Origin of the sequence: Mesorhizobium norvegicum (assembly GCF_004919685.1) — a bacterium.
Classification (GTDB): Bacteria; Pseudomonadota; Alphaproteobacteria; order Rhizobiales; family Rhizobiaceae; genus Mesorhizobium; species Mesorhizobium norvegicum.
The window spans coordinates 57,672-114,449 of record NZ_SMYZ01000081.1; the positions used below are offsets into that span (position 1 = coordinate 57,672).

At 59.7% G+C, this 56,778-nt stretch carries 51 protein-coding genes and 5 pseudogenes (2 of these 56 running past the window's edge); 34 read left to right on the forward strand and 22 right to left on the reverse strand.

Going from position 1 to position 56,778, the window contains the following annotated elements:
* On the reverse strand, positions 1-1,235 hold the 5' portion of the coding sequence (locus tag FCU66_RS30395; protein WP_136617749.1) for a dicarboxylate/amino acid:cation symporter. 199 nt of this gene lie to the left of the window's left edge; the window shows 1,235 of its 1,434 coding nt (coding positions 1-1,235); its start codon is at positions 1,233-1,235; the stop codon falls past the left edge of the window.
* A gap of 256 nt (positions 1,236-1,491) precedes the next feature.
* Between FCU66_RS30395 and FCU66_RS30400 the strand changes: the two genes are divergently transcribed.
* The 3 genes and pseudogenes from FCU66_RS30400 to FCU66_RS30410 form a co-directional block, all read left to right on the forward strand.
* Positions 1,492-3,363 (forward strand): sensor histidine kinase, encoded by a 1,872-nt coding sequence (locus FCU66_RS30400; RefSeq protein WP_136617748.1) that lies wholly within the window; start codon positions 1,492-1,494, stop codon positions 3,361-3,363.
* A complete protein-coding gene (locus FCU66_RS30405; protein ID WP_136617705.1) occupies positions 3,360-4,727 on the forward strand; it encodes a sigma-54-dependent transcriptional regulator in 1,368 nt (455 codons plus the stop codon). The genes FCU66_RS30400 and FCU66_RS30405 overlap by 4 nt, the downstream gene beginning before the upstream one ends.
* A gap of 77 nt (positions 4,728-4,804) precedes the next feature.
* A pseudogene (locus FCU66_RS30410) lies at positions 4,805-5,327 on the forward strand (IS3 family transposase); the annotation flags it as partial.
* A gap of 223 nt (positions 5,328-5,550) precedes the next feature.
* Here the strand turns inward: FCU66_RS30410 and FCU66_RS42245 are convergent.
* Positions 5,551-5,820 carry a hypothetical protein gene (locus FCU66_RS42245; RefSeq protein WP_168991845.1) on the reverse strand — a complete coding sequence of 90 codons (270 nt, stop codon included), beginning with the start codon at positions 5,818-5,820 and terminating at the stop codon, positions 5,551-5,553.
* A 67-nt stretch (positions 5,821-5,887) separates the two neighbouring features.
* On the opposite strand from FCU66_RS42245, the gene FCU66_RS42250 reads away from it, so the two are divergent.
* Together FCU66_RS42250 and FCU66_RS30420 are read left to right on the forward strand one after the other, a co-directional pair.
* A complete protein-coding gene (locus FCU66_RS42250) occupies positions 5,888-6,025 on the forward strand; it encodes a methionine adenosyltransferase domain-containing protein (RefSeq protein WP_425462878.1) in 138 nt (45 codons plus the stop codon).
* Positions 6,026-6,157: 132 nt separating this feature from the next.
* Positions 6,158-7,324, forward strand: coding sequence for an NAD(P)/FAD-dependent oxidoreductase (locus FCU66_RS30420; protein ID WP_136617704.1), 1,167 nt, complete (start codon positions 6,158-6,160; stop codon positions 7,322-7,324).
* Between the two features lie 73 nt (positions 7,325-7,397).
* Here the strand turns inward: FCU66_RS30420 and FCU66_RS30425 are convergent.
* Positions 7,398-7,792: pseudogene (locus FCU66_RS30425) on the reverse strand (transposase family protein); the annotation flags it as partial.
* A gap of 462 nt (positions 7,793-8,254) precedes the next feature.
* Here FCU66_RS30425 and FCU66_RS30430 point away from each other — a divergent pair.
* The 3 genes from FCU66_RS30430 (at position 8,255) to FCU66_RS30440 (ending at position 11,528) form a co-directional block, all read left to right on the forward strand.
* On the forward strand, positions 8,255-9,244 hold the full coding sequence (locus FCU66_RS30430; protein WP_136617703.1) for a nodulation protein NodZ: 990 nt from the start codon (positions 8,255-8,257) through the stop codon (positions 9,242-9,244).
* Positions 9,245-9,386: 142 nt separating this feature from the next.
* Positions 9,387-10,487, forward strand: coding sequence for a GDP-mannose 4,6-dehydratase (gene gmd / locus FCU66_RS30435; protein ID WP_136617702.1), 1,101 nt, complete (start codon positions 9,387-9,389; stop codon positions 10,485-10,487).
* Between the two features lie 87 nt (positions 10,488-10,574).
* Entirely contained in the window at positions 10,575-11,528 is a 954-nt protein-coding gene (locus FCU66_RS30440) for a GDP-L-fucose synthase family protein (RefSeq protein ID WP_246094092.1), read from the forward strand.
* A gap of 1,058 nt (positions 11,529-12,586) precedes the next feature.
* Here the strand turns inward: FCU66_RS30440 and FCU66_RS30445 are convergent.
* From FCU66_RS30445 to nifS, 12 genes are all read right to left on the reverse strand, one after another.
* The gene (locus tag FCU66_RS30445; RefSeq protein ID WP_006333887.1) at positions 12,587-13,498 is read right to left on the reverse strand and encodes an SIR2 family NAD-dependent protein deacylase; all 912 of its coding nucleotides are present in this window, start codon (positions 13,496-13,498) and stop codon (positions 12,587-12,589) included.
* A 41-nt stretch (positions 13,499-13,539) separates the two neighbouring features.
* Positions 13,540-13,752 (reverse strand): putative nitrogen fixation protein NifT, encoded by a 213-nt coding sequence (gene nifT, locus FCU66_RS30450; protein ID WP_027033171.1) that lies wholly within the window; start codon positions 13,750-13,752, stop codon positions 13,540-13,542.
* Positions 13,749-14,075 (reverse strand): nitrogen fixation protein NifZ, encoded by a 327-nt coding sequence (locus FCU66_RS30455; RefSeq protein WP_136617700.1) that lies wholly within the window; start codon positions 14,073-14,075, stop codon positions 13,749-13,751. The genes nifT and FCU66_RS30455 overlap by 4 nt, the downstream gene beginning before the upstream one ends.
* An 89-nt stretch (positions 14,076-14,164) precedes the next feature.
* The gene (locus FCU66_RS30460) at positions 14,165-14,359 is read right to left on the reverse strand and encodes a 4Fe-4S binding protein (RefSeq protein ID WP_136617699.1); all 195 of its coding nucleotides are present in this window, start codon (positions 14,357-14,359) and stop codon (positions 14,165-14,167) included.
* A 32-nt stretch (positions 14,360-14,391) separates the two neighbouring features.
* Complete coding sequence (gene nifB / locus FCU66_RS30465; RefSeq protein WP_136617698.1) at positions 14,392-15,873, reverse strand: nitrogenase cofactor biosynthesis protein NifB; 1,482 nt, start codon at positions 15,871-15,873, stop codon at positions 14,392-14,394.
* Between the two features lie 250 nt (positions 15,874-16,123).
* Complete coding sequence (nifA, locus tag FCU66_RS30470) at positions 16,124-17,884, reverse strand: nif-specific transcriptional activator NifA (RefSeq protein ID WP_136617697.1); 1,761 nt, start codon at positions 17,882-17,884, stop codon at positions 16,124-16,126.
* A gap of 157 nt (positions 17,885-18,041) precedes the next feature.
* Complete coding sequence (locus FCU66_RS30475) at positions 18,042-18,341, reverse strand: ferredoxin family protein (protein ID WP_006333856.1); 300 nt, start codon at positions 18,339-18,341, stop codon at positions 18,042-18,044.
* A 12-nt stretch (positions 18,342-18,353) separates the two neighbouring features.
* Entirely contained in the window at positions 18,354-19,661 is a 1,308-nt protein-coding gene (locus FCU66_RS30480; protein ID WP_027056558.1) for an FAD-dependent oxidoreductase, read from the reverse strand.
* An 11-nt stretch (positions 19,662-19,672) separates the two neighbouring features.
* On the reverse strand, positions 19,673-20,779 hold the full coding sequence (locus FCU66_RS30485; protein ID WP_136617696.1) for an electron transfer flavoprotein subunit alpha/FixB family protein: 1,107 nt from the start codon (positions 20,777-20,779) through the stop codon (positions 19,673-19,675).
* 25 nt (positions 20,780-20,804) lie between these two features.
* Entirely contained in the window at positions 20,805-21,656 is an 852-nt protein-coding gene (locus FCU66_RS30490; protein WP_136617695.1) for an electron transfer flavoprotein subunit beta/FixA family protein, read from the reverse strand.
* A gap of 184 nt (positions 21,657-21,840) precedes the next feature.
* Positions 21,841-22,224, reverse strand: coding sequence for a nitrogenase stabilizing/protective protein NifW (nifW, locus tag FCU66_RS30495; protein ID WP_136617694.1), 384 nt, complete (start codon positions 22,222-22,224; stop codon positions 21,841-21,843).
* Positions 22,205-23,461: a cysteine desulfurase NifS gene (gene nifS, locus FCU66_RS30500; RefSeq protein WP_136617693.1), complete on the reverse strand. Its 1,257-nt coding sequence runs from the start codon at positions 23,459-23,461 to the stop codon at positions 22,205-22,207. Before nifS ends, nifW begins: the two co-directional genes overlap by 20 nt.
* Before the next feature lie 703 nt (positions 23,462-24,164).
* Between nifS and FCU66_RS30505 the strand changes: the two genes are divergently transcribed.
* The 4 genes from FCU66_RS30505 (at position 24,165) to FCU66_RS30520 (ending at position 27,673) form a co-directional block, all read left to right on the forward strand.
* Positions 24,165-26,060 carry an ABC transporter ATP-binding protein gene (locus FCU66_RS30505; RefSeq protein ID WP_246094103.1) on the forward strand — a complete coding sequence of 632 codons (1,896 nt, stop codon included), beginning with the start codon at positions 24,165-24,167 and terminating at the stop codon, positions 26,058-26,060.
* Between the two features lie 451 nt (positions 26,061-26,511).
* Entirely contained in the window at positions 26,512-26,715 is a 204-nt protein-coding gene (locus FCU66_RS30510; RefSeq protein ID WP_136617746.1) for a CCE_0567 family metalloprotein, read from the forward strand.
* Positions 26,712-27,029 (forward strand): ferredoxin III, nif-specific, encoded by a 318-nt coding sequence (gene fdxB / locus FCU66_RS30515; RefSeq protein ID WP_136617692.1) that lies wholly within the window; start codon positions 26,712-26,714, stop codon positions 27,027-27,029. The genes FCU66_RS30510 and fdxB overlap by 4 nt, the downstream gene beginning before the upstream one ends.
* The gene (locus FCU66_RS30520; protein ID WP_136617691.1) at positions 27,026-27,673 is read left to right on the forward strand and encodes a nitrogen fixation protein NifQ; all 648 of its coding nucleotides are present in this window, start codon (positions 27,026-27,028) and stop codon (positions 27,671-27,673) included. Before fdxB ends, FCU66_RS30520 begins: the two co-directional genes overlap by 4 nt.
* Here the strand turns inward: FCU66_RS30520 and rpoN are convergent.
* Both rpoN and FCU66_RS30530 read right to left on the reverse strand, forming a co-directional pair.
* Entirely contained in the window at positions 27,670-29,124 is a 1,455-nt protein-coding gene (gene rpoN / locus FCU66_RS30525; RefSeq protein ID WP_136617690.1) for an RNA polymerase factor sigma-54, read from the reverse strand. The genes FCU66_RS30520 and rpoN overlap by 4 nt on opposite strands.
* Positions 29,125-29,198: 74 nt before the next feature.
* Positions 29,199-29,747, reverse strand: a complete 549-nt coding sequence (locus FCU66_RS30530; protein WP_136617689.1) for a peroxiredoxin — start codon at positions 29,745-29,747, stop codon at positions 29,199-29,201.
* Between FCU66_RS30530 and FCU66_RS41375 the strand changes: the two genes are divergently transcribed.
* The 13 genes and pseudogenes from FCU66_RS41375 to asnB all read left to right on the forward strand — a co-directional run bounded on the left by FCU66_RS41375 (position 29,737) and on the right by asnB (position 43,544).
* Complete coding sequence (locus FCU66_RS41375) at positions 29,737-29,898, forward strand: hypothetical protein (RefSeq protein WP_168991844.1); 162 nt, start codon at positions 29,737-29,739, stop codon at positions 29,896-29,898. The genes FCU66_RS30530 and FCU66_RS41375 overlap by 11 nt on opposite strands.
* A gap of 857 nt (positions 29,899-30,755) precedes the next feature.
* Positions 30,756-31,187, forward strand: a complete 432-nt coding sequence (locus tag FCU66_RS30535) for a hypothetical protein (protein WP_136617688.1) — start codon at positions 30,756-30,758, stop codon at positions 31,185-31,187.
* 17 nt (positions 31,188-31,204) lie between these two features.
* Positions 31,205-32,422 carry a cytochrome P450 gene (locus tag FCU66_RS30540; RefSeq protein WP_136617687.1) on the forward strand — a complete coding sequence of 406 codons (1,218 nt, stop codon included), beginning with the start codon at positions 31,205-31,207 and terminating at the stop codon, positions 32,420-32,422.
* A gap of 38 nt (positions 32,423-32,460) precedes the next feature.
* Positions 32,461-32,706 (forward strand): ferredoxin, encoded by a 246-nt coding sequence (locus FCU66_RS30545; protein WP_027056547.1) that lies wholly within the window; start codon positions 32,461-32,463, stop codon positions 32,704-32,706.
* A 211-nt stretch (positions 32,707-32,917) separates the two neighbouring features.
* On the forward strand, positions 32,918-33,457 hold the full coding sequence (locus FCU66_RS30550; protein ID WP_006333835.1) for a nuclear transport factor 2 family protein: 540 nt from the start codon (positions 32,918-32,920) through the stop codon (positions 33,455-33,457).
* 182 nt (positions 33,458-33,639) lie between these two features.
* Positions 33,640-35,282 (forward strand): annotated as a pseudogene (locus FCU66_RS30555) (SDR family oxidoreductase).
* Between the two features lie 250 nt (positions 35,283-35,532).
* Complete coding sequence (locus tag FCU66_RS30560) at positions 35,533-36,576, forward strand: LLM class flavin-dependent oxidoreductase (protein WP_136617745.1); 1,044 nt, start codon at positions 35,533-35,535, stop codon at positions 36,574-36,576.
* A 508-nt stretch (positions 36,577-37,084) separates the two neighbouring features.
* Positions 37,085-37,993 carry a phosphoenolpyruvate mutase gene (gene aepX, locus FCU66_RS30565; protein ID WP_136617686.1) on the forward strand — a complete coding sequence of 303 codons (909 nt, stop codon included), beginning with the start codon at positions 37,085-37,087 and terminating at the stop codon, positions 37,991-37,993.
* A 45-nt stretch (positions 37,994-38,038) separates the two neighbouring features.
* On the forward strand, positions 38,039-39,229 hold the full coding sequence (locus tag FCU66_RS30570; RefSeq protein WP_136617685.1) for an aminotransferase class I/II-fold pyridoxal phosphate-dependent enzyme: 1,191 nt from the start codon (positions 38,039-38,041) through the stop codon (positions 39,227-39,229).
* 30 nt (positions 39,230-39,259) lie between these two features.
* Positions 39,260-40,078 (forward strand): phosphocholine cytidylyltransferase family protein, encoded by an 819-nt coding sequence (locus FCU66_RS30575; RefSeq protein ID WP_136617684.1) that lies wholly within the window; start codon positions 39,260-39,262, stop codon positions 40,076-40,078.
* Positions 40,075-40,674: a CDP-alcohol phosphatidyltransferase family protein gene (locus FCU66_RS30580; protein WP_136617683.1), complete on the forward strand. Its 600-nt coding sequence runs from the start codon at positions 40,075-40,077 to the stop codon at positions 40,672-40,674. Before FCU66_RS30575 ends, FCU66_RS30580 begins: the two co-directional genes overlap by 4 nt.
* A 30-nt stretch (positions 40,675-40,704) precedes the next feature.
* Complete coding sequence (locus FCU66_RS30585; protein WP_136617682.1) at positions 40,705-41,619, forward strand: class I SAM-dependent methyltransferase; 915 nt, start codon at positions 40,705-40,707, stop codon at positions 41,617-41,619.
* Positions 41,620-41,651: 32 nt separating this feature from the next.
* A complete protein-coding gene (gene asnB, locus FCU66_RS30590; RefSeq protein WP_136617681.1) occupies positions 41,652-43,544 on the forward strand; it encodes an asparagine synthase (glutamine-hydrolyzing) in 1,893 nt (630 codons plus the stop codon).
* 38 nt (positions 43,545-43,582) lie between these two features.
* Here the strand turns inward: asnB and FCU66_RS30595 are convergent, their stop codons facing one another.
* Positions 43,583-44,890 carry an alkaline phosphatase family protein gene (locus FCU66_RS30595; RefSeq protein ID WP_109671376.1) on the reverse strand — a complete coding sequence of 436 codons (1,308 nt, stop codon included), beginning with the start codon at positions 44,888-44,890 and terminating at the stop codon, positions 43,583-43,585.
* Positions 44,891-45,057: 167 nt separating this feature from the next.
* Here FCU66_RS30595 and FCU66_RS30600 point away from each other — a divergent pair, with 167 nt between their 5' ends.
* From FCU66_RS30600 to FCU66_RS30630, 7 genes are all read left to right on the forward strand, one after another.
* On the forward strand, positions 45,058-46,764 hold the full coding sequence (locus tag FCU66_RS30600) for a pyridoxal phosphate-dependent aminotransferase (RefSeq protein ID WP_136617680.1): 1,707 nt from the start codon (positions 45,058-45,060) through the stop codon (positions 46,762-46,764).
* Positions 46,765-46,818: 54 nt separating this feature from the next.
* Positions 46,819-47,610, forward strand: a complete 792-nt coding sequence (locus FCU66_RS30605; RefSeq protein WP_136617679.1) for a DeoR/GlpR family DNA-binding transcription regulator — start codon at positions 46,819-46,821, stop codon at positions 47,608-47,610.
* Positions 47,611-47,800: 190 nt separating this feature from the next.
* Complete coding sequence (locus FCU66_RS30610; protein WP_136617678.1) at positions 47,801-49,363, forward strand: ABC transporter substrate-binding protein; 1,563 nt, start codon at positions 47,801-47,803, stop codon at positions 49,361-49,363.
* A 5-nt stretch (positions 49,364-49,368) separates the two neighbouring features.
* Complete coding sequence (locus tag FCU66_RS30615; protein WP_136617677.1) at positions 49,369-50,400, forward strand: ABC transporter ATP-binding protein; 1,032 nt, start codon at positions 49,369-49,371, stop codon at positions 50,398-50,400.
* On the forward strand, positions 50,397-51,356 hold the full coding sequence (locus tag FCU66_RS30620; RefSeq protein WP_136617676.1) for an ABC transporter ATP-binding protein: 960 nt from the start codon (positions 50,397-50,399) through the stop codon (positions 51,354-51,356). The genes FCU66_RS30615 and FCU66_RS30620 overlap by 4 nt, the downstream gene beginning before the upstream one ends.
* Entirely contained in the window at positions 51,356-52,297 is a 942-nt protein-coding gene (locus FCU66_RS30625; RefSeq protein ID WP_136617675.1) for an ABC transporter permease, read from the forward strand. Before FCU66_RS30620 ends, FCU66_RS30625 begins: the two co-directional genes overlap by 1 nt.
* Positions 52,294-53,154 (forward strand): ABC transporter permease, encoded by an 861-nt coding sequence (locus tag FCU66_RS30630; RefSeq protein ID WP_136617674.1) that lies wholly within the window; start codon positions 52,294-52,296, stop codon positions 53,152-53,154. Before FCU66_RS30625 ends, FCU66_RS30630 begins: the two co-directional genes overlap by 4 nt.
* Before the next feature lie 44 nt (positions 53,155-53,198).
* Here the strand turns inward: FCU66_RS30630 and FCU66_RS30635 are convergent, their stop codons facing one another.
* The 3 genes and pseudogenes from FCU66_RS30635 to FCU66_RS30645 form a co-directional block, all read right to left on the reverse strand.
* Complete coding sequence (locus FCU66_RS30635) at positions 53,199-53,585, reverse strand: 3'-5' exonuclease (RefSeq protein WP_136617673.1); 387 nt, start codon at positions 53,583-53,585, stop codon at positions 53,199-53,201.
* An 80-nt stretch (positions 53,586-53,665) separates the two neighbouring features.
* A pseudogene (locus FCU66_RS30640) lies at positions 53,666-54,681 on the reverse strand (nucleotidyl transferase AbiEii/AbiGii toxin family protein).
* Entirely contained in the window at positions 54,674-55,267 is a 594-nt protein-coding gene (locus FCU66_RS30645; protein ID WP_044551219.1) for a DUF6088 family protein, read from the reverse strand. Before FCU66_RS30645 ends, FCU66_RS30640 begins: the two are co-directional and overlap by 8 nt.
* 463 nt (positions 55,268-55,730) lie before the next feature.
* Here FCU66_RS30645 and FCU66_RS30650 point away from each other — a divergent pair, with 463 nt between their 5' ends.
* Positions 55,731-56,030, forward strand: coding sequence for a hypothetical protein (locus tag FCU66_RS30650; RefSeq protein WP_136617672.1), 300 nt, complete (start codon positions 55,731-55,733; stop codon positions 56,028-56,030).
* The gene (locus FCU66_RS30655) at positions 56,027-56,389 is read left to right on the forward strand and encodes a PIN domain-containing protein (RefSeq protein WP_246094093.1); all 363 of its coding nucleotides are present in this window, start codon (positions 56,027-56,029) and stop codon (positions 56,387-56,389) included. The genes FCU66_RS30650 and FCU66_RS30655 overlap by 4 nt, the downstream gene beginning before the upstream one ends.
* A 164-nt stretch (positions 56,390-56,553) precedes the next feature.
* Here the strand turns inward: FCU66_RS30655 and FCU66_RS42255 are convergent.
* A pseudogene (locus FCU66_RS42255) lies at positions 56,554-56,778 on the reverse strand (transposase); its annotated part runs 334 nt beyond the window's last position; the annotation flags it as partial.

Here is a 56,778-nt window from a genome sequence, read left to right on the forward strand (position 1 = left end):
CGGGCGACGACGAGCGATGCCACCGCGTTACCGACCAAATTCGTCAGAGCCCTGCATTCCGACATGAAGCGGTCGACGCCAAGGATCAGCGCCATTCCAGCAACGGGAACTGCCGGCACTACGGAGAGCGTAGCGGCCAACGTGACGAAGCCGGCACCTGTGACACCTGCTGCACCCTTGGAGGAAAGCATCGCGACGAGCAGCAGCAGGACCTGATCGCCAACTGACAAATCCGTATTCGTCGCCTGCGCGATGAAAAGGGCCGCGAGGGTCATGTAGATATTGGTGCCATCCAGATTGAAGGAATATCCGGTCGGGATAACCAGGCCCACGACCGAGCGCTTGGCGCCGGCCTTTTCCATTTTCTCCATGAGAGAGGGCAGCGCAGCCTCGGAGGAGGACGTTCCGAGGACCAGCAGCAGCTCTTCCTTTATGTAGCGGATAAGAGAAAAGATCGAGAAGCCGTTGTAGCGACAGACTGCACCGAGAACCCCGAATACGAAGAGGAAGGCCGTGAGATAGAAGGTCCCGACCAGCATCGCAAGGTTGGCTACCGAACCGATGCCATATTTGCCAATCGTGAAGGCCATTGCTCCGAAAGCACCGATCGGCGCGGCTTTCATCAAGATGCCGACCAATTTGAAAACGGGTGCAGTGAGGTCCTGAAGGAAGGAAAGAACCGATTTGCCCGATTCTCCGACCATCGCCAGCGCGATGCCGAAGAGGACGGAGAAGAACAACACCTGTAGAATGTCGCCTTCCACAAAGGCGCCGACAATCGTGGTCGGGATCATGTTCATGAGGAAGCCGGTCACGGACTGCTCATGGGCCTTTGAGGCATAGCCATTGACGGCTTGGACGTCGAGCGAGGTCAGATCGATGTTGAGGCCGGCGCCAGGCTGAATGACATTGCCGACGATGAGGCCAACGATAAGCGCGAGCGTCGAGAAGGTGAAGAAATAGACCATCGCCTTGCCGGCGACACGGCCGACCTTCTGAAGATCGCTCATGCCGGCAATTCCAGTCGACACGGTCAGAAAGATAACGGGCGCGATGATCATCTTGACGAGCTTGATGAAGGCATCGCCGAGCGGCTTCAGGTTTTCTCCGATTTGCGGATAAAAATGGCCAACCGCAACTCCGAGGAGGATTGCGACAAGCACCTGCACGTAAGGCTTGGCAAAAAGGGTCTTGCGGGGTGCGCGCTTTACGCTTGGAGCCAGTGGGGTCAACATGTAAGTTTTCTCTCCCTGACCGGTTTGGGGCGGGCTGTTCCTCCCCGCGGCTTCTCCCATCGCGGCGCCCCGGTCGAACGCTGCTGCGTTGTTGACCGCAATAGCCGTGCCAAGCCAAGAGAGCGCGGAAATCGCCGGAGCCTCAGGTATCTTCAACAAATCGCGCAGCAAGATTGTGCGGTTTTCCGCACGGATCGCCTTCCCTTCTGGCGGAACCCCGCACTATGGTTCGTCAATGATCGGTTTTAAGAATACGATGGCAGAAGAAGAAGACATGGGTAATGGCGCCTTCCAGCGCGCCCCATTGGTCTTCCCTGGTAGATCCGGCGGTCGATCTCTCTGGCTTGTGGTTTTGCTTGCAATTCTTGGTGCGGCGCTCTGTTTCGTCGTCTTTGCAACGGGACGCATCGCCGGCACCAGAGCAGAGTATGCCCTACGCGACCGTGCTCTTGCCGCGTTCCCGCTTGCAGCCGACAGTTTGAAAGGAGAGATCGAGAAGCAGCGAATGATTCCGCTGATTCTGGCACGCGACGGTGCCGTTCAGGAGATCCTTCGCAGTCCGAGCACTGCCAACGAAGCCGCGCTTGATGAGAAGCTTCGCGCCATCGCGCGCGACGCCGGCTCTTCTATACTCTACATCGTTAATCCTGAGGGCGTAGCGGTTGCTGCGAGCAACGCCGGCGAGCCGACCAGTTTCGTCGGCAGCGATTACCGCTTTCGCCACTACTTCACCGAGGCGATGGCGGATGGCGCGGCTATGCAATATGCGCTCGGCACGGTTAGCGCGCGCCCTGGTCTCTATCTGTCGAGCCGGGTCGATGGGCCGGAGGGGCCGCTCGGTGTGGTTGTGGTGAAGGTGGAGCTCGACCGCGTCGAGTCGCGTTGGCTGGAGAGCGGCTTCGTGGTCTTCACGACCGATGAGCGAGGCGTGGTTCTTGCCACGAGCGTGCCCCAATGGCGTTTCGGCGCTCTCTCACCGCTTTCCGCAACGGAGAAGCAAACCGCTCGCGATCGTCTGCAGCTACCGGGCGTGACTTTCGAGCCGGTGCCGCTTTCCCGCCGCGGCGACAACTTGGTCACCGCAACTCCTGAGAGTCGATCAGCCGGTTTCGTTGCGGTTTCGCAGGATCTCGGCAAAGCAGTTCCGGGCTGGTGCATGTCGTTGCTCATCCCCGCCGACACCGAGATCTCCTCGGCGGTCATGACAGCCCGCGTGACAACGCTGCTTGCCCTCGTTCTCGTTGGATTCGTCGCTTTCATCATTGTTCGACGGCGGCGGGCGGCCCGGCAGCGCCAAGAAGTGCTTGTGTTGCTGAACGCGGAACTGGAGCATCGCGTCGAACTGCGCACGGCGGAGCTCCAGAGCTCGAACGCAGCGCTCGCCGGTGAGATCGCCGAGCGAGAGAACGCTGAAGCAAGAGTGCGTCGCCTGCGCGACGAACTCGCCCAGGCGAACCGCTTGTCAATCCTGGGACAGATAACGGCCGGGGTCGCCCACGAGATCAACCAGCCGGTCGCCGCAATCCGCACCTATGCTGAAAATGCCGCGCGTCTTCTAGGGATCGGCCGGTCGCAAGAAACCGCCGAGAATCTGACCTCGATCGTCGCCATGACCGGCAGGATCGGCACGATCACTGAAACGCTAAGGTCCTTTTCCCGCCGCGCCAGCGGATCGATGGGACCGATACTGGCGGACGACGCGATCGACGGCGCTCTGTCGCTTCTTTCAGGCCGAATTCGCGATTCCGGGGTGACGATTGAACGGAAGCGGATCGATCCGTCTCCAATTGTCATGGCAAGCCGCATGCGACTGGAGCAGATACTCGTCAACCTTCTCCAGAACGCGCTTGACGCTCTGAAGGATCAACCGGAGCCCCGCGTCGAGATAGCGCTCGCCGAAAACGGGGAAATGGTCGCTATTTCCCTTCGGGACAACGGCCCCGGCCTTGCCCCCGACATTCGCAGGAGCCTCTTCATGCCGTTCGTTACCAACAAGGAAAAGGGTCTCGGTCTTGGCCTGGTCATTTCGCAAGAGATCGCACGTGAGCTCGGCGGCTCGTTGCGGCATGATGATGCCGGCCACGGGAGAGGGACTTCCTTCACGGTCGAGCTGAGGCGAGCGGCATGAGTGCTGAATCAGGACCGGTCATTTTTATCGACGATGACGAGGATGTGCTTCGCGCAGCCACGCAGATGCTGAAGCTTGCCTCGTTCTCACCGAGCGTGTTCGGTTCGGCCGAGGCCGCACTCGCCAGAATCGACGGGAACTTCGATGGCCCTGTCGTGAGTGACATCCGTATGCCCGGGCTGAACGGACTTCAGCTCTTCGAGCGAGTGAAGGCGATCGACCCGGAAATTCCGGTTGTCCTGATCACCGGGCATGCCGACGTCGAGCTGGCCGTTGCCGCCATCAAGGATGGCGCCTACGATTTCATCTCGAAGCCATATGCGAACGACCGGCTTCTCGTGACGCTGCATCGCGCTTCGGAAAAACGGCGCCTGGTCCTGGAAAACAGACGTCTTAGGGATGCGGTTGTCCGATCTGCGGGCGATATCCCGCTGATCGGGGAGGCACCGACCATGATTCGATTGCGCGAAACTCTCCGCCAGATCGCCGATACCGATGTGGATGTCCTTGTGGAAGGCGAGACGGGCACGGGCAAGGAGGTGGTCGCGGATCTGCTTCACCGCTGGAGCAGACGACGCACGAAGCCCTTCGTTGCCCTGAATTGTGGAGCGCTGCCCGAAAGCGTCATCGATAGCGAACTTTTCGGGCACGAGGCAGGCGCCTTTACTGGCGCGCAGAGGCGCAGGACCGGTCGCATCGAGCATTCGAACGGAGGGACGCTCTTCCTCGACGAAATCGAGTCGATGCCGCCAGCACTCCAGGTGAAGCTTCTGAGGGTGCTTGAGACCCGGCAGATCACGCCGCTTGGCACGAACGAAACCCGCAGCATCGACCTTCGTGTCGTGTCGGCTACCAAGGCCGATCTCGGCGATCCGGCCGCCCGCGGAGATTTCCGGGAAGACCTTTATTTCCGGCTGAATGTGGTGACGCTCCGCATCCCGCCACTTCGCGAAAGACGCGAAGACATCCCGATGCTCTTTGGGCATTTCCTGGAACGCGCCTCCAAACGCTTCAGCAGGCCAGTTCCGGACATAAGCGCTGGCGTGCGCGATCGCCTCGTGAGCCACAATTGGCCCGGCAATGTCCGTGAACTCGTGCATTTCGCCGATCGCGTTGCATTGGGACTTGAAAGGCTAGGCACGCCCATTGCACCAGGTCGAAAGGAACAAGCGGTATCAGGCCTCCCCTTGTCCGAGAAGGTCAGCCTTTATGAGGCGACTGTCATCCGCGATGCCTTGCAGGAATGCGGCGGCGACGTAAGGCGCACGATCGAAGTCCTGGGAGTTCCCCGCAAGACCTTCTACGACAAGCTGAAACGACATGGGATAGACACGGCCGATTATCGAAAAACCGCCATTGGCTGAAGCCTTCTTGCTTGCATGTCGCGGAAAAGAAATTTCGCCATTCTCGTCCGACTCAAAGGATGCACTATGGGCTAGGTGAAGCGAGCCTGAGGTCGCTTTCGGAGCGCTATGGCATCAACCCCAAGACGGTCGCGAAGTGGAGAAGCGGAATTCGACCGCCGATCTGTCCACCGGCTCCAGGGAGTCGACAGTTCTGTCTGTCGAGGAAAACCGTTGTTGTGGCCTTCCGCCGCAACAAGGCTGCTGCCGCTCGACGATTGCCTCTACGCGTTGCAGCCGACGTCCCGCATCTGACGCGCTCCCACCGCTGTCTGCAGGCAAGCATCGGCCGATTGCCAGATGTCGACGGCGACAGGCCGGCGAGAAGAGTCGAGAGAATGAACCGGACCATCAAGACGCAACCGTCAAGCGCTTCCACTACGACGATCGCGACCAACTGCGTCGGCATCTTGCCGACTTCGTCGCGGCCTACAATTTCGGCCGCAAGCTGAAGACCCTCAAGGGCCTCACGCCCTGCGAGTTCATCTGGAAGGCATGGGCTTCCCAGCCCGAGCGTTCACTTTCAATCCGCTCCAGCAAATGCCGGGACTAAACATTTAGCAAATGGCGGATGAGGTGCACGATGCAAGTTAGCACGTCGCCTGGGGAAAGGTGCGCCGATCGCCTCCCTCTTGGCCAACCAGTTCCAGCTTGCCGTCTTACCAGGCCCCCGCCAATCTCGTTGCGTTGTTGTTTAGCGTTGCAACAGATCCTTCAAAGAAATTCATGGAATCGTTGCGAGCGCAAATCGCTGTCAATGGTACGCTCATCACAACTTTCGAGATCAGTGGCGGCAGAAATCTGGTGTCGTTTTATGTTCCGCCGCCAAACAGCATTTGCGAAGAGCGCGAAATGACAAAGCCAGCAGGACGAGGGTACCAGCCATGCGCACATCGATTACACCCAAGTCGCCCGCGATACGATACTCGATATTGGCTACGACGATGCCATCGGCTTTGATGGTCGAAATTGCGCCGTCGTTCTGGCTCTCACCGGGCAGTCGCCCGACATCAGCCAGGGCGTTGATGAAGGACGATGGCAGGATCTCGAGCAAGGGCGGGATCAGGGCCTCATGTTTGGATTCGCATGTTTTCGATCTCCGACCGAAAGGCATCATCAAGATGCTTGATCTCTTGCGCCCGATATACCGCAAGACCGCGACGTACGGACACTTCGGCCGTGAAGAGCCTGAGTTCACTTGGGAGAAGACGGACAGAGCCGACGACTTGCTGCGTGAAGCAGGACCGGCAGCTGCGTGAGCGCCGCTGGATCAAGCGCATGCGGCAACCCTTTTCAACTCGCTAGGCCCGCGCACGCCGCGGCACGCGCTTCGACATCATGCTGACGGCTGTGTGATCGACACGGGCGGTTACCGGAAAGGCGACAAAAAAGTGCGTTACGACATCGTTATCATCGGGGGAGCCATCGTCGGCTCTTCGATCGCCTACTATCTGCGCGAGGAAGGGTTTTCCGGCTCGATCGCGCTGATCGAGCGCGATCCGCAGTTCGCGCACGCGGCAACGACGTTGTCCTGCGCCTCCATTCGCCAGCAATTCTCGATCCCGCAGAACATCCGCCTGTCGCAGTTCACCATGAAACTGTTCCGGCGGCTGAAGGAAGAATTCGGCGCGGACGCCGACATCGGTTTTCGCGAGGGCGGCTTTCTCATTCTCGCTAGCGAGAACGGGCTGCCGATCCTGAATGCCAATCACGAAGCGCAGGTCGCCGAGGGGGCCGACATCGTGATCGAGGACGCGGATCAGCTGACGCGCCGCTTCCCTTGGCTGTCGACCGAAGGTATATCCGCCGGCTCCTATGGCCGCAGCGGCGAAGGCTGGTTCGACGCGCATGCGATGCTGACGCTGTTCCGCAAGGCGCTGCGCGGCAAGAACGTGGACTTTATGACCGCCTCGGTCATCGGCATCCAGCGGCAGGGCCACCGTGTCACCAGCGTCAGGCTCGACAATGGCGAGACGATCGAAGCCGGCACCGTCCTCAATGCCGCCGGGCCGAATGCCGGCACGGTGGCTGCCATGGCGGGGCTGGTGTTGCCGGTCGAGCCGCGCAAGCGCAACGTCTTCGTCTTCGAGGCGCGCGACAAATATTCTGATATGCCGCTGCTGGTCGATCCCTCCGGCATCTATGTCCGGCCGGAAGGCTCGGTCTATCTCACTGGCGGCGCCGAACCGGAAGAGGGCGACGGCCCGGCCGACCCCACCGATTTCGAGGTCGACTGGCCGCTGTTCGAAGAGGTGATCTGGCCGGTGCTGGCGACCCGCATCCCCGCCTTCGAGGCCATCAAGCCTACCCGCGCCTGGGCCGGGCACTACGATTACAACACGCTCGACCAGAACGCGGTGATCGGGCCGCACCCCAAGGTGAAAAATTTCCTCTTCGCCAACGGATTTTCAGGCCACGGTCTGCAGCAGGCCCCGGCGGTCGGCAAGGCGCTGGCCGAACTTCTCGTGCATGGCGGCTACCGCACGGTCGATTGCTCCGCGTTTGGGTACAGCCGTGTCGCCGAAGGGCGGGCGTTTAGGGAATTGAATGTGATCTAGCAACAACGGCGCCGCGACGGTCTCCTTTGGTGCCGGCGGGACAGAGGGGCGCGAAGGTTCGCGACAGGCGGTGCCGCGGTACAAAGGCCTTGATGTTTAGCTTGCCCTGTTCGGTTGGGATCTCCGCAATATCAATGTGGAAGAAGCCGATGCTTGCGCTGCAGACATCGGTGCAATGAAGAGCGCGTCAGATGCGGGATCGTCGGCTGCAAGGCCGTAGAGGCAATCGTCCAGCGGCAGCAGTGTGTTGCGGCGGAAGGCCACAACAACGGTCCTCTTCTACGGCAGACAGAACCTTCGATCTCGGCTCCCTGGGGCCGGTGGGCAGATCGGCGGTCGAACTCCGCTCCTCCACTTCGCGACCGTCTTGGGGTTGATGGCATAGCGCTTCGAAAGCGAGCTCAGCTCGCTTACAGCTCGACGCATCGCCTCTTTCTTTGTGGCGCTCCCATGCAGAACCTGGCCCAGTCGAAGCTTCGTGGCCGCGGCCCGCGCTCATGGCCGGCTCACTTAGGTCGATGCTGCGTGCTGTCACCGTGAGGTTCCGCTGGGGTTAGCGGTGCGTCGAGCACAGCGAGAGGGTTCACAGCCAACGCCCTGGAACCCATGTCACTAGCCATCCATGGCGTGGATGCGTTTCATCGAAACAGACGATTTTACCGATGTTACGGCACGATGCATAGAAAGAATTCAAGAATGTAGCAGCCTTAAGGAAAGTGGTTGATGTTTGCGTTGGCTCCGAAGAGCATTTTCTGGTCTGCGCCGAAGACCAGCCCAGGCGCGCGTCCATCGCGGCCAGGCACTTCCGCGACAGACGCAAGCTACATCGCATTGGCACAGCACGACAATCTTCCCCGAATTGCGCAGACGCTTGCCTCAAACGCAGCAGCAAAGCTGAGGCTTGTGGTGTTCTGGAGAGAGGCAATTTAGATGCTTGTTGATCGCTCAAGGAACGATCGGTTCGTTGTTTCTCGACGGCGCACGGGTCTCGGTGATTGCCTGTGGTCTCTCGCGTCGGCTTGGGACTACGCACATCGGACGGGACGAGCTTTAGCAATAGATTGGCGCGGCTCTTGTTACCTTGACAACCCGTTTGCGAATGCCTTTCCAGCTTTCTTCAAGCCAATTGAGGATATCGGTGGTGTACGGGTCATTTGCGATGACCAGATCAACCACGTCTCATTCCCTGGTCCCTTCTTCCCGTCGTGGTGGAACAAGCCATCCATCGACTGCGTGTACCGTCCGGATGAACAGATTTTCCAAGAACGTGACGAGCTTAACGATCTTTTCCAGGCCCAAGATGATTGTGAAGCCAACACGGTAGTGTGTGATGCTTGCTTGATGTGGCGCTGCGATGAAAAGGCCGAGCGAACCATATTTAGGAGCATCGCACCGAGGGTCGAAATTGAGGATCGCATTGAAGCGCTCTACCAGGAACATTTTGACGGGCACAGCATAATTGGAGTCCATGTCCGCCACGGCAACGGCGAAGATATTATGGATCACGCACCTTACTGGGCTGATCCGAAGGTTGCCTTAGAGCAGGTATGCACTGCCATTCGTATGGCCAAGGCGCAAGCGCATTCAAGACCTGTAAGGGTGTTCTTGTGTACAGACAGCGCCAAGGTTGTTGATCACCTGTCGGGCGTATTTCCCGAACTTTTCACCGTCCCAAAACGCTTCCAGGCGGATCAGGCCGGCCCCTTACACAGTGCAGCACTGGGCACCGACGGGGGGTTTTCCGCGCTCGTTGAGATGTATCTCCTCGGTCGATGCGACACTGTTATTCGCTTTCCTCCGACTAGCGCCTTCACCCGCTATGCCCGCCTCTTCGTGCCACGAATTGTCGAATTCGATTTGAATGACCCGCGTCGTTTGATCTTGATCGACAACTCTTTCGAACGTTCCCCGGCTCCATGAAAGGCTGGCATCCCGCTCGAACTCTCCCTTGCCTTCGCGCAGAGGCCCCCGTTCGCCCTGCCCAATACGCCCCTTTCTCGCCACGCAATCCCGCCGCAGGCGAGCGTTTTCATGGGCGCGTCAAAATCAAAAGGATTCAAGCTTGTCAAAGAGAAAAGTAGCTTTAATCACCGGGGTCACGGGGCAAGACGGTTCCTACCTCGCAGAATTGCTTTTAGAAAAAGGCTATTCTGTGCATGGGATAAAGAGACGATCGTCTCTTTTTAATACGGGCCGTATAGACCATCTCTATCATGACCCTCATGAAAGTGGCGTTGATCTTACACTTCACCACGGGGACTTGACAGACTCGTCGAGCCTTACGCGCGTCATCCAACTGGTTCAGCCGGACGAAATTTACAATTTGGCAGCTCAGAGCCACGTTGCAGTCTCCTTTGAAGAACCAGAATACACCGCGAACTCCGATGCCTTGGGTGCGCTGCGTATCCTCGAGGCAATTCGGATCCTGGGGCTCGTCAAGCATACGCGCTACTACCAAGCCTCGACGTCTGAGCTCTACGGGCTGGTGCGGGAGACGCCACAGACCGAGACGACACCGTTCTACCCCCGGTCCCCCTACGCTGTTGCCAAATTGTATGCTCACTGGATCACCGTAAATTATCGAGAATCTTACAATTTGTATGCATGTAACGGCATTTTATTTAATCATGAGTCACCTGCGCGCGGAGAAACATTTGTAACTCGCAAAATCACGCGCGCCTTGACTCGGATTAAGCTTGGAATGCAGCGCACTCTATTCCTGGGCAACCTTAATGCGCGTCGCGATTGGGGGCACGCTCGAGACTACGTCCAGATGCAGTGGTTGATGCTGCAGCAGGAGCAACCTGAAGACTTTGTGATCGCTAGCGGTGAGCAACATTCGGTGCGCGAATTCGTCACCGTCGCGGCCGCTGAACTCGGCATCGATGTTCGTTGGGTGGGGGAAGGGGTCGACGAAGAGGGGTACGATGCAAAGACGGGAGCTCTGATCGTAAAAGTAGATCCCCGTTATTTTCGTCCTGCAGAAGTCGAGACACTTCTCGGCGATGCCCGCAAGGCGAAAGAAAAACTTGGGTGGGAGCCCAAAATCTCCTTCATCGAATTGGTTAGGGAGATGGTTCGGGAAGATTTGCGCATGGCAGAGCGTGAGGCAGTGCTGATGAAGCAGGGTTTTTATTCACACAGTCCACGAGAGTTATGCTGACAACGGCGGCGCCATGCTGGGTTGTTGTCAGTGCTATGGTGGCCTTCTTAAGGAGCGCCCAGAGCGTTAACAATGGAAAACAAAAAGATGAAGAAAGTCTATGTGGCAGGCCATCGCGGCCTTGTTGGATCCGCCACAATGAGAGCCCTCGAGGCGTTAGGATCCTATGAGATAATAACACGTACTCACGACGAACTGGATCTATTTGACCGGAGCGAGACGCGCAGGTTCTTCATGTCGCAGCGGCCAGATTATGTCGTTATGTGCGCCGCAAAGGTTGGTGGTATACTGGCGAACGCTAGCTCCCCTGTCGATTTCCTTCATAACAACCTCGCGATTCAAGTCAGTGTTTTTGATGCCGCTTACGCTTCCGGCGTCGAACGGATGATTTTTCTTGGCTCCTCGTGTATCTATCCACGCGACTGTCCGCAGCCGATACGGGAGGAATACCTTCTCACCGGTCCGCTTGAAGCGACGAATCGTCCCTACGCTTTGGCAAAAATCGCAGGTGTCGAATCGTGCTGGTCTTTCAACCGGCAGTACAAGGCGCGCTATCTCGCGTTGATGCCGACCAATTTATATGGTCCCGGCGATAATTATCACCCCGAAAATTGTCACGTTCTGCCTGCTCTGATACGCCGCTTTCATCAAGCTAAAATGAACGGCGACTCCTCGGTGGGGGTCTGGGGATCCGGAAATCCTCGGCGAGAGTTTATGTATTCGTCGGATGTAGGCGATGCCATTGCGTTCCTGCTTGGTCTGCCAGATTCGGATTTTGACGCCTTGACAGCCCCCGACACTGCGCCCCTGATTAATGTTGGCGTTGGTGAGGACGTCACAATTCGCGAGGTGGCGGAACTCGTCAAGGCGGCGGTCTGCTGGGAGGGCAATTTGGTGTTCGACACGACGAAGCCAGACGGTACTCCGCGCAAGCTACTGGACGTAACGCGCTTGCGTAACCTTGGCTGGAAAGCCAAAACGTCTCTTGGTGCCGGGTTGCAAGCGACGTATGACGATTTTCTTCGCCTTCATGCGGCTTGATGTGGAAGCGCGCATCCAGGTTGGACTGCATGTCCGACCGGGTGCAAGCTCGCCCAGACCGGCCAAACAGATGAGAGGGACGCATACATCCCGAGGCGGCCGCAATAGTGGCCTGTGCTGACGTTGCAGACCGGACCTCTCTGCGACCGCCGATGCAGAGGATCACCCTAAAGCTTGCCCAAGCCAAATGGGAAGGGGAAGGCCGCATAACCGGCCGCACCTGGAACGGCTGTGCGTGAGCGCCGTCAACTCAAGCCGCCAGTTAGAACTGCTCGACCTCGCGGGAGCCGCTGCTTACGAAGCTGGCATCGACAGGAAAGCCAACCAGGCCCGCATCATGCCTTGAGGCAGGCCTTATCCAAGGCGGTGCATGCGGAAATGGCGGGCGTCGACGCATGCTTTTCAACTCGCGCTTAGCCGCAGGCGGGATCGTGTCCCCCTGCGTGGTGGAGCTGGCGGCATTGGTCGCCGTGCTCTCCGGCATGGGCCGGGCTGATCGGATTGGTTCAGTCTGCGTTGTTAGCGCCGAACTCACTCGCCTCAAGGTCATGGCGCCACAAGCGCGGATTCGCGGCGCCATCGGTGCGGGCGTTTACAACTCATGCAGCAGCGGGTCTCGTTGATGGCGAAGCGGGCTGCCCTGAACCAATCGCTCGCGTCTGCGGCGCGCCAAGCTGTCGCGCAACGCGATCATCCTGACGCTCTGGGATGGCAGTGGCAGGTGACCGCCTATGCGGTGAGCACGCTTGGCCTTAGCTCGATTGGCCTCGACCCCAACCGGCCCTGGTCATCGCGCCGTGCCACAGCTTTTACCGCCAAGTGAAGCCGATCAGCTGCGACCGCTCGCCGCGACAACCCTGGCGCCAGACTATGCTCTGCTCGGCTGGTTCGAGCCCGTCGCGGCTGTGTTCATCCGCAGCATCGAATGCCATATCCGCTGCAGCCTCGAATGCAATAACCGTCGTAGCTTTTCAGAGCGCCTCTCGGAGTTGTTGAAAAACCCGGAAGTCAATTGCCCGTTTTACCTTTTCGGCAATGTTGAGGCGTCTGAGAATGGCTCAAACGATACCCCGTTTGGCTTCATGCAATGTCTCGCCCAGTCCGACGAGACGGGCTGCGGCCTGACCCGTCGGCATGTCAATGACCGTGATTGCGCTTGCCGCAAGGAAACGACGCTCGTTCTTGGTCAGCGTCGCTGTATCGATTGCCGCAAAATGTGGGCCATTGGAGCGCTTCATGATCTGCCGGGCATAGGTGCGCAGCATCTGATCGTTGAAGCGGCACCCGATGAAGAAAAGACCACGGCTAGCTCGCCGTTCCTTCACCAGGTCAGGGATCGGCGTCTGGATGTCGATTTCGCTCAGCACTTCAACGTAGTCGGAATCTGCGACGAGGAAGTTTGCGGCCGGCCTGGCACCGCCGTGAGGGGCGTAGAGAACCGTCTTCGCCGCTGGTGCGGATTCGAGTAATATCCCGGACAGATCGTAGGCTTTCGTCCAAATGTCACCGATCTCGTGCGCCCGTGTTACGCCCTGTATTTCGACGACGTCCGTTCGCCGGGTCTGTATTAGAGCCGCGCGCATGGCACCGTCGTACCAGCTGTCGACGATCACGGAGAGCGGCAGCGTTGCAAGCCAGGCATGCAAGATGGTCGGCACCACCGGGGCCGCGAATATTTCGGCCATCCAGACTTGAAGCGTCCGGCGGTGCCGGCGCTGTTCGATATACTGCGCTACCGACCACATGTTGGTGCGAATCTTCGAAGGGGCTGGCGTGCGCTTGTTGAGCGCTGCGGCAACGGCTTCGGGGGTATGCGGTACGGGCGGTCCCGCGGAGCGGATCTCAAGCAAGCCCGGGCCGAGATAGGGGATGACCTGATCGGCCGCGAGCGCTTTCTTCAAAAGGTCAAGCTGCCTTTCGGCAAAACTGTCCCGAATGACGACGAGATGGCCCGAGGTCATTGTGTTCATGCTCGTATCCCTTTGCCGCTCTCTTTGTGTCAACCCGAAGGTCAGTCCTCGCCGGAAATCTTCCTTGCCTCGACGGTAATCGGCAAAGGCGTGTCCCACGGAAGGTCGGGCAGAACTAACCGCCAGCCGTTCTTCAGCGTCACAGCCCCGCCCCATAAGTGTTCGTTGTCGACCTTGATGATCGGCTCTTCGAGATCCTTTTTGGGAATATATGCCGACAAGCCAGCACCGGTCCTGCGGATCATTACCCTCATCGGGCCGTTCCTTTGCTAAAGCCAGCACCGATTTGGGCACTGGAAGGAGTCCGGGCCGTCTCAAGGCTCATGAGTTCACGCGCACGCATGCCGACGACGGTGCCGCGATCGACCCATTCGACCGCATAGATGTAGAACTGCTGGAGAAAGGTGCCGATGTCGCGCACATAGCCCTCGTCGCCTTTGCGCACCAGATTTTCACCGATCTCCTTGCCCGGATAGGTGCCGTCATTTTTTATGTGGCGTGTGGCGCGGACCCGCTCACCCGGCATGAATCGCGGGGGTGTACGGATTTCGATGTCCTGTTCGCGTCCGAGGCTCATGGCCGTTCCTTTCTCTCGGCTGCAGCTTTCCAACAGGAGGTCAATGGTCCTGCGGAGGCGCCTCGACCGTGTCGGTAGCCGAAATGGAGTCAGGCGGGGACGCAAGTCTTCGACACCGGACATACCGAGGCGCATTGCTGCGTTTCGAAGGTCCCCTCGCATTCGGTGCACTTGTTCGGATCGATCACGTAGGTCTCGCCCTTGAACTTAATCGCGCCCGAAGGGCATTCAAACTCACAGGCACCGCACTGGGTGCATTGGGAAGCGATGATCTTAAAGGCCATTTTCAACTCCGGTTCGGTTAGAATGAGGCGGCTCAGGCCGTCGCAGCCAGTGGCTCACTCCCAAACTCGGCGGCGTAAAGCGCGCCGATCGCGGTCTCGATGTAGTCATACCCGTAAGCCTCCGTTGCTCGGATCCCACCTTCCTTGAGACGATCCTCGGGGCAATTTCCAATTCTCGCGCACAGCACGATGTCTACGCCTTCGAGCGTAGAGATGACGCCGTCGAGGCTCTTGTCCTCGGCCCGGCCGCCGAGGCAATACTGTTCGACCTTGCGATGACCGACGAAACTGATCCCTTTCGGAGAGGCCTCATAAACCTGGAATTCCTTCGCATGGCCGAAATGCTCGTTGATGCGGCCGCCACCCTTGGTCGCCACCGCTACCAGAAGCGATTTGCCGGAGCCTGCGGTCTTGACCATCCCGAGCGCCTCGCTCTTGGCCGCCAGGCGATCGCCCCGCTCGCGCGCGACCACTGCCCGATATGTCTCGCGCTTGCTGGCGTCGTACGTGACCTTGTCGGGAAGCCGGTCGAGCGTGAATTCCTGGCCACGATCCTCGCCGAGCAGGCCGACAGCATCGGCCCGGCACTGCCGGCAGTGGCGCATCAACTTGGCGCCGCCTTCGAGACGATCCTGAAGGGCCTTCAGCTCCATTGCCTTGGGGCCGCGCTGCCCACTCAGGCCGTAATGCGTACCGTGCGCCGGGTCGGAAATCAGGGGCATGACATTGTGCAGGAACGCGCCGCGCTCCTTGACCCATTTATTCACCTCGATCAGGTGCTCATCGTTTACGCCGGGGATCATTACCGAATTGATCTTGGTGAGGATGCCGCGCGCCGTCAGCATCTCCAGCCCCGACATCTGTCGTTCGTGCAGGATCGTGGCTGCCTCGACGCCGGTATAACGGCGGTTGTCATAGAAGATCCACGGATGGATCTTGGCACCGATCCGCGGGTCGACCATGTTGATGGTGATCGTCACGTGATCGACATTCATTTCGGCAAGCTCGGCGACGCGGTCTGGCAGCGCGAGCCCGTTGGTTGAGATGCACAGCTTGATGTCGGCGATTTCCTTGGCGACCCGTTGGAATGTCGCCTTTGTGTTCTTCCAGTCGTAACAGGCATCGCCCGGACCGGCGATGCCAAGCACGGAAAGCTGCGGCACTTCGTTGGCAACCCCGATCACCTTGCGCAGCGCCTGGTCGGGCGTCAGCCTTTCCGAAACGACCCCAGGCCGGCTTTCGTTGGCGCAGTCATATTTGCGATTGCAGTAGTTGCATTGAATATTGCAGGCTGGGGCGACCGCCACATGCATGCGCGCGAAATAGTGGTGCGCTTCCTCTGAAAAGCAGGGATGATCCTTGATCTTCTCCCAGACGGCCGAGTCCATCTCGTGCGGCTTCGCGGAGGAGCCGCAGGATGAAGATGCGCAGCCACCGGATTTCGCTCTCGCCGGCGACTGATCGAAGACTGTCGTGCCGGAAAGGCCCTGTAGCGAAATCATCGGTGCGGACATGGAGCGGCTCCGTGTGTGGTGTGAACATCGCACTTCAGAGCGCAAGAGATATGCCAACCCCAAAAGCGGTCTTATCCGTCATGTTGGCTTTTACGTCGGCCTTTTGTGTCCAATTGTGTCCGTTTCCTGCGACACGGTTTTGTCAGGTCGCCGACAACGGTCAAAAGCAACGCGAAAAGTGACGTCTTGTCTCAGTTACGCCCGGTGCGGGCAGCAACCGCGCCCCCACGTTTGATGTCATCAGGGACGTTTAGAACTTCTTCACTCCGATACGATGCCGGCGCAAAGCATAGCCGACCTGCCGCGGCGTGAGACCAAGAACACGAGCCGCCTTGGCCTGAACCCAGCCGGCTTTCTCCATCGCATCAATCAGCCGGTCGCGTTCCGTCAGACGCGGGTTCATTGCAGGGCAAACGGGATGGTGGGGGTCGCAGGTCTCGCCGAGCGATGCCTCATTCTGTGAGGGGCCGACTCGCATGGCAGGCAGCGGCGATCCAACCGGCATCATATTGCCACGCGCGAACTCGTCGACGGCATAGGCGCCGTGCGAACGGCCGACTCCTTTCCACAGAAGCGAAGACAGGCACTGGCTGTTCTTGCAGGCGAAATCCGACGCAGTTATTGTCGTTGAACGCGCAAGTGTGGCCGTCCGTCTCACACAATTCTCCAACTCACGCACGTTGCCAGGGAAATAGCATTGCGACATCAGGTCAAGCGCCGACGGCGTGAAGCCAAGATCGCGATGGTTCTCCTTGTTGAATCGGTCGAGGAGAGCGTTCGCAAGGCGTGGAATATCGCCCGGTCGTTCTCTGAGGGGAGGCAGGACTATTGGCACCACATTGATGCGGTAATAAAGGTCGGCCCTGAACTCTCCATTCCGGACAGCCGTCTCGAGGTCCTTGTTGGTGGCGCATATGAGCCGCACGTCAACTTTTAGGGTCCTGGTGCCGCCCACTCGCTCCAGTTCTCCTTCCTGCAAGACGCGCAACAGCTTGGCTTGAAAGGCAGGCGAAATCTCGCCGATTTCATCAAGCAGCAGGGTTCCGCCATTTGCCAATTCGAACCGGCCGGCGCGCTGCAGGATAGCCCCGGTGAAGGCGCCCTTCTCGTGGCCAAAGAGCTCCGATTCCAAAACGCTTTCGGGCAATGCGGCGCAGTTCAATTTGACGAAGGATTTCTCCCTCCGATGTGAAAGCTTATGGATGGCCTGTGCAAAGAACTCCTTGCCGGTACCGCTTTCGCCTCGAAGAAGCACGGTGGAATTGGTCCTGGCCACGACCGAGACGATCTCCAGCACTTGCTTGAGTGCGGGACTTTCTCCGATGATTCCGTCGATCTTGACATGCGGATGTCGGGCCGGATGGGTCCTGTCCTCGTCGAGCGATTGCTCTGGTCTCGGTTGCTTCTCGATAAGTCGCTGACCAGCCGTGCTCAAAGTGCGATGCAGGCGGATGGTCCGGCCGACCAGATTGGCGACCATGGCCAGGAAACGTAAGTCCTCCTCGTAACGGAACTTGGTGGTACCGTTCCTGACGCGGTCGATCGACAGCGTCCCGAAGATCTTTTCCTCAGCCTTTAGCGGGACACCGATAAACGCAGTTGCGATCGCGCCGCTGGTCGATTGAGGATCAGCCTGAAACAGCTCGGACGTGCTTGTGTCTTGTATGACGATCGGCACTCCAGTAGCGACGATTTTGTCTATTACGGCCTGGGGTATGACACTGCCGATGGCTGACTGAGGCACAGCGCCGCCGGTAGTTGCGCTAATCTGCGGCTCTCCTTCAGCGTCCAGGACGACAATTGTGCCATGACGCATTTGCACAAACGAGGAGAGGATATTCGCGACATTGGCAAGCGTAATCTCCAGCCGGGTCGGGGCAGTCAGAATCTTTGATATCTCGTAGATTCCCCCGAGCAAGCTGTCCGCATTGCGCGCCGCTTCGACCGCAGGTTCAGGCGGGGTGTTCCGAGATACAATTTCACCGACCTGATCTGGAAGCATGTGAGCCATGCAAACACCTCAAGGGTTGTCCAAGGTGCTCCTCCCAGGCCCTTTTTTGTATTTTGAGTTCCAGAAACATAGTATTTTCAGCCTTTCGGCAATTGTGAACAATATTGGCGGTCTTGACCGCAATTGCGAGCCTCTCGTTTCCCGCTCTTTGCGCCAGTCATCCGAACTTGAAGAGAACGCCGAAGCCGCCGCGCGGGTAATTCCACACGATCTCACCGCTGGCCTCGCACAGCACGCGACAGGTGCCGCATTCCATGCAGCCGTCGGAAGTGGTCTCCACCTGTCCCTTGTCGTTCAACTCATAGCACTTGGCCGGGCAGATGTGTGTCAGCGCGAGCAGGTTCGCGCTCGGCCTCTCGTGCGGTCGCACTTTGATATGCGGGCGGCCCGGATCGACCAGATAGCGGTTCTGATAAAGCTTCTCCTCGACACGTAACTTCGTCACGGCCATCGTCATCCTGTTTCTCCTTCAGCGCCAGGCGAGTGCCAGGCGGACCACATCGCTGATCAGCCCCCAGCGCGAACGCGCCTTGATGAAGGCAGCAGTGGTCGCCTTTTCCTTCTCGATTTTCGGGGTTCCGTCGACCCGCATGAAGTTCTGCGCGGCCTGCGACATCAACTGCGGGTAAGTCATGAAGAAATTGCGGGAATTGGTGTGTATCAGGGCCGGCATGTCCTTATATTTCATCAGGTCTTTGACTACGAAGGACTTGTCCAGCATGGTCTTGTAGAGGGCGAGGTTCCTCCTGATCATCGGCTGGTTGCGGCCCTTGATCTCAATGATTGCCTCGCCCGCGATGCGACCGGAAGTCATGGCAAGGTTCGAACCCTCGCGGTGAATAGCGTTGTTCAGTTGGGCGGCATCACCGACCGCCACCCAACCGTCGCCGAAGAGCTGCGGAATTGCCTTGTAGCCACCTTCGGGAATGAGATGCGCGGAATACTCCTTGACTTCGGAGCCCGCGATCAGCGGCCGGATCGAAGGATGGTTTTTGAAGTTGTCGAGGAGGACGTAAGGGCTCTCCATTGTCTGGGCGAAATCGGAGACGAGGCAGCCGATGCCGAGAGAGATCGACTCCTTGTTGGTGTAGAGGAAGGCCAGTCCGGCCATGCTGCGGGAAATCGTGCCCGCCGCTTCGATCACGCAGCCTTCGTCGCCCTGGAGGCCGAACCGCTGCTCAATGACCTCATCGGGTAGGAAATGCATTTCCTTGACAGCGAGCGCCACGCTTTCTGGCTTCGGCATCTTGCGCAGGCCGGCCCGTGTACCGAGCAGTCCGTTGACACCTTCTGCGAGCACGACGACGTCCGCGTAGATCGGCCCGCCAGCCCGGTCGGTGCGCACGCCGATCACCTTGCCGCTGGCATTGCGGACAAGTTCGGTCACCGTCGTCTCGCACAGCACCGTCGCGCCGGCCTGGCGCACCTTGCGCGAAAACCACTTGTCGAATTGGGCGCGGATGATCGTGTAGCGATTGGGCTTCGCCTCGTTGAAATCGTCCGATCGATACTGCATCCCGGTGTGGGAGGTGTCGTCCATCACCCAGAATCGCTGCTCGACCAGATGCCGCTCGAGAGGCGCATCATCCCGGAAATCCGGAATGATTTGCTCCAACATGTCGGCGTACATGATGGCGCCCTGGACATTCTTGGAGCCCGGATATTCGCCGCGCTCCAACTGCAGCACCGTCAGGCCCTGGCTTGCCATGGTGTAGGCGGCCGCGTTTCCGGACATACCGGCCCCGACGACGATGGCGTCGAATTCTTCCTCGATCATGGCCCTCTCCCTTAGCTCGCAAGCTTGTCGTGGCTGTGCGGCGACAGCCGCCGGGTGAAAGCTTCCGTCAATGCCGGCAGGAAACGGATTGCGTCGGTGACGATGCCAAGATGGGCAAATTCGAAGATCGGGGCGTTCGGGTCGGTGTTGATGGCTACGATCAAATCAGCCCCCTCCACTCCAACCCGATGCTGAATGGCGCCGGAAATCCCGGCCGCTATGTAAAGCTTTGGCCGGATGGTCTTGCCCGTTTGGCCAACCTGCCGATCGGCCGGCATCCAGCCCTTCTGGACCAGCGGGCGCGAACAGCCATATTCGGCGCCGATTGCCCGCGCTAGATTCTTCACAAGCTGCAAATTCTCCGCTGAGCCGAGACCGAGGCCTCCGGCAACCACGATGTCGGCGTAGGCGAGATTTGCCTTTGCCGATTGGCGATCGAGGTTGAAGCCAAGGACTTTGGTGATGATCTCTTCCTCGGTCATTGACAGCTTGTGCCGGACGACACGCCCGACCGGCTTAGCCGTCCGCGGTGGCATGGCCATAACCCTCGGTCGTACGGTGGCCATCTGCGGCCGGTAGTTCAGCGTATAGATCGTGCATAGCAAGGAACCGCCGAAAGTCGGACGGGTCGCGGCTAGCGAACCGTCGACATCTACATCGAGTTCGGTACAGTCGGCAGTGAGCCCTGTCAGCAAGGTCGTCGCTACTGAGCCAGCGAGATCCCTGCCGAGCGTGGTCGCACCGAGAAGCAGGATCTCCGGTTTGTGGGTATTGACCAGATCCGTCATCGCCTTGGTGAAAGGCTCGTTGCGATAGTCGGCAAGCAACGGTGCCTCGACGAGGTAGACAAGGTCGGCGCCGTAAGCGAAGGCCTCGGCAACGGCATGCTGCGTGGCCTCGCCCGGCGGTCCGAGCACGATCCCCGCAAGCTGGATGCCTAGCTTGTCGGCGAGCTTGCGGCCTTCGCCAAGCAGTTCGAAGGACACGGGATGGACCTCGCCGCGTTCCAGTTCGATGAAAACCCAGACGTGCCGATAGTCCCTAAAGTGCTCAGGCAATTCCCTCTTGATGCCGGCACGGCCGGCGGAAGGAGGGGCTTCGCGGTTAGCGTTCGACATCATCTCTCCTTGCCTTGCCGTCCCGTCACTGGCCGCCGTCGAAGGCGAGTTCGTGTTCCAGCGCTGGCTGGCGGGTAAAGATTGAGGCGATCAGTTCGTCAGCGAGGTCGTGCTGCGTCTTGTCGGTCATGTCGATCTGCGTCGCCTTTTCCGCCCGCGTGGTAGGGGCGAAAACGCGCTTGACGACCGTCGGCGAGCCGCGCAGGCCGCATTTGTTGAAGTCCTCAATGCCAGCTTCGGCCGCGCTCCATTTCACGATCTGGCTGCGCGCGGCGCGCATGGCGTCGTCGAGCGAGCCCCTGCGGATTTCGTTGGTGCCTTCCAGCATTGTGATGAGGCAAGGCAGCCTGCTTTTCAGCATCTGCGTACCGCCTTCCGAACGGCGCTTGACGGTGATCTCGCGCGCATCGACATCGATAGAGTCGATCTTCGCCACATAGGTGAACTGCAGGAGGCCGAGGCGCTTGGCGATGCCGGGCCCGACCTGGGCGGTATCGCCGTCAATCGTCTGCTTGCCGGCGAAGACGATGTCCGGCGCGCCGAAGGTCTCGCCAATTCTCACGATTGCCCGAGAAAGCGCGAAGGAGGTCGCCAGCGTGTCGGAGCCGGCAAAACAGCGGTCGGTCAAGAGTACCGCGCGGTCGGCGCCATAGGTGAGCGCCTTGCGCAGCGCATCTTCTGCCATCGGCGGACCCATCGTAAGCACGGTGACCTCGCCGCCATGGGCGCCGCGCAATCTCAGTGCCTCTTCGAGGGCGAACAGGTCGTAAGGGTTGATGATGGTCGGCACGCCCTGGCGCATGATCGTGTTCGTCACCGGGTGGACACGTATCTGCGCGGAGTCCGGCACCTGCTTGATACAGATTACAATGTGCATTGCGTCTTTCTCGGCTCCAATCCGCAAGCGGCCCTGGCGTTCATCTCCTTCGCAGCATCATTCGTGCCAACCGCTTTGCGTTGCTCTGTTTCCTTTGACATGGGTTGTTTTCTTCCGAAGGGTGCTGTCGTGATGACCGAGTTTGTCGGCTTTTCGACATTGTCGCGTCGCAATAGTGTCGCGTTCATTCTGTCCCGAACCGCCTCAGGATCGACTCGAACGGGACAAAGGTGTGGTCCCGAGTGGCCGGTTTGTCGGGATCGTGCTCTTTGAGCACCTTGAAGACCCGGTGGGTGAGTGGCGAGGATGTCGCGAAATCCTCATAGGCGCGTTCCAACGTCGCACGCGCCCGCGCGGCGATCACCCCGTCGGGAAGACCGGCGAAATCCTCTTCAGCGAGATATTGGCCCATGCGCTTCAGGATATGCAGCCGTGAGACATTGAGCACCTTCGGATCATAAGAGATGCCAAGGACTGCGAAGAACTCCTCCGCAGCCGACAGGCTCTTCAGCCGGGCGAGGATGTCGGTGACATCGATGGCACGGCTTTCAGCGAAACAACTGGGCATTGCTTTCTCCTGGGCCGGAAACGGTGGTCGGGTTTGCCTTGTCGCCCAGGCCTGGAGCTGATTGAAGTCCTCTCGCCTGGCTGGCAGATGGGGAAAGCTCACGCAGCTTCTTAACGATCCCGGGCATGACCTCGAGCACCCGGTCGACGTCCTCCTCGCCGTTGTTGCGCGAAAAGGAGAAACGGATTGCCCCGTGTGCCGCGCTATTGGGGATATTCATCGCCACCATGACGTGGCTCGGCTCCAGCGAGCCGCAGGCGCAAGCAGAGCCGGAGGAGCAGGCGATGCCCTCGCGATTAAGGAAATGCAGTATGCCCTCACCTTCGATATCTCCAAAGGCGATGTTTGCGGTGTTCGGCAACCGCTTTAGCAAATCGCCGGCGACGAAGGCGTGTGGGATGCGCTGGAGAAGTTTCTTCTCCAGGCGGTCGCGCAACGCCTTTACCCGTGTGTTCGCGTCGTCCATGAATTTCAAGGCAAGATCGGCTGCCACGCCGAGACCGACGATGCCTGGCGTATTCTCCGTGCCGGCGCGGCGGTTGCCCTCCTGGCCTCCCCCCTTGATCAGCGGACAGAAGCGCGCGCCGCGCTTTACATAAAGTGCGCCGACCCCTTTCGGTCCGTGTAATTTGTGACCGGAGAGAGACAGCATATCGATTGCCGTCGATTTCAAGTCGATCGCAAGCTTGCCGACCGCTTGCACCGCGTCGGTATGAAAAAGGGCGCCGACTTCCTTGGCCAACTCAGCAAGCTCGACCACCGGGAAGATCGTTCCGGTCTCGTTGTTCGCCGACATGATCGAGACGATCGCCACGCGCGGGGTGAGGGCGGCCTTATAGGTATCGAGGTCGAGGCGGCCGTGGCGATCCACCGGGATCCTATGCACCTTGACGCCGCGCGTCTTCTCAAGGTGGGCGCAAAGCGTCAGCACGGCCGAATGCTCGACTGCGGAAGTCACGATCTCTGTGCGCTCAGGCATCACCTCGAGCGCCGAGAGGATCGCGGCGTTGTCGCTTTCCGTCCCGCCCGAGGTGAAGGTGATCTCGTCGTCGAAATCCGCCCCGATCAGCGTTTGCACCTGCAGGCGCGTCTTTCTCACCGCCGCCCGGGCGGAAGCGCCAAAATCGTGGCTCGACGAAGGGTTGCCGAATTGGTCGGTAAAAAACGGCAGCATTGCTTGAACGACTTCAGGATCGACCCGTGTCGTTGCGTTGTTGTCCAGATAAACAGGTCTCATGGATGTGATCCTTCTGCTGAGCGCAATCACGCAAAGCGCACGCCCGGTCTGTCATGATGATGATGGTTAGCCGACGGAGTTGCCGCGGCCACATTCGGCCTGCGCGCTTCTTGGCGCCGGCGCGGCAACCCGCCTCGACCTTGGCGTTGCGCCGGCTCGGCCCCCGGCAAGCGCGGTCTTTAGGCCACGGCGTTTTCGGTGCGCTGGATCATGGACTGTTTCTCCTTCAGGCCGGACGCTTTCGCGAACAGCTACGCATGGACCGTGCCAAAGAAGGGAATCATTTCAAAACAACATGATGGCTCAAACACTGCTATGTCGCGTGTCCGACATCGGCGGGAATTGTTCAACGCGGAACGCCGTTGAATCGGACGTAGATTCCGCTTCGCGTGAGGAGCAATCATGTCGGGCCGTTCGCCAAGGATGCCCGCGCGACCGAGGCGTCCTGTCGGGTTTGTCAAGTGCGCGACACGGCACTCTTACGCCCCCTTGCCCTGCTGAGACCTCGTTTGTCATTGTAGAATATGCAGAAAATGCTTCTGAGCTTCTTTCTGAGCCTTTGGCGCGGCTTTTGCGGTTCTCTCCTCGTAGGGCAGCGCGTGCCCGCGGGCCGATATTCATCTCGCGGGTGACATCGCGATCGATGGAACGAAGGAACGAAACCAACATGTCAGCTCCAGATCAGCCACCCGCATTCCGAGCGATGTTTTCGTCCTCACGCAGACCTTCCATTTCGGGTTTCTTGAGACCGAGCGGCCTGCTGCGCTCGTACAAAGCCACGCGGCGTTTTCACATCGATCTACGCGGCGCCGCCTTTCGCGACGTTTTCGCCTTCACCATGCGCCACTGGAGCAAGCAACCGGTCCGGCTCGCGATCATTATGATCGCCGTGCTTGTCGCAACGCTCCTTGACGTTCTGACGCCGCTCTATTCCGGACGGCTCGTAAACGCGGTCGCCCAAGGAGCGGCAGCCGACGCCGTCGTGTGGGATGCGGCTCTTGCGGCCTTTTCAATGTTGATCGCGCTCGCACTCGGCGCCGTCGTCATGCGCAACATCGCCTTCATTGCCGTCAATGACTTCATTCTGAAGATGATGTCGGACATCGCCAGCGACGCGTTCCATCGCGTCCAGCGCTTTTCGACCGATTGGCATGCGAAAACCTTCGCGGGCTCTACGGTGCGCAAGATCACGCGCGGCATGTGGGCGTTCTGCCTCCTTAACGACACGATCCTTCTTGCCTTGTTCCCGTCGCTCATCATGCTCGTGGGGTCGAGCGTTCTGCTCGGCTGGTATTGGCCGATGATGGGGCTGATCATCGCTTGCGGCTCGGTTGGCTATGTGGCGCTGATCATTGTCCTGTCGCTCGGCTATGTGGCGCCAGCCGCAAACCTCGCCAACAACTGGGATACGAGGCTTGGCGGCTCGCTTGCGGACGCGATCAGCTGTAACGCGGTGGTCAAAGGCTTCGGCGCCGAGGTGCGGGAAGATCATCGCTTCGCGAAAGTCATCTCCAAGTGGCGGCACCGCACCCTCCGAACCTGGGTGCGCGGGACGGTCAGTGCTGCATTCCAGGGGATCATGCTTCTTGCGCTGAGAGCGGCTTTGATCGGCTATGCCTTATTTTTGTGGTCGCGCGGCCAGGCTACCCCAGGTGACATCGCCTTGGTGCTCGCCTCTTTCACCGTCCTATATGGCTACTTGCGTGATGTTTCCATACACGTGCGCAACATCCAGCGCTCTGTAAATGAGATGGAGGAACTGGTCCAAACCTACAGCCAGCCGCCCGACGTGGCCGATGTTCCGGGCGCCAAGGCGATCCGGATCTCGAAGGGTCACATCGATTTTGAGAGCGTCCATTTCCACTACGGCAATCATTGGTCGCCCTTTTACAGCGACTTGTCGATTTCGATTGAGGCCGGCGCGCGGGTCGGTCTGGTCGGCCCCTCTGGCTCCGGCAAGACCACCTTCGTCAAGCTCATCCAGCGGCTTTACGACCTGGATGCTGGACGAATCTTGATCGATGGGCAGGACATTTCGCGGGTGACGCAGGGTTCGCTGCGCTCGCAGATCGCGATCGTACAGCAGGAGCCCCTCCTATTCCACCGCTCGCTGGCCGAGAACATAGCCTATGGGCGGCCGGGTGCTTCTCGGTCCGACATTGAGCAGGCGGCGCGGCTCGCCAGCGCGCATGACTTCATTGCACGCCTGCCGAACGGCTACGGTACGCTGGTCGGCGAACGCGGCGTGAAGCTCTCAGGCGGCGAGCGCCAGCGTGTGGCGATAGCGCGCGCGTTCCTCGCCGATGCCCCGATCCTGATTCTGGACGAGGCGACATCAAGCCTCGACTCGGAATCGGAGGTGCTGATCCAGAAGGCGATGGAGCGGCTCATGGTCGGGCGCACCACGCTCGTCATTGCGCACCGGCTCTCGACGGTGCGGGCACTCGACCGGCTGCTTGTCTTCGACCGTGGTTGCATCACCGAGCAGGGCGACCATGCCGCGCTGATCCGTCGCGACGGCATCTACCGCCGCCTGTTCGAGCGGCAGGCCTTGGAGCTGACAAAGGGGTGGGATGAGACCAATGTGCAACACGGTTGAACGCGGCGTGAATTCAGCTTGCCTCCCCAGCAATACTGTCGGGCCGTTCCTGAACGAGCGGCCCCAACCTGTCGTCGGGTTTGTCCAATCCACGACACGCTTGGTGCCGGCCTGTCTTCCTGACGCGCTCTTGAGCAAGCCCATGAATGGGATGAAGACAATTTTTTATGAGCTGCGTCCTGCGTTGCCGACACGGCGCTTGGGGCTTCCTCCTGAGGCGGCGGCCGCCGCGCGATCATTTAGATCCTGGTTGATGCGATCAATGGAGCGAAGGAAAGCAACGCGCCGGGTCCACGCGAGATCCGCATTCTCTGGCATATGGGTGTCGCCAAATCGACACCCTCACAATATGCGCTCACCGCCCGCGTCGACGTCGGGAACAAGATCTTGATTGTCGTCTGCGCTCAACCGCTCTTATGCCGAACTCGAGGTGCAGGATACGGACCTGATCATGTCAGACCTTGAGCTGTTGCAGAAGAAGGTCCGCAAGCTGCAGTCGCGCGCGGGAGCCGCCAAGATGGAATTGCACGACCTTGCCGCGCACCTTCCGGTCAACTGGACCGAGATCGAGGCGGTCGCCTGGAATGCCTTCGAGGTTTTTGCCGAGTTGGATGCGGCAAAGGAAGAACTTGCGGCGTTGGAGAATTCACAATGACGGGCGCTTTTGTCACCCGCGACGGCTCTCCCTGGACGCCGCACTATCTGACGGCGATCGATGGCGCGACCTGCATTGGCTGCGGCCGCTGCTTCAAGGTCTGCTCACGCGGGGTCATGCACCTTCATGGCGTCGATGACGCAGGCGAAATCCTCGGCATCTGCGCGGGCGAGGATGACGACTTCGACGGCGAGCTCAACCGCATGGTCATGATCGTCGACCATGCCGGCCGCTGCATCGGCTGCGGCGCCTGCGGCCGCGTCTGCCCGAAGAACTGCCAGACCCACCTTGCGGCCGACAAGCTCGCTGCATGAGCTTGGGACAAGACCAGGAGAACGGCGCCACATTCGCCCATCACCGTGGCTGTTTCAGCACCAGCCAATGGCCGCCGACAGACCAGGCGGCGGCGTTCGACCGGCATGCGCTTGCCTGTGTTGTCTACCTCGCGTTCGAGGAGGTCGAGGCCGGCAAGGCGACCGCGACCGAAGCAACCGGCCTTTCGCGTGCCGACCTGCGAGATGTCATGACACGCTATTTCCCGGCTGTGCCCGTCAATGCCTTCGCGCTGGAAAAGCTGACCGATCCCGAGCCGGATATGGAGGAAGGGCTTCTGCGCGGCCTGCTCATTGGGCATGCCAGGCCAGGCGATCCGGCCAGCACCCTCTTCGCCAAGATCATCGCCAGGCGCAGTTTGCGCAATGACCATCTGTGGCAGGACCTTGGCCTTTTCAATCGGGCCGAACTCAGCCGCTTGATGGCCAGGCATTTCCCGGCGCTGGCGGCCGGCAACACCAAAAACATGAAATGGAAGAAGTATTTCTATCGTAAGCTCTGCGAGGCTGAAGGCTTTTCGCTATGCACCGCGCCCAGTTGTCAGGAATGCGGCGATTTCGAAAGCTGTTTTGGCCCGGAGGAAGGCGAAAGCCACTTGGCACGGATCAAGAACGGGCTCGCTTAAGAGCCGCTTTCGTCGCCGCCGCCGTCCGGGCTTGATTGGCATCGAAGACGCACGCGCTTTTCCCGGCGACGTCGCGCGGAGGACGGGATGTTCAGCGCCTCACGATATTTCGCAACGGTGCGGCGAGCAATGTCGATCCCGTTTTCCTTGAGCCGGGTGGCGATGTCGTCGTCGGAAAGCACTTCGTCGGGCGATTCCACGGCAACCATCGCCTTGATTTGATGGCGGACAGCTTCGGCGGAGTACGCGTCGCCGCCTTCGGAGGAGCCGATCGCGACAGTGAAAAAATACTTCAGTTCGAACACGCCGCGCGGGGTCAGCATGTACTTGTTCGACGTTACCCGGCTTACCGTCGACTGGTGCACGTTGATCGCATCCGCGACAGTCCTGAGATTGAGAGGCCGCAGGTGGGCGACCCCATGTTCAAAAAAGGCGTCCTGCTGGCGGATGATTTCAGCCGCTACCTTGAGGATCGTCTTGGCGCGCTGATCAAGGCTGCGGATTAGCCAGTTCGCGTTTTGGAGGCATTCATTGAGAAATGACTGATCTTTCGAATTTTGAGCGCTTAGGCGGGAGACCTGGGCAAAATAGTTTTGGTTCATCAGCAGCCTGGGCAGCGTGTCTGGATTGAGTTCGATTTGCCACCCACCTCCGGGAGAGGGCTGGACCAAGACGTCGGGAATGATCGATTCAGGCCCTCCGGATTGGAATCGGTTTCCGGGCTTGGGATCGAGCGCGCGGATTTCGTGCAACATGTCGAGAAGGTCGTCTTCATCGACACCGCAATGGCGCTTCAATGTTTGAAAATCGCGTCGCGCCAGCGCTTCAAGATTGGCGACCAGCGCTGCCATTGCCGGGTCGAACCTGTCTAGCTGCCGCAATTGTATCTCAAGGCATTCGCTGAGAGTTCGCGCAAAAATACCCGGTGGATCGAACTGCTGCAAGGTTCCGAGAACCCGTTCCACAGCAGCCTCCCGGACATTCAGGCTGCGGGCCAGTTCCGAAAGGTTCACCGGAAGGTATCCGGTGTCTTCCAGATGACCGGCAAGCTCGCCAGCTATTCGCCGCTCCAGCGGCGCGAATGCGCTGAGAGCGATCTGACGAGCGACATGGTCGTGCAATGTTTCGATGGACGTCCAGGTATCTTCGAACGCATGGTTTCCCCCCGGTTGGACATTGTTTTTGCCGCGGATTGATTTCCACTGCGAGGCCCGATCCGATATTCCGCCCGTGGTCGGCCCGATGCGGGGGTTCCCGGCCGAAATCGACGGAATGTCCTTCGGCGCCCGGTTTGATGCCCGTTCCAGAAAGGGGTTCTTCTCGATTTCGTGCTCGACGAACTGATGCAGTTCGGGATGCGCCAGTTGCAACAGGCGAATGGATTCCATCATTTGCGGCGTCAAAACCAACGATTGCTTCTGACGCTGAAGCAGGCTTGCTGAGGACTCCATGGTTAGCGTGAAACTCCTACCGAGCGACCCTTCGCCTTGTGCAAGGGGATTTTCGAGACGTTGACTCGTCTAGATCATGCAGCCGTCACGGCTTTGGCGGCTCTCAGCGTTTCAAGGACGTTCTGCGGCGACGATACGCCATAGGGGTCGGCCTCGCAGTTGTCGCAGAAACCGTTCTCCTCGAAGCACTGCTCCACCACGCCATTGTTGATCACGGCAGCGTAGCGCCAGGAGCGCATGCCGAAGCCGAGATTGTCCTTGGCAACCAGCATGCCCATCTTGCGGGTGAACTCGCCCGAGCCGTCTGGGATGAGCTGGACTTTCTGCAGCCCCAGGGCCTTGCCCCAGGCATTCATGACGAAGGCATCGTTGACGGAAACGCAGTAGATCGCGTCAATTCCCACCTTCTCGAACTCGTCGTAGAGCATTTCGAAATCGGGCAACTGCAAGGTCGAGCAGGTCGGGGTGAAGGCACCGGGCAGCGAGAACAGGATGATGCGCTTGCCGCTGAAACAGTCGTCGGATGTCTTGTCTTCCCAGCGGTACGGGTTTGGCCCCTCGATGGACTCATCGCGAACACGCGTGCGAAAGGTGACGAAAGGAACCTTTTTTTTGACCGTCATCAATGTGCTCCTTGAGGAAAACTGGTGCGCTGCTTTTTCGGTTGAAACTGACACGGCATCGACCTCGGCCGGCAATTCGGCCGAGCGCCGCGCGTTTTGTGTCGGCCTTGGATCAGCCATGCCAAAACCGCTCGCAAGCACGAGCGTCTGAAGAAACGAGGTCTCGATTTGCGGCGGCAACGAGAACGGTACGCGCTTGTACGGGGCGTCGCGATGTCAGCAATGGTCTTACTCCTGGCCACCTTGTGATGGGTTCTGCCGGGTACAACGCAAGCGCCATGCCATTTGATTTTCAGGCTGGGGTTCACACTGTTTTTTGCAGCGACACTCTTTGCCTTGAGCGGCCAGAACCATGCCTTCGCCGAGACCGAGCGCGCCCATAATCACCTGATCGTGGGCTCTGGGAGGAGGGGATCCCCCTTTATGGGTATCAAGCCGCGACCCTCTTTGTCCGAAGCTGGACAAAAATGTCGGAAGTCGGACCGTAGCGTCGCCAGGTCGCCGGCGCGGAGAACAGATGGCTCGTATTCGAAGCGAAAATCTGGGCTCAAACTCGGAACGAGGCACAGGAGTCGATCGGGGTTAACCTGACGAGGTCCCTATGGCCTCCGTTCTCAGGATTGAGACGGCTGAAGGGCCTACGCGCTTCGCCCTACGGACGCTCGCGAGACAGCTTCGAAATCGGAAATGGGTACAAGAAGCCAGCACGTCCATCAGCAAGCTGGCCATGTGATCTTTCTGAACCGCGCTTGCGTGAGCCGGGCACGGTCCCGAGGTGACGGAAAAAAGCCGCCTGGTGCTCTCGGAGCATTTTGAAGCTGCCGCGACTTTGCTGTCGGGTTTGTCATTTCCGGGACACGGCTTTGCTCCGCCAGGCTTGCGGCTGCGCATTCGCTCAAGCTGTTGAATGATATGTAGAAAATCTCCTGCAGGGCTCTTTCCGCGCCGTTGGCACGACTTTTGAAGCTCTCATGTGAGACGGCAGGAGATACCGACTGGCGTCCATTCGTGAGTGATATCGTGCTCAATGCAATGAAGGAAGACGACATGTCAGGTCAGCGTCAGTTCAGATTCTATCCGAAACGGGCATTGCCCGCGGAATGCAATATCGACCGGCGTGACTGGCGTCACCGTCACAACCGCCCGGCACCGGCCAATGGCCACCGATCGATCTGCAGATACGGTTCGACCAGAATGTGCTTGCTCCTGTCCTCTCGCCGGCGCTTGAGGAGACCGGCGAGCACTTCGGCGGCCAACCGGTCTTTCGCGTGCCGCGCTGCGGATATCCTCGAAGAGATGATCGACCCCGAACCGCTGTGGAGCAAGAGCTTCATTCCGGTTCGCCGTTCGAAGCTGGAAAACGCCGGGTCTCCGACGATTTCGCTCGTCGGCTCTCTAGATGACCAAGATGCCATGGTGCGCGGCCTGGTTAGTGGTTAGACGGCAGGAGAAATGCAATGGCGATCAACCCGGTTCCAGATCATGTCCCGCCCGAAATGGTGAGAGACTTCAGCCTGTTCACATCGCCAGGCATGCCACCAACGCCCAACGGGGATCCACACGCAGCCGTCGCTTGCGCCCATGACGGGCCTCCGATCTTCTATTCCCCCTACAACACGCAAGATGGCCGGGGCACCTGGGTCATCACCCGCGCCGCAGATCAGCGTAAGGTGCTGCAGGACACTGAAACTTTTTCCAGCCATCGCAGCATCTTCTCCTCCATACTGGGCGAAACCTGGCCGACGATCCCGCTTGAGCTCGATCCACCGGCCCATGGCGCATTTCGCTCACTGCTCAGTCCGCTGCTTTCGCCCAAGCGGGTGACGGCACTGGAACCGGCTGTCCGTGAGCGAGCGATAGCCCTGATCGACCGGATCACCGCATCGGCCACGAGCTGCGACGTCATGAAGGATTTTGCCTTTCCGTTCACTGTCAGCATCTTCCTTCGGTTTCTGGGGTTGCCGGATCAGGGACTCGATACATTTGTCGGCTGGGCGAAAGATCTGCTCCACGGCGACGATGTGGAACGACCTGTGGCTGCCCGCAAGATTGTGGCTTTCATCGATGAACTTGCAACCAATCGCCGCAAGGATCCGGTCGACGATCTCATGACCTTCATCGTGCAGGCACAGATCGAGGGCCGCCGGCTAACCGACGGGGAGATCCGTGGCATCGGCGTGCTTGTGTTCGTCGCGGGACTTGACACTGTCGCAGCAGCTATTGGCTTTGACCTGGCTTATCTAGCGCGCAACCTCAAGGATCAGGAACTGCTGCGCAGCGAACCGGCCCGCATCCTGCTCGCAACCGAAGAGTTGCTGCGGGCCTATCCGCCCATTCAGTTGATCCGCGTGGCTACGAAAGATATCGACTTCGAAGGCGCGCCGATCCGAAAGGGGGACTATGTTTCGTGCGCCACGATGATTGCAAATCGCGACCCGGAGGAATTCGAATCCCCCAACACGGTCGATCTGGCGCGAGAGCACAACCGCCACGCCGCCTTTGGCTATGGTCCCCACCGTTGCCTTGGCTCACACCTTGCCCGGCGCGAGATTGTCATTGGCCTGGAGGAGTGGCTGGCGCGCATACCGACCTTCCGGATCAAGGAGGGTACAGCGCCCATCACCTGTGGCGGCCATGTGTTCGGGATCGAAAATCTGATCCTGGACTGGTCATGACCATCGCCGAGCCATGCCAAGACAATGGAGGCAGCGCTATGCGCATTATCGTCCACAATGCCAAATGCCAGGGTCACGCGCGATGCTGGGCGCAAGCGCCGGACATCTTCAAGCTTGATGACGATGGCTACATCCTGCCCGGTGACATTCAGGTTGCGGAGGGGGAGCAACTGCTTGCGTCACAAGGCGCGCGATCCTGCCCCGAACGTGCGCTGGAAGTCGATCGCACCTCGGCAGCGCGGTTCGAACCAGCCGCCATGCAACCAAGAACTGGGGAAGCTTAGGTGGAATCGACGAGACGTGGCCCCACACCGCAAAGCAAGATGTCCGGCCGCTTCCCTGCCTACCTCCTCTCCGGCATCGAGACCTCAATGACACGCACGCGACACGTGAAGTTCGTCTCCGTTCTGGCTTCTTCAGTTGCCGATCGGTTCGACCTTGCACGCACCTAGAGGCACGAAACGCCTCTTCCAATCTCAAATTTGCGACAGAGCGATGGGCCAGGCAAAAATCACCGAACTGCGCGACCGCGAGGCGATCCGCGACTGCCTTTATCGGTACTGCCGCGGCATAGACCGCGCGGATGAGGCTGCGCTGCGCAGTGCATATTGGCCCGATGCGCATGACAATCACGGTGCCTATCGCGGCTCAGCCGAGGGCTTCTTTGAGTTTGCGCTTGGTCTCTTCAAAACCGGACCGCGCTTAATCCACCAGATCACGAACGTCTTGATCGAATTCATCGACCCGTCGGAGGCCGTGGTCGAAAGCTATTTCACCGCGCTGCAACGCGGACCAGACAATGACGGAGAAGCACGCCAGGTGCTTCTCTGCGGCCGTTACTGCGATCTTTTTCAGAAGAGGGAAGGGGCGTGGCGCATTGCCGAACGGACCGTCGTTTACGATTGGATCGAAGAGCAGACCCCACCAGCGGTCCCCGAGGCAGAACGGTTCGGCTTGCGGCAACCGATCGGAGCAGCGCATCCCAATGACCCGGTTTACGCGCTCAGGAAGCGCCGCAGCTCGTCATCAAAATGAAAATGCCATGCATGTCACCACAATGCTTTCCAAGGCTCCCAATTGCGGAGCCGCGTCGCGGGAGCGGTCGCGGAACGCAACACGTCTACCCGTATGGAAACTCGCCGTCACCAGGACGTCCGCGACCGGTCTTGCGGCTGACTCGCGTCGATATCTCTGACGCTGGCTGCGGAGAGGTTCATATGAAGCAGGCAGGACGGGTCGTCATCATAACGGGAGCGGCAGGCGGAATCGGCCGTGCGCTGGTCGAGATCGTTGCCGCCGATGGAGACATCGTCGTTGCGGTGGACCTTCCTGGCTGCGGCGTTCTTGAACTGGCCGGCGGTCTCGGCCATCCGCATCTGAGCCTCGAATGCGATGTCTCACGAGAAGAGGACATTGTCGCCCTACACGGCCGCATCGAAGCGCAGTTCGCGAAAATCGATGTTCTCGTCAACAACGCGGCGATAGGACCCGCCATGGCTGCGACTATCGACACCGGTTTCGAGGCCTTCCGACGCGTGCTGGCAACAAATCTGATCGGGCCTTTCATCATGGCCGGCGAAGCGGCGAGGCGCATGCAGCCCGGCGCTGCCATTGTCAACGTCGCTTCGCTGGCGGGCGTGCTGGGCAATCCCAAGCGCAACGCCTATGCCAGCTCGAAGGCAGGCTTGATCGCTCTCACGAGGTCGCTTGCATGCGAGTGGGCCTCGCGCGGCATCCGCGTAACGGCGGTAGCGCCAGGATACGTGCGCACGCCGATGGTGGCGGAACTGGAACGTGCGGGCAAGATGGACCTCGCGGCCGTGCGCCGCCGCGTGCCCATGGGGCGAATGGCGCGCCCCGACGAGATCGCTCGGGCCGTGCGTTTTTTGGCCAGCGCACAGACGGGCTACATCACCGGATCGGTGCTGACGGTCGACGGCGGTTGGATGTCGTTCAACCAGCCGGGCGACGCGCACACCCGCCGGTCGGCGAGACGCCTCGAGCCGAACTCTTCCGGCCGGAAGAACGAACCGATGCGCGCACAGTGGTCGTGACGGGCGGCGCGAACGGTATAGGCGCCGCCGTCGTTCGCCGCTTTGCCGCGAACTCCGACACAGTCGTGATTGCTGATAAAGATGGTGCTGGGGCGGCAGAACTCGCTGGTTTGCTGGGCGGCAGGCACGTGGCGAAATCCGTCGACTTGGCGGTCGAGAGCGAGGTGGTGGCCCTGTTCGAGGAAATACGGGGGCGCTTCGGTCGCATCGAGATCCTCGTCAACTGTGCTGCTATTGCCGATACGTTTGTGCTAGGGATCGAAATCCCGCGACAGATCGAGCGGGTACTGGACGTCAATCTCACCGGCACCTTCACCTGCGCGCGCGAGGCGATCAAGTCGATGGACGCCGGCGGCGTAATCCTCAATCTTGGATCGATCAATAGTTTCCTGCCCTTCGTGCCGCGCCATGCCTATGGGGCGTCCAGGGCGGGTATGAACATTCTGACCCGGTGCATGGCGGCCGAACTCGGGTCGGTCGGCATCCGAACGGCCACCGTCGCTCTTGGCTATATCCGTACGCCTGACATTGCTCAGCTGGTCGAGTCCGGCTGCATCGATTCCGTAGCGATCAAACGGCGCATCCCGATGGGGCGGATGGGAGAGCCCGAAGACGTCGCCGAGGCAGTGTTCTTTCTGGCCTCGCCTGATGCCTCATACGTAAACGGCTCGACCCTCTACGTGGACGGCGGCTTGACCTCGTTGGCTGACGCGCGAAACGCCCAGCCAACCGATCAAGAAAATCCAACGGAATGTTCGCCGGCGACGGGTTGCGGTTCGTCGAAGCCGACGAGGTTCGAGGATTGAGACTGCGGCTGCATGGCACGTGCCAAGCACGGCTTGCCAAGTGATCGTCTTCATCGGTGACGGAAAACTCGTCATCAGGGTCGAATCACTAGCCAGGTTTTGGCGCTTGCCTGCGGCCGCCGAACGATAAGCGGCTTTGCGCAAGATCGTCGACTACGTCGCCGCCAGGCCGGATCGATACCGCGGCCCACCCGCAATCGGCACAAGTCGAAGGCTTGATTGGCCACTTTGTGTAAACGAGGGACACGCCATGGAATTCGCGACGTTCATCTTGGCGGCCCAGCGAGGCTATCATCAATCGTGCGACAGCGTCATCGGTAACTCCATAGAACAGACAATCGCTTCGGAGCAGGCTGGCTTCAACACCGCTTGGTTCGCCGAGCACCACTTCAACAATTACAGCCTGGTTCCCTCGCCCTTGATGATGGTGGCACACTGTGCCGGCCTTACGAGCACCATTCGCCTTGGCACCGGTGTGTGTGTGCTGCCGCTATATCAACCGCAGCGCCTGCTCTCCGAGATCGGCTTTGCCGATATCGTTTCGAACGGCCGCCTCGAACTCGGCGTCGGCTCGGGATACCAGCAGTTCGAGTTCGAGCGCTTCGGCGTCGATGTCGATCAGGCGCCGGCCGTGTTTGCGGAATACCTGGATATCCTTCTCAAGGGCCTTAACCAGAAGGTCTTCGAGCACAATGGCCAGTATGAGAAGATACCTTTGACGGCGATTTCGCTGCGCACCATCCAAAGGCCAGCCCCACCGATCTGGATCGCCTGCGGGTTCGCGCGAAGCATGTGCCGGGCCTATCGTGAGGGCCACAATCTTTTCGTCACGGCGTTCCACAACGGCTTGGAAAACGTGAGAACGCTGCGTGAGACCATCGAGGCAGCAGCGGCCTCGCGGGGTAAGGATGTCACCGCCGCCAAGATAGGGCTTCTGCGCTGCTGCTATGCCAGCGACGATCAGGCGGAGATCGACAGCTATCTCGACAACGCCCGCTTCCAGCGCCGGCTATCTGAAGCACTTCATCAGCGCCGCCAGCAGAGCCGGGACGGCTATCTGCTGCAGGAAACACCGACGCAGCAGGATCTGTCGTTCGAGACCATGCGCCAGAACCTGCCGATCGGCAGCGTAAGTCGCGTCATCGATCGCCTGCTGGAAGAGATAAGTATCCTGAAGCCGGACCAGATCGCAATTCAGACCCAATTGGGAGATTTCGACCAAAAGACGATGCTACGCCAGATTGAGCTCTGGGGAGACAAGATCATTCCAGCGATCAACAAGTCGCTTGGTTAGGTCAAGGCTTGAAGCTCGGGGCGGCCCCTGGGGGTGTTGAAATCTCGCGTGCCGATGCTCGACGATGGTCCATGCGGGCTGGATATATAATCAAGCCGACTGGCGATGGCGGGTATCGAAGACCAACGCCGTCCGTCACCTTGCCTGCACGGACCGCCGGTCTTCCGCTCTCTGGCCATCTCGCTTGACCGTTGATCGGCAGCCTGACGGGACGCCCGCCACGGCGCAGACGAATAGCCACTCCCACGACCCCTCTTGTGTCCGAAGTTGGACGAGGATGTCGCAAGCCCGACCAAGAGTAGAGAGGGGTACCTGGCCGCCGGTATGGAGAACTGGTGCGGCGCAGGTGGTTCGCCAATTCGGCACGCGCCTTGCTTCATTGATTCTGTATGGGCACGACAGTGGCAGGTCGCCGATCGGTGGGCAGAGCGGTTCGCCTCTGAAAGTACTTCGTGCGGCAGCGATGACAGGCCTGTCGGCTGGACAGCGTCGGTGGAGGTGAGACCGCATGGTGGAGAGGCAGTCTGGTGCGCAGACGCGCGAGAGCTTGCGCCGAATGATCGCGTCCAGTGAACTCGCCTTCGCAATGGAGGCTCATGACGGCCTTTCGGCGGCGATTGCCGAGCGCGCTGGCTTCAAGGCGCTCTGGGCGTCCGGCCTCTCGATTTCATCCAGTCTCGGATATCGAGATGCCAACGAAGCTTCCTGGTCCCAACTCGTCGATGTCGTTGACCGAATTTCCGACACGGTGGACATTCCAGTCCTCGTCGACGGGGACAGCGGGTTCGGGAACTTCAACAATGCCCGTTTGGTCGCCCGCAAGCTGCGCCAACATGGCGCGAGCGGCATATGTCTCGAGGACACGGCGTTCCCGAAAATGAACTCGTTCATCGGTGATCGGCACCCGTTGGCCGATATTCCCGAGTTCTGCGGCCGGCTTAAGGCGGTGAAGGACCAAGTGCCGGATGCGGAGTTCGTTCTGGTCGCCCGGATCGAGGCGCTCATCGCCGGCCGCGGAGAGGATGAGGCGCTGGCGCGAGCACAAGCCTACGCTGAGGCCGGCGCCGATGCTATTCTGATTCATTCCCGCAAGTCCAACGCTGAGCAGATTTTCGCCTTCACGCGCGCCTGGCAGAACCGCCTTCCGGTCGTGATCGTGCCTACGAAATATTACCGCACACCGGTCTCCGCGTATCGGGCGGCCGGAATCTCCACGGTCATCTGGGCGAACCACAACATGCGCGCGGCGATATCGGCCATGCGCCAGGTCTGCGACCGCATCCTCCGCGAAGAAAGTATCGCCGGTATCGAGGACGAGGTGGCGACCCTCGATGAACTCTTCGATCTGCTCAATTACCAGGAACTCTCAGCGGCGGAAGAGAAATATCTGCCGCAGACGGCGACCGGCGTGCGGTAGCAGGCCCAGCCCGTCTTTTGAAAGCAAACGAAAACGGGAGCGCACATGCTTGCGCATCGGACAAACCTTTTCGGTACATCGGGTACCGCCGCGGCGCGCACTGCCGCAAAAGCGGCGGCCGATGCTGGCAAGGAGATCATCGATCTGACCGCCGGCGAGATCTGGAGCGAGCTTGCTCCCACGATTCGCGACGGCGCGATCGACGCCATCAATAAGGGCGTCAATCGCTATACCGATACGGTTGGCATGGTGGAGCTGCGCGAGGCACTGGCGCGGAAGATCTCCCTCGATACCGGACAGATCTGGAAGGCCGAGGAAGTTGCCGTGACGTCCGGAGCGAAGCAGGCCTTGTTCAATGCCGCAATGGTGCTGCTGAACCCGGGCGACGAGGTCATCATCCCGGCGCCTTACTGGACAACGTTTCCGGCCCAGGTGCTAATCGCCGGCGGCACACCGGTCTTCGTCGACACCAGATCCAACGGTTGCGTCCCGCGCCCCGAGCACATCAAGGAGGCGGTCACCGAACGAACGCGGGCGATCGTCGTCAACACGCCCAGCAATCCGGCCGGTGCGGTCTACGATGTTGAGACCCTGATGGCCATCGCTCAACTGGCGGTCAGCCACAACCTGTGGATCATTTTCGACGAGTGCTATGGCGACTTCGTGCATGAGGATCATACCCACCATCCGATCGTCTCGGTCGCTCCCGAAATTCGAGCACGCGCGCTGATCGTCAACTCCTTCAGCAAATCGCTGGCATTGACCGGCTGGCGCATCGGTTATCTGGCGGGCACAAAAGAGGTGATCAATGCCGTCAAGGCCCTGCAATCGCACACCACTTCGAATCCAAACGTAATTGCCCAGCACGCGGTGCTCGCCCATTTGCAAAGGGATGGATCGGACTATGAAGGCAAGCTGCGTTCACGCCTCACAAGCGCCAGACGGGTGGGTCTTGACGTGCTTGCTTGGTTGACGCGTGTCCCGGTCGCCAGGGCGCAAGGCGGCTTCTATTTCTATCTCGACCTTTCCCATCTGCTGCGATCGGCATCGGAAGACGGCGCCTCAACGACAGCCGACGATATCGTGACGGCTCTGCTTGCCGAAACTGGCGTCGCAGCTGTGTCGGGCGCCGCGTTCGGTGACCCCGCCGGCCTGCGCCTGTCCTATGGAATTCCATCTGAAAAACTCGCGACCGGCCTGGCCCGGCTCGTCGAATTCCTCAACGCCTGGAAATGACACCGCAACACCACGAAAGAGGTGAATGAGATGCCTCCCGCTGCTCCCAGGAAAGCCGTCATTCTCGCTGCCGGCTTCGGCTCCCGCCTGCGTCCGCTGACCGATCTGTGTCCCAAGCCCCTCGTCGAAGTCAACGGCACACCGATACTTCACAATGCACTGTGGAACCTTCAGGCGGTGGGAGTCGAAGAGGTGACGATTGTTGTCGGCTATCGCAAGGATGCCATTCGGCATGCCTGTGGCGAACGCTTCGGCAGACTTGAAATCAACTATGTCGAGTCCTCGGTCTTCGACAAGACAGGGAGCGCCTACTCGCTCTGGCTGGCACGCGACACGCTTCTTTCCGGCGACTGTTATCTCCTCGAAGGTGACGTCTTCTTCGAAGAAGATGCGCTGCGCCACCTGATCAGGGTGGAGGCGGCCAATGCCGCCGCGGTCGCGCCCTTCGATCCATCCATGGAAGGGTCCGCGGTCGTCCTTTCCAGCAACGGCTTCATATCCGAAGTCCGGTTGAAGCAGACGGCGGCAAATCTGGTATCAGGCACCCCGGTGCTCTTCAAGATGATGAACCTCATCCGGTTCTCTGGCGCCGAACTCCAAACGGCGATCGTCCCGGTCCTCCACGACCTGATCGGCTCGGGCGCAATCAAAGCCTATACCGAGGAGCTGCTCGCGCATCTCATCGAGCAGCGCGGACTGCAACTCGCCGCGGCGCGATGTGACGATTTGCGATGGTACGAGATCGACAGTGAACAGGACCTGCGGGTAGCGGAAAGGATTTTCGCCTTCGAGCGACCTCACAGACATAGTGCCGACGCGCCGGCCGCCGTGGCGGGGGTAGGAGGATGATCCGCTATCTGTTCGACGCTGCAAATGCCATTACGGCCCTTGGGCTGATCTTGGCCACCACGGCGATCTACTTTGCTTTGATCGGGCGCTTCGAGATTGGCATCTGTTTCGGCTTGTGGGCTCTTTTGGCAGATGATGCCGACGGCATGGTCGCGAAGAGTTCCCCGAACCGGTCCGCTTTGATGGCACAGCTGGGTGGCGCGTTGGACGGGCTGCTTGATTTGGTCTACGCAGCCGTCTTTCCAGCGGTTCTGATTTTGTCCTTCAACGCGTTCTCCGTTCCCGCATTGTTGGCTGCCAACTGCCTCATCCTGTCAGGGGCTCTGCGCCTCAGCTATTTTTCGACGTTCGGACTGGACGCTGACGGATTCGGCAGAGGATTGCCGTTGAACAATAATCTCTTCGTGTTGGCGTTCCTCTTCGTCGCCGACCATCACTTGCCGGTGCAAGGCCTGGGCAACCTATTGATCGGTGCAGGGTTTGTGCTGTCGGTCCTGCATCTTTCAAACTTCAAATTTCCAGGTACCGGCAGTGCGTTGCGCTTGGGCAACCTTACACTCGCCGCAGCCGGATCTGTCGCCTTACTCACAAAGTGAATCAGTTTGCAGCTATAGGGAAGAGAATACATGGAAAACTCTTTCGAGGCCGAAACTCGCACCGTCTTTGATCGCTACCAGCGCGAGCAGGAGAATGACGACCACATATTCGACAGGTTAGTCTCTCTAATCGAGGAGGAATATTTCGGCCTGCCTACCGGTAGCTTCCGCGGTCTTGATGTCCTGGACGCGGGCTGCGGCTCCAACGCGAATGCGTCCTATGCGTTTCTCGACAAGGGGGCACGAAACGTTGTTTCGCTTGAATTGAGCAATGATTGGATGGATTGCGCGCGCAAACGGCTCAGCCGATTTGGGCCGCGCTCGGAACTGGTCGCGGGCAGTGTGCTCGATCTGCCGTTTGACGACTTCAGTTTCGATTTTGTCCATTGCGCAGGGGTTTTGCCGCACACCAGCAATCCGAAAAAAGGCTTTGAAGAGCTTGCCCGTGTAACCCGCCCCGGCGGCAGCTTCTTTTTGACGATTATGGGTACCGCCAACGGCGTCATTTACCGATGCATCAATCACTTGCGAGAACTCTACCAAAGCGACGAACAATTCCGCAGTTCCATAGACAATCTGGATGCATCCACCGCACGCGAAGCCATCAACTGGCTGTTGCGAATAAAGGACGGCGAAGAGAAAGAATATATACCTGGCGAAAACGAATTCTTTCGGAGTCTTTTTGATGATGATTTGTTCGTGACGATCCGGGATCGTTTCCAGGCGCCGACCTATCACGGGTTCGCATTCACAGAGGTGCAAATCCGAGGCTGGTATGGCGAGTGCGGCTTCGAGAAGATCCGCAGGATCTCAAGGTATACAAAAAATTTCCATAATCTTCGGCGCTTTCTCGCTCCGATGTACCGTCATTATGACCACCCGCTGGCCCGCTTCTGGTTCGGCGATGGCTGCATCCAGATGATCGGCGAAAAGCCGAGCACGTAGTTGGCGTTATTCGTGCCAAGAGAGCGACCCCAATGTGCGGAATCTTTGGGATAGTCCTCAAAAACGAGGGAACACCCGTTTGTGCTGAGGCCGTTGAGCGTTGCGCTGAGGCTCTCGCTCATCGCGGGCCCGATGCCAGCGGCCTATACATTGATCAATCGGTCGCATTCGCGCATCGACGGCTGTCGATTGTCGACGCTCATTCTCGCGCCAATCAGCCCTATCGCGATGACAATACCGGAGTGGTGGTGACGTACAACGGCGAGATATTCAACTATCGGGAAATTAGAGCTGAATTGAGGGATATGGGTTTTTCCTTTTCGACGGTGTCCGACACCGAGGTTCTAATTCTTAGCTATATTGCTTGGGGAAAGTCATTCTTAAACCGCCTTGACGGGATGTTTGCCTTCGCGCTTTTCGATCCCCGGAACTCGCTTGCTCTCATCGCCCGAGATCGTTTGGGGGTAAAACCCCTTTACTACACGATCTGCGATGTTGGCCTTCTCTTTGCATCGCAGCCGAACGCTCTCATTCGCTGGCCGGGCGTGATACGCGGACCCGACATCATCGGCGCGCTCAGTTTTCTTTCCTATCGCGCGGTTGTCGGTGCCAGGACGCTGTTCGCCGGGATCTCCAAGTTAGAGCCCGGCCATCTCCTCGCAATAAGGAATGGGCGACACACGTCCGAACGTTGGTGGAATCTGTCGGAGCGCATTTCGCGATCGAAGCCGGACTATTCCGACATAAGGAGACTATTTGGAAGCGCCGTCGAACGTCAGCTGGTGTCTGACGTACCGGTCGCCGCATTGTTGTCCGGTGGACTTGACTCGAGCATCCTCGCCTATGAGGCGTCCACCCGCTCCCAAATCCGTCCGATCTGCTATACCGGCAAGGTCGAGCCCGCCGATTATGACGAGACGGCCTATGCGATGGAGGTCGCAGCAGAATTCGGGCTCACTCACCGGGTCGTCCCGATTGGAGAACCATCCGATGTCAACGCCGTAGCGGAGCTGGTGCGCCTGCGCGGACATCCGCTTGGGATGCATAACGAAACCGCAATGTTTACGCTCGCAAAGGCGATTTCGAAGGAGCATAAGGTCGTCCTCACCGGCGAGGGTGCCGATGAGATTTTTGCTGGCTACAGCCGATTGTTCCGTACGCCGTATGATTACAATCGAAGCAAGATCATCGCCGCATTGCCACCTGCTCTTGCCCAGATCGCACGCCGACGCCTCGGACTCGGCGTCCATTGCAGTCAGCTGCAGTTCTTCCTGGAGCGCTACAGCTACTTCCCGACCGATGAAATCCGCTCGCTTGCTATCGATGGCCGGATACGAAGGGAGCACGAGATGGCTCTGTTCGATCACTTCTCGACTCAATTTGCAGAGGCCGGCGGAGATTTCTTTAGTAAGATCTCATATGTTCTCGTCTCTACGCATTTGCCCGCATTGCTGGAAATGGTTGACAACACCACAATGGCAGCTGGGCTTGAGGCTCGCGTTCCTTATACCGATCACCAGCTCGTTACCGCCGCAATGGCGATGCCCGGCTCACAGCGGTTGAGGTGGAGGTCTCCAATCGCTTCGGTCCAGGCACTGTGGCATCCGGTTGCTTCCTTCAGCGAACGTCTCGATGTCTCAAAATTCCCCTTAAGAAGGGAATACCGGAGCGTCTTGCCCAGATCTGTTCTATCTCGCAAAAAGATGGGATTTCCGCTGCCACTGGGTCAGTGGGCCGTTGGCGAGGGAGCAACGGAATATCGAAGGCTGCTGTTTGATAAGGACTCTCCATTGGGAGATTTGTTCGATCCTGCTGCTTTGCGGCGTTGGTTCGAGGCCGGACGACGAAATCCTTCAGACTCGTTTGGCCGGAAGTTCTGGCTGTTGGCCAACCTTGGGATATTCTTCAAAGAGGTATTCTCATGACGAATATGCGAGCCCGCAGGCGGTCGCTTGCGGGCATTTTACAGAAGACCCTTTGCCGAAAACGGGGCGTCGGACAATCCCAAGATCTGAGCAATGGTTGGCGTGAACTCTTCAGCGGAGCCCCAGGCAATATTGCAAGGTTGCATTCCAGGGATGCTCAACAGGCATATCCGATCGTCCTCCGCGCTGCCCGGTCGAAAACCGTGGGTGGACAAGTATCGAGGTCTGCCCGTCGGGCCAGCTTCTTGCGTGTCTCCAACGGTCTCCTCGAAGGAGTGTCCAGGAGGTGCGACATAGGTCGCTATGCAATCACGTTCATTTACCGGAACATGGTCGCTCGACCACGGCTCCACTTGGAAGCGCGCCAACAGTCCGTCTGCGATTCTGCGGTCATGAGCTCCGTCAACCAGGACATGGAGCGTCGCTCCTTCACTTTCCCAAAGCAAGTCAGGGATGATCGCATCCGGATAAATGGTTGTGTGGACGGCGCTATGTCCATGGTCACTTGCGACTACGATCGCGTAATCGTCTTCCCGCCCGACTCGCCTCAGTCCTTCGATGAGAGCGCCAATCATCATGTCGGCCGCGGCGATAGACCAATGTGCCGCCTCGCTTTCGTATCCGAACTGATGCTGAATCGAATCCGTCATGTCGATCTCGGTCAAAATGAGATCAGGCGGGTTCTCCGAGCAAGCCAGCGCTCCTGCAGCCCCGATCATGAGATGATCCGCGGCCAGGCCCGCAACGAGAGCAGTGCTCGCAACGGTGTCACTACTGGACGGGAAGCCGAAGAGATCGAGCACGCCGGCGGCTCGCAACCGTCCATTTGGATCTTTGATCATGCGCGAGCGAGCGATGCGGTTTTCGGGCAGGCTCTTAAATGACCGGCTTCCCTGGAGAAACCCTCGTTCCCACCAGGCCGGCACGAAGACATCGCAATCGGCTGGGTCGATCAACCCAGCGCCGATGGACGCGACATCAAGCCCGCTATTTTTGGCAAGCTTTGCAATGGTCGGAACCCGCAGATCAGACGCGTCGGCGCAGACAAACGAGCCATCTCGCACAATGTGGTTTCCGTAGATCCCGTTCGCTTGAGGCGCCGCGCCGGTTAGCATGCTTGCGCGCCCCGGCATCGACGTTCCCGGCACCGTTGAGCGCAGGCGAGTGATGGACAGACCGTCTCCTGCCAAACGAAGAAGCGTCGGCAACCGATGTTTGTGCTTTTCGAAATAGTCCGCGCTTACGCCGTCCATGAGGATCAGAATCGCTTTCGTAGGAGCGCGCGGCTTTATCGAGGCAGGCGTCTGAAAACGAGCGGTAGGCCTGGATGGATTGGTGTGGGTCATGTTGCACCTGGAAGAGACCGATCGAAACCAAAGCCCCCTATAGGCTTCGGATGACGCCGGTATGAACGGCATCACGGGATACTTCGAGCGCCAGTGGGTCGTTTTGATTTTGGGAATGGGCGCTTCTACGCGCTCTTTTTGTTTCCTTCAGAAGAAAGGAGTCCGAGATGGCCGATACGACCCGTGCTATTTTTATCCTCGATTTCGCAGGGCCAAAAATACATCTGTGGAGTGGCAGCTACGATGCACCGTTGGTTCCTATCAACGGTCAGCCGCTCTTGGACCGTCTCGTCAACGCCTGTGTCGAAAACGGCATTGAAGATGTCACTCTCGTTGAAAACTTGAGCAGCGGCACATTCGATGGGTTCCGCCTGCAGGACAGCACAAATACGCTTTCGTGGCACGACGCGCATGACGGCGATCTCATTGAGAAGTTTTGCCAACATGATGGCGATACCCTCCTGATATGGGGAACGCCGCTTTTCGACAGTGAGGTTCTTGACGGTATCGATGTCAACAAAGGTTTGCGCGGCTCCGCTTGGCGGCCCGACGCTCCGACCGGGATTTATCGATTGAGTGCTGATGCTCTACGCAATCTTCTGGCCGAAAGCCGCGCCGCGGCATCTCTGCATCAGGCCTTGAGTACGTTAGTCGCGGGCCTGTCCCAGCTGGACGTAGCGTTGCCTGACAATGTGCTGAATGTTGGCTCCAAGCTGCTCGATATTTGCGACGGTGTCGACGCATCCATCGCGGAATTTCGGTGTGACAAGGAGAACGTGCTGCGGCGTCTGGAAACGAGCGTCGGAGGTTATTGGCGCAAGCCAATCGCCGAGCACATGCTTCTTTGCAATACCCGCTTCCCTCCCAAGACTTTTTACGATCGGCTGGCGGCGAGGCTCGAAGGCGTGTTGACATGCTATCCTTCTCAGCAGATCGATATCGCTTCAGTTGTTGGCACGATGACCTCGCAGCAGCCGGACTTTATTGCAGTCGGAAACGGGGTGACCGATCTCATCCAGGCGCTCTATTCAACGCTGAACCCCACAATCGCGATTCCCGTGCCGACGTTCGCCGGCTTTCAAACACCACTCGATGACGAACAAAAGAACAACTTCGTCCTCACCCCGCCCTATTTCGATCTCGACGTTCGAGCTTTCCTGGAATTCGTACTGGCGACAGGCGCGGATACGGCAATCGTTGTAAATCCAAACAATCCGACCGGTCGACTTGTTGATCATGCTGACGTGGCATGGCTGGCGGAGGCCCTAGGATCTCGAGGGCGGCGGCTGATCGTGGATGAATCGTTCATTGATTTCCCCGCTGATGGCCGATCAAACAGCGTTGAGACTCTGGTGCCGTCCTGTGCCAATTTGATCGTGGTGAAGAGCCTTGGAAAGGTCTTCGGACTTGGAGGAATCCGGCTCGCCTACCTCATGGCTGGCGATCCCGCGCTCGTTGCCGCCGTGCGCCGGAAACTGCCGCTGTGGAACATTAACGGTATTGCCGAATACACACTGTTCCTGCTTCCCGAATTCGCAGAGGAACTGGAACACAGTCTAGAGATGTTGCGAGAAGATAGAGAGCTGTTCATCGAGGAGCTGCGGACGGTACCGGGCCTCGACGTCGTACCTTCGCAAACGAATTTCATCTTGTGCCGGCTGCCTGAAAATTCGGTATCCGCTGCCGAGCTCAAGCGCCGCCTCGTTCTGTTCGAATCCGTCCTCGTAAGAGAATGCGGCTATCAAGCCATGAACGACGCAGATCGATATCTGCGCCTGACGGTTCGAAGTCGGACGGAAAACGAAAGGCTGGCAAAAGCTCTGCGGCGCACCTTAAGCCGCTCAACGGCCTCTGAAAGTGACGCCCTGACGTGACATTTGCGCAGCGAACTGAATAGTCTTTTTTCGAATGCCGCGAGAGAGAGAAGCATGTCGCTAAGTTACAATCGTCATAAAAGGCTCGTTGAAATCATCCAGGCGAATGGCGAAGTGCGCATCCGAGATTTGATGCAGCGGTTCAATATTTCAGAAGAGACTGCGCGGCGGGATATCAAACGGCTCGAGCAGGATGGCTTGGTCGCACGGGTCCATGGTGGCGCGGTCGCAACGCAACAGCCAAAGCTGCTGGCCATCTCATCGCGAGCTGTTTCCGAGCGCGCGGAAAAAAGCACCATCGCTGAGATCGCCCTGGGTCTTCTGAAGCCCGGTCAGAATCTCTTCTTCGGGGGCGGCAGCACCATTCTGTCGTTGGCCAGCCGCATATCGGCCCTCCCGGAAATGCGCGTCGTCACCAACATGGTCGATACTGCCATCGCCGCGGCCGAAGGCTATCGGCATCGCGTTGTCATGCTGGGGGGCGATTTCAATGTCGATTTCCGGACCGTAACCGGATTCACCGCCTTGCGTACACTCCGCGAACAGCAGATCGACGTCGCATTTATCGGCGTCAATGCGGTGCATCCGAATGGCGTCTTCGACCATGAACAGGTCGGACAGGAGCTTGCTGCGACGCTCTGCGAGCAAGCACGGAAAATTGTCATTCTCGCCGATCACAGCAAATTCGGCTTGTCGGCGCGTTACCGCATCCTCCCCCATTCGGCGATTACCGCGATCATCACCGACCGGAGGCCGGCATCGGACATGCTGGACAAGATCGAAGCCGCCGGTGTTGAAGTTCTATATCCGCAAAACCGTCACAACCCCGCACTGGTCTCTGCTTGATCCTCTTCTTTCAGCCCTCACGGCTGCCCAACCGTGAAATGTTTTTTTCCTTTTGATTTTCAATAACCAACACAATCCGTCTCAAACCTGCAAAAAACCGTCACATAACCGCGCTATGTCTCAGCCCGTCTCGGGAGCGGATTTCATTCGCTCCGATTGTCATCCCGACTGAAAGAGAGGGGATTTTGATATGCAAACGACACGTCGCAGATTTCTCGGCATGACCGCCATGGCGGCTGGCGCAATAGCATTGCCGAACACGATCATGGCGGCAACCGGCCGGCGGCCGAACCTCAATATTGCCGTTCAGGACCTGCGCACAATTCTGGAACCGGTGGACGGCTCCTCCATCGCCAACGTTTCCTGGCGGGTGCAATACAGCATTTTCGATCAGCTTTTACGGACCGACTACAACGACAATTTTCGCCTGAATTTCGCGCTCGCGACATCATTGAAGCAAATTGACGCCACGATCCATGAGATCAGGTTGCGCGACAATGTGAAGTTTCATGACGGTTCCACAATGACGGCGGATGACGTTGTCTTCTCGCTCGGGCCGGATCGACTGCGCGGCGAAAAAGCGCCGGGCGCGGCCGTGTTTGCCAACTTCCTCTCCTCGCTCGCCGATGTGCAGAAGATCAATGATCGCACTGTCCGTTTGATCACCAGGACAGAGGACCCGGTCTTCGCCCAGCGGCTCGGCGCCTGGGGCACGCAGATCATCAGCGCCAGGGCACGGGCTGGCGCCAGCAGCTACGACGCCTGGGCGGCGAAGCCGATCGGCACCGGCCCTTACAAGATCGGCGAGGTCCGCAATGGCGACGAGATCACGCTGGTGGCGCACGACGAATATTGGGGAGGCCAGCCGCCATTTGCCTCGATCCGCTTCAAGCGGCTGCCGGAAATCGCCGCGCGCATCGCCGGACTGAAGTCGGGCGATTACGATATCGTCACAGACATCACTCCGGACCACATTGCCGAAATTGAGGGAGTCAACGGCCTCACGATTGTTGGTGGCGAAGCCATGTGGTTCCGCTTTCTCACATTCGCTCCGCTCAGGACTCCCATCCTGAAAGATGTCGATCTGCGTCGCGCGCTCGCTCTCGCTATCGATCGCGGTGCGCTGGCGGACGGCCTCTGGGACGGCCGGGCGAAAGCGCTGACCAGCTGGCAGCTACCGATCTTCGGCGAGATCAACGACCCCGACCGCAAGGGGGTGTCCTATGATCCGGCGCAGGTCAAGGAACTGCTCGCCAAGTCATCCTACAGAGGCGAGGAAATCCCATACCCTTCCGTCGGCACCTATTATCCGATGCAGCTCGCCGAGAACCAGGCGCTTGTCGAGATGTGGAAGGCTGCCGGAATCAACGTCAAGCTGATCATGTGTGAAAACTGGACGCAGGTCGGCGACATTGGCGGCATCAATGACACGTCCGGCGGCGCCTTCTACGCCGATCCCGTTTCCATGCTGTGGCAGATTATCGGTCCGACCAATGACCTCCAGTCAACAGGTGGCTGGACCAATGCCGAGTTTAACGCGCTCGGTCACGAGCTTGAAACGACGACCGATCTCGCCAAGCGCCAGGCGGCCTTCAAACGGATGCAGGACATTGTCGAGATCGAGGACCCTTGCATCACGCCGCTGCACTCCATGCCCTTTATCTATGGGCAGAAGGCGGATGTCAGCTGGCAGCCCAACCCGTTGCCGCAAATGTATCTCGGTCCGAAGATGCCGCCTGAGCCGGTGGCCTGAGTTCCATGCTGCATAAGTCTTTCCAGAACAGCGCGGGCGCCGCGCTGTTGCCGGCTCATGGCATCGGGGCTTCCGCCACCAAACCTGCCATCAGCATTGCTGGCTTGAGGGTGGCGTTCGGCGATGTGCCTGTGCTGCACGGTGTCGATCTTGCTGTGAACAAAGGCGAGGCCTTGGGTATCGTTGGCGAATCCGGCTGCGGCAAGTCCGTGACTTGGCGGGCGGTTCTTGGCCTGCTGCCGAAATCCGCCGAGATCCGGGGCGAGGCCAGGATTGGTGATCTCGATCTTGTGGGCGCACGACAATCCGTTTTGGATCGGGTGCGCGGCGGACGCATTGCCATGATCTTCCAGGATCCGGCCAGCGCGCTGAACCCGGTGCATCGCATCGGCGCGCAGATCACCGAAGCGCTTCGCCTGCACCGTGGCCTCAGCGGTGCCGCCGCCCGTGCCCAGGCCTGCCGCCTGCTCGACCAGGTCGGGATAGCCGCTGCGGCAAGCAGGCTCAACGCGTACCCCCACGAACTGTCGGGCGGCCAGAACCAGCGGGTGATGATTGCCATCGCGCTCGCCGGCCGGCCCGAACTGCTGATCGCCGATGAGCCAACGACCGCGCTCGACGCTACCGTGCAGGCGCAGATCCTGCTGCTGCTCAAAGATATTCAACGCGACACAGGCATGGCGCTGGTCATGATCAGCCATGATCTCGCCGCGGTGGCGGCCATCTGTGACCGGGCATGCGTCATGTATGCGGGCCAGATCGTCGAAACGGCGCCGAAACACACGCTTCTGACCGCGCCGGAGCACCCCTATACACGCGACCTGATCGGTGCCATTCCGCCCTCGCACGGTCCGCGCATGCGGTTGACCGCCATTGCCGGCGCGCCGCCACAACGCAATCTGCCGCCGGGATGCGCCTATGCGCCACGCTGCCGGCACGCGATCGCGGTATGTCGCACGAGCCGACCGGAACCGCGGCAGGTCGCCGCGCGGCATTCGGTGCGTTGCCTTCGTTTGGACGCCGGCACGTATCAATGACCCTGCTGCGTCTCAACAACATCACCCGTCGCTTTCCGCTCGGCTCGCCACTCTACGGACCGCGGAAATATCTTGTAGCAGTCGATGGCGTGTCGCTGGATGTCGAGATGGGCCGGACGACCGGCATTGTCGGCGAATCCGGATGCGGCAAGTCCACCACCGGCCGTATTGCGCTCGGTCTGGAGCCGCCGGACAGCGGAGGTGTGCTGTTTCAGGGTTTTCCGCTGCCGCGCATCGACAGCAAAAAGTGGCGCGCGCAGCGGCGCCAGATGCAGCTGGTCTTTCAGGACACCTTAGCAGCGCTTGACCGCCGAATGACTGTCAGCGCTCTCATCGCCGAGCCGCTGGCGATTCACGGGATTGGCGATCCGGCAAGCCGCGAGCAACGTGTGGCCGAGCTTCTCCACGGCGTCGGCCTCGGCGAAGACCATGGCAGGCTCTATCCGCATCAGCTTTCCGGCGGCCAGCGCCAACGCGTCGTGCTTGCCCGGGCGCTCGCGCCAAAACCCTCGCTTCTGGTTTGCGATGAGCCGGTCTCGGCGCTCGACCTGTCCGTCCAGGCGCAAATCGTCAATCTGCTCATGGATCTTCAGCAGGAGCTCGGGATCGGCCTCTTGTTCATCAGCCATGACTTGCGGGTCGTTCGCCATGTCAGCGACCGGATCGTCGTCATGTATCTTGGCCGCGTCGTCGAGCAGGGGCGCGCCGACGCCATTATCGATCAACCCGCCCATCCCTATACGCAGGCGCTCGTCTCGGCCATGCCGAGGCTTCCGGGCGGCTTCGATCATTATGTGGCGTTGCCAGGCGAGCCGCCGAGCCCCACCGATCGGCCCTGCGGATGCCCGTTTCATCCACGCTGTCCACTTGCGCGCGATGTCTGCCGCCAGAGCCTGCCCGAACTCCTGCCGCTAGGACCGGAACGGCAGGTCGCCTGCCATGTGGTGAGGCATTGATGAGTGCGGTGTTTCGTTTCGCCGGCCCCAAGCTCCTGCGTGCGGGCCTGTCGATCCTGATCGTAGTGACCTTTACATTCGTGGTGCTGCGGGCCTCTGGAGACCCGGCGCTGCAGATACTCGGTCCCAGCGCCCGCGCCCCGGATCTTGAGGCGTTTCGCCGGCATTGGGGGCTCGATCAGCCTCTGTATGTGCAATATGTCCGCTATGTCCTGGCGGCACTTCACTGCGATTTCGGGAATTCCATGCTGGCTGGAAAACCGGCCCTGCAGCTTGTGTTCGAGCGCGCGCCCCTGACATTGGCGCTGATGCTGCCGGCACTGGCGCTCACGATGCTAATAGGCATTCCGGTCGGCGCCTACGCCGCCATGCATCGCGACACCTGGGTCGACCGATCGGTGATGATGCTGACCGTGTTCGGCTTCACCGTGCCAAGCTTCGTGCTCGGGCTATTGCTGATCCTGATCTTTTCCGTGACGCTCGGCCTGTTCCCGTCCGGCGGCGCGGATCGGCCGGAAAGCTTCGTACTGCCGGTGCTCACGCTTGGTTTGGGCGGGGCGGCCATTATCGCGCGCTTCACGCGTAGCGCCATGATCGAAGTTCTGTCGCAGCTCTACATCGTGGCGGCCAGCGCCAAGGGCGTGACGTGGCGGCAGGTGGTTCGCCACCATGCCCTTCCGAATGCGATCATTCCTGTGCTGACGCTGTTCGGCCTGATGCTCGGCGGCCAGGTCGCGGGCGCCGTACTGGTGGAAAGCGTCTTCGGCTGGCCCGGCATCGGCCAATTGCTGGTGGTTTCGGTTGCGAACCGTGATCTCGCCGTGGTGCAGGTCATCCTCCTTCTCGTGGCGCTGACCATGACGTCGGCCAACCTGCTGATGGACCTGCTTTATGGCGTGTTCGATCCGCGCTTGCGTGGAACAAACTCAGGATCGCAATGAAAACGGCAACTGTAGAAACCAACCGTCCGCCGCCTCGCTCGGTGGACCTGCCGACACTCCTTGCTGTGGGCTGGGTTCTCCTCATGCTCCTCACGGCGCTCGCCGCGCCGCTGATGGCTCCCTATGAGATCACTTCCATCGACCTGCGCCATCGCCTGGCGCCGCCCGTCGGCTTTGGCGGAACGATGCTACACGTCCTGGGAACCGACGATCTGGGCCGTGACGTGGCCTCGCGTCTTTTCTACTCGATCCGCACCAGCTTGCTGGTCGCCTTCGGCGCCACTGCGATCAGCGTGTTGGTCGGTACCGGGATTGGCTTCATCGCCGCGTATTTCCGCGGGCTCGTCGAGCATGCCCTGCTGCTAATGATCGACGTACAGGCTTCGCTACCATTTCTAATCGTGGCGCTGGCAATGCTCGCCTGTTTCGGTAATTCGCTGACGCTGTTCGTCGCCCTGATGGGACTTTATGGCTGGGAGCGGAATGCGCGGTTGGCACGAGGACTGGCAATCACCGCCAGCGCGCAGGGCTATGCGAGCGCAACGCGCCAACTCGGCGCCCATCCGCTGCGTGTCTATCTGCGGCATATCCTGCCCAACAGCGCGGCGACGCTTCTCGTGGCGGCGACGGTGACCTTTCCGGAAATCGTCCTGGTGGAAAGCGGACTCTCCTTCCTCGGCCTCGGCGTTCAACCGCCGATGACCAGCCTGGGTGTCATGGTCGCGGCCGGCCGCGAGTATATCACCCGCGCCTCCTGGATGCTGCTCGCTCCAAGCCTCGTCATTGTCATCACGGCCGTTGCCGTTAGCGTCCTCGGCGACTGGTTGCGCGATAAGCTCGACCCGACCCTCAAATAACGGTTTCCCAATGCAAAGGAGCTGATCTCCACACTTGTCGACAGCTACGCTCTTGCACGGGACGGGGTGCCGAACCTTCGCCCGCGGCCGGTATCGACGTAACCGGAATACAGCATATGGATCTCGTCGCGGGCCCGCGTCAGGCCAACATAGAACAGCCGTCGGCTTTCGCGTCGCGCCGCCGGCTGCTCGGTGCGCCAGGGCAAACCGCCCAGATCGAGTCCCACCATGATCACGACATCATCTTCGCAGCCCTTTGCCGAGTGCGGCGTCAACAGATTAAGATGGAGAGGCGACGCGTCGCGTCCACCGAGGCTCGCCAGATCCAGGTCGGCGAGCGGCCCGCCGACAGCGAGCGCCGCCGACATGCGCACCACCTGTTCGCGCTGATCGGCGAGGCTTGGCTCTGCCGCCATCAGCGCATCGAGCATTCCCGCCCGCAGCGCGCCGATTGGCGAAGTTTGTAATTTTGATCCGCGAAATTCGCACGGCGCCGTCCCCCCAGTTTTTTCTATTCGCGGATGTAATTGGCTCGCTCGGCGATATCGGCACATCGCGCCATCAGCGCTTCGAAAGGCTCCGCGTCTTCCAGAAGAAGCCCGTCGTCGACCATGCGGGCGTAGTCCTCTTCAAGCGCCTTCAGACCATCGCCTGCGGGCACAAGCCGCAGACCGCCGTTGACAGCCGCCGCGTAATCGATGGGCGTTCGATCGGGCGCTTTCTCGGCGAAGAACATGGTCTTGTGGCGCGCCACTGCGTTCGCCAGATCGCGATCAGCAAAGGCGGACGGGGTAAAACCGGTTTCGTCCAACCGCGCGACATCGTGCCAGTGACGAGCAAAGCGATCGCCGCGCCGGCGCTCCTGCAGGCAGAAGACATGGATGGCCGTCGCCTTCTCCCAAAAGGTTCGCTCCGCATGCATCACGCGTGGACGAGCCGTGGGAAAGGTCACGCCCTCGATCAGGCCAGACGCGTCGCAGGCGATGTCGCGCAAGCTCGCGGGCTCGCCCGTCGATCGTGCTCCGAATTCGAGCATCACGCTCGGCGCCACATAGCCGGAGCCAGGCGTCGCGGCTTCGTAGTCGATGAACAGCTTCTCGCCCTCGACGCGGATGGCGGCCGCCAAAGCTTCAGCCGCGAGCGCATCTGCGATGATCGGCTGAACGCTTCCTTCAACCCAATTGGGCAGGCGCTTACGCACCTCACTGGACCAGCGTTTTTCCTCGCTACGGGTCTCCGGCAACGCTTCGCCGTCGTCGCCCACCAAGTCGGGTGCAATCGGCCGGATGTCGTATGTTAGGTCGACGTCCTCGGAAAACCGCTGGATAACCTGATAGGCTTTGGACAGCGACGTGCCGCCCTTGAACACCAGATGTTCGCCGAGCGCCGAGCCGTAAAGGTGGCGAGCGCCCAGACCACCCACACGTCCTTCTCGAGGAGATGCGCCGGCCTGCCGGACCGATCGGCCGCGACGCCGAGCGCCTCCCGCCGATCCTCGATCGGGAGGTGGAGAAAGGGATCAGCCATGTGCGGCCTTGCCCACGCTGCGCGCCATCCAGGTCGGAAGCTGCGGCGCTACCGCGACCAACTCGCTGAAGGCGCCCGGCGGGAGTTTCCGCTTCAGTGTCTGGAGGGCGGCCTCAGCCTTCTCCGGCCCAAGCCAAGCCAACGCTCGCACCGCCTCGCCAGCGGGCCGATGCGCCATGGCGAGCTGCCAACGAGGCGCATGGCGAAGCTCGACGACCTGCTTGCCGAGGCTCATCTTCCGGGTGCGGCCGGAAGTCAGATAGACCGACCGGACCGGCACCTGTGTCGTGAGACCGAGGGTGTTGGCGGCAACGGCCCCACTCGTGACGATGATCTCCCCGCGCTGGCTGGCAAGCGCCTCGACCGCTTGCTCCACGGAGGGAGCCCGGGTGCCGAACCTGCTCGTGACCGGAAGGAGATAGACGCCGCGACCCGCCCGGATCAACTGCGTGCGCTCGGCTAGACGCGACAATGCCTGATCCACCGCGGCGCGATTCCCGAGGTGAAGCAAGCTCTTAGCTGCGACCGGCGTGCCCTCTGGCAGCCCTTTCGCGTGCGCAAGAATCTGTTCGGTCAACCGTTGCATGGCCATGCTCCTGTCAGAAATGTATGCGATTTTCTGACAGTTTTTCAAGGCGGGCAGCGACGGGCACCTGCACGCGGAACCCGCCCAGCAGGCGTTGTGGTCAATCATCGCCGCGCGAATCGACCAATCCCTGTTTCGCGCCGTTCTCCGAACGAGCCTCGCCCGTCCTGGGGCCGACGCCCTCTGGTCGGCGCCGAGATATTTCTCTTGTCAGCGCAAGAACTCGACGCTGGTCAAAAAGTACCGTCGCGTAACATATATCGCGCGTCCCCACCGATGCCATTCAACAGAAAGAGAGCACTGCTCGGACTGCCTGCACCTTGATCAAACCCAGTATTCTGGTTATATTACTGGAAATGAGAAATGAAGACTGTCTTTTTATTTAGATCTGTATGTTCCTTCTTGTTGTAGTTATGATGTATGTCGAATGTATTACGTATGTGTGTTGTAGTCGGAGGCAACTATGAGCAGCTCGCAAAAACGCGCCATTCAAAACTATCGATCTCGCCTCAGCGAGCGCGGCTTGGCGCGCTTCGAGGTGCTTGGCCGCGATGCCGATCGCGACCTCATTCGATCTTTGGCTCGCCGCCTGGCCGAAGATGGACCGGATACCTCTAGCCTGCGCGCTGCTGTCAGCCAGACCATCGCCGGCGAGCCACCCAAGCTTGGCGGGATTCTCGCCGCATTGCGTCGTTCGCCGCTCGTGGGAGCTGACCTCGATCTTTCCCGCCCCCATGAAGAGGTGCGGAAGATCGACCTGTGACACGCTACCTCCTCGATAACAACATCATCAGCGATGTCGTCAAATCGCAGCCTTCGGAATCGCTCCTGGCATGGATGTCGAGACAGCGTGACGAGGATTTGTTTATCGCTTCGCTGACCGTTGCGGAAATTCTTCGCAGGGTTCTGGAGAAGCCGCGCGGGAAAAAACGCGACGCACTCGACAACTGGTTCTCTGGGCCTGAGGGGCCGCAGGCGCTGTTTGCGGGCCGCATCCTCTCGTTCGACGACAAGGCAGGGCTGATCTGGGCGCGGCTGATGGCAGGAGGAAAACTGGCCGGCAAGCCGCGCAGCGGGCTTGCCGGGCTCAAGGTCGTCAATCCGATACGCGGAGCGGTCTGATGCGGCGGCGGGTTAAGGAATGCTCGGGAGGGCAAGATGGCTGAAACTCAGATAGAGTGGACGGAATCCACTTGGAACGCTCGCGGATTTGGCTGATCTCCGCTCCTTCAGCGCGCCAAATCCAGTGGGACGAGCTCCCAGATGATCTACAGCCAAGGGAGGGTCTTCTCGAGCTCGGCGATCTTCTCGCTGTAGATGGCGATCTGCTGGAGGTAGAGACGACCAACGTCGCGGACGATCGGCTGGATGAGGCCTTCCTCGTCTTCGATTGCATCCGCAAGGCGCTTCACGTGGGCCGGGCCGTGTGGGGCGACGACCCCGTGCTTCGGCGAGGTGGCCGCGCAGGGCGTTTATCAGCTGCGTGCGCTGGCGCACCAAGAGGTCGCGCG

Coding starts and splice junctions, on each gene's coding strand:
- FCU66_RS30400 (WP_136617748.1), top strand. CDS start 1,492: ATGGCAGAAGAAGAAGACATGGGTAATGGCGCCTTCCAGCGCGCCCCA.
- FCU66_RS30405 (WP_136617705.1), top strand. CDS start 3,360: ATGAGTGCTGAATCAGGACCGGTCATTTTTATCGACGATGACGAGGAT.
- FCU66_RS42250 (WP_425462878.1), top strand. CDS start 5,888: ATGCTTGATCTCTTGCGCCCGATATACCGCAAGACCGCGACGTACGGA.
- FCU66_RS30430 (WP_136617703.1), top strand. CDS start 8,255: ATGCTTGTTGATCGCTCAAGGAACGATCGGTTCGTTGTTTCTCGACGG.
- FCU66_RS30440 (WP_246094092.1), top strand. CDS start 10,575: ATGAAGAAAGTCTATGTGGCAGGCCATCGCGGCCTTGTTGGATCCGCC.
- FCU66_RS30445 (WP_006333887.1), bottom strand. CDS start 13,498: ATGAACACAATGACCTCGGGCCATCTCGTCGTCATTCGGGACAGTTTT.
- nifT (WP_027033171.1), bottom strand. CDS start 13,752: ATGAGGGTAATGATCCGCAGGACCGGTGCTGGCTTGTCGGCATATATT.
- FCU66_RS30455 (WP_136617700.1), bottom strand. CDS start 14,075: ATGAGCCTCGGACGCGAACAGGACATCGAAATCCGTACACCCCCGCGA.
- FCU66_RS30460 (WP_136617699.1), bottom strand. CDS start 14,359: ATGGCCTTTAAGATCATCGCTTCCCAATGCACCCAGTGCGGTGCCTGT.
- nifB (WP_136617698.1), bottom strand. CDS start 15,873: ATGTCCGCACCGATGATTTCGCTACAGGGCCTTTCCGGCACGACAGTC.
- nifA (WP_136617697.1), bottom strand. CDS start 17,884: ATGGCTCACATGCTTCCAGATCAGGTCGGTGAAATTGTATCTCGGAAC.
- FCU66_RS30475 (WP_006333856.1), bottom strand. CDS start 18,341: ATGACGATGGCCGTGACGAAGTTACGTGTCGAGGAGAAGCTTTATCAG.
- FCU66_RS30480 (WP_027056558.1), bottom strand. CDS start 19,661: ATGATCGAGGAAGAATTCGACGCCATCGTCGTCGGGGCCGGTATGTCC.
- FCU66_RS30485 (WP_136617696.1), bottom strand. CDS start 20,779: ATGTCGAACGCTAACCGCGAAGCCCCTCCTTCCGCCGGCCGTGCCGGC.
- FCU66_RS30490 (WP_136617695.1), bottom strand. CDS start 21,656: ATGCACATTGTAATCTGTATCAAGCAGGTGCCGGACTCCGCGCAGATA.
- nifW (WP_136617694.1), bottom strand. CDS start 22,224: ATGCCCAGTTGTTTCGCTGAAAGCCGTGCCATCGATGTCACCGACATC.
- nifS (WP_136617693.1), bottom strand. CDS start 23,461: ATGAGACCTGTTTATCTGGACAACAACGCAACGACACGGGTCGATCCT.
- FCU66_RS30505 (WP_246094103.1), top strand. CDS start 24,165: ATGTTTTCGTCCTCACGCAGACCTTCCATTTCGGGTTTCTTGAGACCG.
- FCU66_RS30510 (WP_136617746.1), top strand. CDS start 26,512: ATGTCAGACCTTGAGCTGTTGCAGAAGAAGGTCCGCAAGCTGCAGTCG.
- fdxB (WP_136617692.1), top strand. CDS start 26,712: ATGACGGGCGCTTTTGTCACCCGCGACGGCTCTCCCTGGACGCCGCAC.
- FCU66_RS30520 (WP_136617691.1), top strand. CDS start 27,026: ATGAGCTTGGGACAAGACCAGGAGAACGGCGCCACATTCGCCCATCAC.
- rpoN (WP_136617690.1), bottom strand. CDS start 29,124: ATGGAGTCCTCAGCAAGCCTGCTTCAGCGTCAGAAGCAATCGTTGGTT.
- FCU66_RS30530 (WP_136617689.1), bottom strand. CDS start 29,747: ATGACGGTCAAAAAAAAGGTTCCTTTCGTCACCTTTCGCACGCGTGTT.
- FCU66_RS30540 (WP_136617687.1), top strand. CDS start 31,205: ATGGCGATCAACCCGGTTCCAGATCATGTCCCGCCCGAAATGGTGAGA.
- FCU66_RS30545 (WP_027056547.1), top strand. CDS start 32,461: ATGCGCATTATCGTCCACAATGCCAAATGCCAGGGTCACGCGCGATGC.
- FCU66_RS30550 (WP_006333835.1), top strand. CDS start 32,918: ATGGGCCAGGCAAAAATCACCGAACTGCGCGACCGCGAGGCGATCCGC.
- FCU66_RS30560 (WP_136617745.1), top strand. CDS start 35,533: ATGGAATTCGCGACGTTCATCTTGGCGGCCCAGCGAGGCTATCATCAA.
- aepX (WP_136617686.1), top strand. CDS start 37,085: ATGGTGGAGAGGCAGTCTGGTGCGCAGACGCGCGAGAGCTTGCGCCGA.
- FCU66_RS30570 (WP_136617685.1), top strand. CDS start 38,039: ATGCTTGCGCATCGGACAAACCTTTTCGGTACATCGGGTACCGCCGCG.
- FCU66_RS30575 (WP_136617684.1), top strand. CDS start 39,260: ATGCCTCCCGCTGCTCCCAGGAAAGCCGTCATTCTCGCTGCCGGCTTC.
- FCU66_RS30580 (WP_136617683.1), top strand. CDS start 40,075: ATGATCCGCTATCTGTTCGACGCTGCAAATGCCATTACGGCCCTTGGG.
- FCU66_RS30585 (WP_136617682.1), top strand. CDS start 40,705: ATGGAAAACTCTTTCGAGGCCGAAACTCGCACCGTCTTTGATCGCTAC.
- asnB (WP_136617681.1), top strand. CDS start 41,652: ATGTGCGGAATCTTTGGGATAGTCCTCAAAAACGAGGGAACACCCGTT.
- FCU66_RS30595 (WP_109671376.1), bottom strand. CDS start 44,890: ATGACCCACACCAATCCATCCAGGCCTACCGCTCGTTTTCAGACGCCT.
- FCU66_RS30600 (WP_136617680.1), top strand. CDS start 45,058: ATGGCCGATACGACCCGTGCTATTTTTATCCTCGATTTCGCAGGGCCA.
- FCU66_RS30605 (WP_136617679.1), top strand. CDS start 46,819: ATGTCGCTAAGTTACAATCGTCATAAAAGGCTCGTTGAAATCATCCAG.
- FCU66_RS30610 (WP_136617678.1), top strand. CDS start 47,801: ATGCAAACGACACGTCGCAGATTTCTCGGCATGACCGCCATGGCGGCT.
- FCU66_RS30615 (WP_136617677.1), top strand. CDS start 49,369: ATGCTGCATAAGTCTTTCCAGAACAGCGCGGGCGCCGCGCTGTTGCCG.
- FCU66_RS30620 (WP_136617676.1), top strand. CDS start 50,397: ATGACCCTGCTGCGTCTCAACAACATCACCCGTCGCTTTCCGCTCGGC.
- FCU66_RS30625 (WP_136617675.1), top strand. CDS start 51,356: ATGAGTGCGGTGTTTCGTTTCGCCGGCCCCAAGCTCCTGCGTGCGGGC.
- FCU66_RS30630 (WP_136617674.1), top strand. CDS start 52,294: ATGAAAACGGCAACTGTAGAAACCAACCGTCCGCCGCCTCGCTCGGTG.
- FCU66_RS30635 (WP_136617673.1), bottom strand. CDS start 53,585: ATGCTCGATGCGCTGATGGCGGCAGAGCCAAGCCTCGCCGATCAGCGC.
- FCU66_RS30645 (WP_044551219.1), bottom strand. CDS start 55,267: ATGCAACGGTTGACCGAACAGATTCTTGCGCACGCGAAAGGGCTGCCA.
- FCU66_RS30650 (WP_136617672.1), top strand. CDS start 55,731: ATGAGCAGCTCGCAAAAACGCGCCATTCAAAACTATCGATCTCGCCTC.